The sequence below is a fragment of the Sphingomonas echinoides ATCC 14820 genome (assembly GCF_000241465.1).
Classification (GTDB): Bacteria; Pseudomonadota; Alphaproteobacteria; order Sphingomonadales; family Sphingomonadaceae; genus Sphingomonas; species Sphingomonas echinoides.
This window is the reverse complement of record NZ_JH584235.1, coordinates 3,933,651-3,991,321: the sequence shown is the minus strand read 5'-3', so window position 1 is coordinate 3,991,321 and position 57,671 is coordinate 3,933,651. Positions and strand designations below refer to the sequence as shown.

The 57,671-nt window shown below is 64.5% G+C and carries 55 protein-coding genes and 1 tRNA gene; 33 read left to right on the top strand and 23 right to left on the bottom strand.

Annotation, left to right across the window (positions count from 1 at the left end; genetic code table 11):
* The first annotated feature begins 185 nt into the window (after window positions 1-185).
* Window positions 186-446, top strand: a complete 261-nt coding sequence (locus ON00_RS18460; RefSeq protein WP_010408592.1) for a hypothetical protein — start codon at window positions 186-188, stop codon at window positions 444-446.
* Window positions 447-524: 78 nt separating this feature from the next.
* Here the strand turns inward: ON00_RS18460 and ON00_RS18455 are convergent, their stop codons facing one another.
* A complete protein-coding gene (locus tag ON00_RS18455; protein ID WP_010408590.1) occupies window positions 525-1,808 on the bottom strand; it encodes a hypothetical protein in 1,284 nt (427 codons plus the stop codon).
* Window positions 1,809-2,018: 210 nt separating this feature from the next.
* Here ON00_RS18455 and yaaA point away from each other — a divergent pair, with 210 nt between their 5' ends.
* The 5 genes from yaaA (at window position 2,019) to ON00_RS18430 (ending at window position 7,187) form a co-directional block, all read left to right on the top strand.
* Complete coding sequence (yaaA, locus tag ON00_RS18450; RefSeq protein WP_010408588.1) at window positions 2,019-2,771, top strand: peroxide stress protein YaaA; 753 nt, start codon at window positions 2,019-2,021, stop codon at window positions 2,769-2,771.
* Window positions 2,768-3,466 carry an SDR family NAD(P)-dependent oxidoreductase gene (locus tag ON00_RS18445; RefSeq protein ID WP_010408586.1) on the top strand — a complete coding sequence of 233 codons (699 nt, stop codon included), beginning with the start codon at window positions 2,768-2,770 and terminating at the stop codon, window positions 3,464-3,466. The genes yaaA and ON00_RS18445 overlap by 4 nt, the downstream gene beginning before the upstream one ends.
* A 111-nt stretch (window positions 3,467-3,577) precedes the next feature.
* Window positions 3,578-3,952 carry a hypothetical protein gene (locus ON00_RS18440; protein ID WP_010408584.1) on the top strand — a complete coding sequence of 125 codons (375 nt, stop codon included), beginning with the start codon at window positions 3,578-3,580 and terminating at the stop codon, window positions 3,950-3,952.
* A gap of 110 nt (window positions 3,953-4,062) precedes the next feature.
* Window positions 4,063-6,834, top strand: a complete 2,772-nt coding sequence (gyrA, locus tag ON00_RS18435) for a DNA gyrase subunit A (RefSeq protein WP_010408582.1) — start codon at window positions 4,063-4,065, stop codon at window positions 6,832-6,834.
* Entirely contained in the window at window positions 6,831-7,187 is a 357-nt protein-coding gene (locus ON00_RS18430; RefSeq protein ID WP_010408580.1) for a DUF952 domain-containing protein, read from the top strand. The genes gyrA and ON00_RS18430 overlap by 4 nt, the downstream gene beginning before the upstream one ends.
* Window positions 7,188-7,193: 6 nt before the next feature.
* Here the strand turns inward: ON00_RS18430 and ON00_RS18425 are convergent, their stop codons facing one another.
* Both ON00_RS18425 and ON00_RS18420 read right to left on the bottom strand, forming a co-directional pair.
* Window positions 7,194-7,625: a DUF488 domain-containing protein gene (locus tag ON00_RS18425; protein ID WP_010408578.1), complete on the bottom strand. Its 432-nt coding sequence runs from the start codon at window positions 7,623-7,625 to the stop codon at window positions 7,194-7,196.
* Window positions 7,600-8,235 (bottom strand): lysoplasmalogenase family protein, encoded by a 636-nt coding sequence (locus tag ON00_RS18420; RefSeq protein ID WP_211207145.1) that lies wholly within the window; start codon window positions 8,233-8,235, stop codon window positions 7,600-7,602. The genes ON00_RS18425 and ON00_RS18420 overlap by 26 nt, the downstream gene beginning before the upstream one ends.
* A 116-nt stretch (window positions 8,236-8,351) precedes the next feature.
* Here ON00_RS18420 and ON00_RS18415 point away from each other — a divergent pair, with 116 nt between their 5' ends.
* The 3 genes from ON00_RS18415 (at window position 8,352) to trmFO (ending at window position 11,352) form a co-directional block, all read left to right on the top strand.
* On the top strand, window positions 8,352-8,897 hold the full coding sequence (locus tag ON00_RS18415; RefSeq protein ID WP_010408574.1) for a GbsR/MarR family transcriptional regulator: 546 nt from the start codon (window positions 8,352-8,354) through the stop codon (window positions 8,895-8,897).
* An 86-nt stretch (window positions 8,898-8,983) separates the two neighbouring features.
* Window positions 8,984-9,982, top strand: coding sequence for an SRPBCC family protein (locus ON00_RS18410; protein ID WP_010408572.1), 999 nt, complete (start codon window positions 8,984-8,986; stop codon window positions 9,980-9,982).
* Window positions 9,983-10,035: 53 nt separating this feature from the next.
* The gene (gene trmFO / locus ON00_RS18405; RefSeq protein WP_010408569.1) at window positions 10,036-11,352 is read left to right on the top strand and encodes a methylenetetrahydrofolate--tRNA-(uracil(54)-C(5))-methyltransferase (FADH(2)-oxidizing) TrmFO; all 1,317 of its coding nucleotides are present in this window, start codon (window positions 10,036-10,038) and stop codon (window positions 11,350-11,352) included.
* A gap of 3 nt (window positions 11,353-11,355) precedes the next feature.
* Here trmFO and ON00_RS18400 read toward each other — a convergent pair whose 3' ends face one another.
* A complete protein-coding gene (locus ON00_RS18400) occupies window positions 11,356-11,829 on the bottom strand; it encodes an EF-hand domain-containing protein (RefSeq protein WP_010408567.1) in 474 nt (157 codons plus the stop codon).
* Between the two features lie 56 nt (window positions 11,830-11,885).
* Window positions 11,886-12,554: a squalene/phytoene synthase family protein gene (locus tag ON00_RS18395; RefSeq protein ID WP_029623123.1), complete on the bottom strand. Its 669-nt coding sequence runs from the start codon at window positions 12,552-12,554 to the stop codon at window positions 11,886-11,888.
* A gap of 99 nt (window positions 12,555-12,653) precedes the next feature.
* On the opposite strand from ON00_RS18395, the gene ON00_RS18390 reads away from it, so the two are divergent.
* Genes ON00_RS18390 through ON00_RS19965 form a run of 3 tightly spaced genes read left to right on the top strand, consistent with a single transcriptional unit; the run spans window position 12,654 to window position 15,279 of the window.
* Entirely contained in the window at window positions 12,654-13,211 is a 558-nt protein-coding gene (locus tag ON00_RS18390; protein WP_010408563.1) for a TadE/TadG family type IV pilus assembly protein, read from the top strand.
* Window positions 13,208-13,735, top strand: coding sequence for a TadE/TadG family type IV pilus assembly protein (locus tag ON00_RS18385; RefSeq protein WP_010408561.1), 528 nt, complete (start codon window positions 13,208-13,210; stop codon window positions 13,733-13,735). Before ON00_RS18390 ends, ON00_RS18385 begins: the two co-directional genes overlap by 4 nt.
* Window positions 13,735-15,279, top strand: a complete 1,545-nt coding sequence (locus tag ON00_RS19965) for a pilus assembly protein TadG-related protein (protein WP_010408560.1) — start codon at window positions 13,735-13,737, stop codon at window positions 15,277-15,279. The genes ON00_RS18385 and ON00_RS19965 overlap by 1 nt, the downstream gene beginning before the upstream one ends.
* A gap of 54 nt (window positions 15,280-15,333) precedes the next feature.
* Here the strand turns inward: ON00_RS19965 and ON00_RS18375 are convergent, their stop codons facing one another.
* Window positions 15,334-16,731, bottom strand: coding sequence for a pyruvate dehydrogenase complex E1 component subunit beta (locus ON00_RS18375; RefSeq protein ID WP_010408559.1), 1,398 nt, complete (start codon window positions 16,729-16,731; stop codon window positions 15,334-15,336).
* Window positions 16,731-17,777, bottom strand: a complete 1,047-nt coding sequence (gene pdhA / locus ON00_RS18370; protein ID WP_029623122.1) for a pyruvate dehydrogenase (acetyl-transferring) E1 component subunit alpha — start codon at window positions 17,775-17,777, stop codon at window positions 16,731-16,733. Before pdhA ends, ON00_RS18375 begins: the two co-directional genes overlap by 1 nt.
* 164 nt (window positions 17,778-17,941) lie before the next feature.
* Between pdhA and ON00_RS18365 the strand changes: the two genes are divergently transcribed.
* The 5 genes from ON00_RS18365 (at window position 17,942) to ON00_RS18345 (ending at window position 23,082) form a co-directional block, all read left to right on the top strand.
* Window positions 17,942-19,225 (top strand): MFS transporter, encoded by a 1,284-nt coding sequence (locus tag ON00_RS18365; RefSeq protein WP_010408556.1) that lies wholly within the window; start codon window positions 17,942-17,944, stop codon window positions 19,223-19,225.
* Entirely contained in the window at window positions 19,222-20,142 is a 921-nt protein-coding gene (cysK, locus tag ON00_RS18360; protein ID WP_010408554.1) for a cysteine synthase A, read from the top strand. The genes ON00_RS18365 and cysK overlap by 4 nt, the downstream gene beginning before the upstream one ends.
* 67 nt (window positions 20,143-20,209) lie before the next feature.
* A complete protein-coding gene (locus tag ON00_RS18355) occupies window positions 20,210-20,527 on the top strand; it encodes a hypothetical protein (protein ID WP_029623119.1) in 318 nt (105 codons plus the stop codon).
* Between the two features lie 180 nt (window positions 20,528-20,707).
* Window positions 20,708-22,063 carry a cell wall hydrolase gene (locus ON00_RS18350; RefSeq protein WP_010408551.1) on the top strand — a complete coding sequence of 452 codons (1,356 nt, stop codon included), beginning with the start codon at window positions 20,708-20,710 and terminating at the stop codon, window positions 22,061-22,063.
* 158 nt (window positions 22,064-22,221) lie between these two features.
* Window positions 22,222-23,082, top strand: a complete 861-nt coding sequence (locus tag ON00_RS18345; protein WP_211207144.1) for a hypothetical protein — start codon at window positions 22,222-22,224, stop codon at window positions 23,080-23,082.
* A gap of 90 nt (window positions 23,083-23,172) precedes the next feature.
* Here the strand turns inward: ON00_RS18345 and ON00_RS18340 are convergent, their stop codons facing one another.
* From ON00_RS18340 to hisI, 4 genes are read right to left on the bottom strand one after another with little or no spacing between them, the layout of a single operon-like run.
* A complete protein-coding gene (locus tag ON00_RS18340) occupies window positions 23,173-24,975 on the bottom strand; it encodes an acyl-CoA dehydrogenase C-terminal domain-containing protein (protein ID WP_010408548.1) in 1,803 nt (600 codons plus the stop codon).
* Window positions 24,976-24,981: 6 nt separating this feature from the next.
* Complete coding sequence (locus ON00_RS18335) at window positions 24,982-25,410, bottom strand: MerR family transcriptional regulator (protein WP_010408546.1); 429 nt, start codon at window positions 25,408-25,410, stop codon at window positions 24,982-24,984.
* Window positions 25,411-25,447: 37 nt separating this feature from the next.
* Window positions 25,448-25,969 carry a hypothetical protein gene (locus ON00_RS18330; protein ID WP_010408544.1) on the bottom strand — a complete coding sequence of 174 codons (522 nt, stop codon included), beginning with the start codon at window positions 25,967-25,969 and terminating at the stop codon, window positions 25,448-25,450.
* Window positions 25,966-26,328, bottom strand: coding sequence for a phosphoribosyl-AMP cyclohydrolase (hisI, locus tag ON00_RS18325; protein WP_010408542.1), 363 nt, complete (start codon window positions 26,326-26,328; stop codon window positions 25,966-25,968). The genes ON00_RS18330 and hisI overlap by 4 nt, the downstream gene beginning before the upstream one ends.
* A gap of 259 nt (window positions 26,329-26,587) precedes the next feature.
* Between hisI and purF the strand changes: the two genes are divergently transcribed.
* Entirely contained in the window at window positions 26,588-28,072 is a 1,485-nt protein-coding gene (gene purF, locus ON00_RS18320; protein WP_010408540.1) for an amidophosphoribosyltransferase, read from the top strand.
* Window positions 28,073-28,173: 101 nt separating this feature from the next.
* Entirely contained in the window at window positions 28,174-28,884 is a 711-nt protein-coding gene (locus ON00_RS18315; RefSeq protein WP_010408539.1) for an SDR family NAD(P)-dependent oxidoreductase, read from the top strand.
* A gap of 173 nt (window positions 28,885-29,057) precedes the next feature.
* On the opposite strand, the gene ON00_RS18310 is transcribed toward ON00_RS18315, so the two are convergent.
* From ON00_RS18310 to ON00_RS18285, 6 genes are all read right to left on the bottom strand, one after another.
* A complete protein-coding gene (locus tag ON00_RS18310; RefSeq protein WP_010408536.1) occupies window positions 29,058-30,254 on the bottom strand; it encodes an SAM-dependent methyltransferase in 1,197 nt (398 codons plus the stop codon).
* 41 nt (window positions 30,255-30,295) lie between these two features.
* Window positions 30,296-31,672, bottom strand: coding sequence for a cryptochrome/photolyase family protein (locus ON00_RS18305; protein ID WP_010408533.1), 1,377 nt, complete (start codon window positions 31,670-31,672; stop codon window positions 30,296-30,298).
* A 61-nt stretch (window positions 31,673-31,733) separates the two neighbouring features.
* Complete coding sequence (locus ON00_RS18300; protein WP_010408531.1) at window positions 31,734-32,132, bottom strand: GxxExxY protein; 399 nt, start codon at window positions 32,130-32,132, stop codon at window positions 31,734-31,736.
* A gap of 42 nt (window positions 32,133-32,174) precedes the next feature.
* A complete protein-coding gene (locus ON00_RS18295; RefSeq protein ID WP_010408528.1) occupies window positions 32,175-33,212 on the bottom strand; it encodes a 2-oxoacid:ferredoxin oxidoreductase subunit beta in 1,038 nt (345 codons plus the stop codon).
* Between the two features lie 30 nt (window positions 33,213-33,242).
* Window positions 33,243-35,150 (bottom strand): 2-oxoacid:acceptor oxidoreductase subunit alpha, encoded by a 1,908-nt coding sequence (locus ON00_RS18290; RefSeq protein WP_010408526.1) that lies wholly within the window; start codon window positions 35,148-35,150, stop codon window positions 33,243-33,245.
* Window positions 35,151-35,245: 95 nt separating this feature from the next.
* Entirely contained in the window at window positions 35,246-36,172 is a 927-nt protein-coding gene (locus ON00_RS18285) for a histone deacetylase family protein (protein WP_010408523.1), read from the bottom strand.
* Window positions 36,173-36,218: 46 nt separating this feature from the next.
* Here ON00_RS18285 and ON00_RS18280 point away from each other — a divergent pair, with 46 nt between their 5' ends.
* From ON00_RS18280 to ON00_RS18220, 13 genes are all read left to right on the top strand, one after another.
* Window positions 36,219-37,166, top strand: a complete 948-nt coding sequence (locus ON00_RS18280) for an alpha/beta hydrolase (RefSeq protein WP_010408521.1) — start codon at window positions 36,219-36,221, stop codon at window positions 37,164-37,166.
* A 17-nt stretch (window positions 37,167-37,183) separates the two neighbouring features.
* Window positions 37,184-37,663, top strand: coding sequence for an RNA pyrophosphohydrolase (locus tag ON00_RS18275; protein WP_010408518.1), 480 nt, complete (start codon window positions 37,184-37,186; stop codon window positions 37,661-37,663).
* Between the two features lie 62 nt (window positions 37,664-37,725).
* A complete protein-coding gene (locus ON00_RS18270) occupies window positions 37,726-38,661 on the top strand; it encodes a DUF481 domain-containing protein (protein ID WP_010408514.1) in 936 nt (311 codons plus the stop codon).
* 47 nt (window positions 38,662-38,708) lie between these two features.
* Window positions 38,709-39,917 carry a hydrolase gene (locus ON00_RS18265; RefSeq protein ID WP_010408512.1) on the top strand — a complete coding sequence of 403 codons (1,209 nt, stop codon included), beginning with the start codon at window positions 38,709-38,711 and terminating at the stop codon, window positions 39,915-39,917.
* Entirely contained in the window at window positions 39,914-40,930 is a 1,017-nt protein-coding gene (locus ON00_RS18260; RefSeq protein WP_010408509.1) for an arginine N-succinyltransferase, read from the top strand. The genes ON00_RS18265 and ON00_RS18260 overlap by 4 nt, the downstream gene beginning before the upstream one ends.
* A 6-nt stretch (window positions 40,931-40,936) precedes the next feature.
* Window positions 40,937-42,190, top strand: a complete 1,254-nt coding sequence (locus ON00_RS18255; protein ID WP_010408507.1) for an N-succinylarginine dihydrolase — start codon at window positions 40,937-40,939, stop codon at window positions 42,188-42,190.
* Window positions 42,191-42,255: 65 nt separating this feature from the next.
* Entirely contained in the window at window positions 42,256-42,474 is a 219-nt protein-coding gene (locus tag ON00_RS18250; protein WP_010408505.1) for a hypothetical protein, read from the top strand.
* A 68-nt stretch (window positions 42,475-42,542) separates the two neighbouring features.
* Complete coding sequence (gene cysD / locus ON00_RS18245) at window positions 42,543-43,445, top strand: sulfate adenylyltransferase subunit CysD (protein WP_010408502.1); 903 nt, start codon at window positions 42,543-42,545, stop codon at window positions 43,443-43,445.
* Between the two features lie 110 nt (window positions 43,446-43,555).
* Window positions 43,556-45,454: a sulfate adenylyltransferase subunit CysN gene (gene cysN, locus ON00_RS18240; RefSeq protein ID WP_010408501.1), complete on the top strand. Its 1,899-nt coding sequence runs from the start codon at window positions 43,556-43,558 to the stop codon at window positions 45,452-45,454.
* Complete coding sequence (locus ON00_RS18235) at window positions 45,451-46,206, top strand: 3'(2'),5'-bisphosphate nucleotidase CysQ (protein WP_010408499.1); 756 nt, start codon at window positions 45,451-45,453, stop codon at window positions 46,204-46,206. Before cysN ends, ON00_RS18235 begins: the two co-directional genes overlap by 4 nt.
* An 88-nt stretch (window positions 46,207-46,294) precedes the next feature.
* Window positions 46,295-47,641, top strand: coding sequence for an ATP-binding protein (locus ON00_RS19960; RefSeq protein ID WP_010408496.1), 1,347 nt, complete (start codon window positions 46,295-46,297; stop codon window positions 47,639-47,641).
* 119 nt (window positions 47,642-47,760) lie between these two features.
* Entirely contained in the window at window positions 47,761-50,151 is a 2,391-nt protein-coding gene (locus ON00_RS18225; RefSeq protein WP_010408493.1) for a TonB-dependent receptor, read from the top strand.
* 25 nt (window positions 50,152-50,176) lie between these two features.
* Entirely contained in the window at window positions 50,177-51,061 is an 885-nt protein-coding gene (locus ON00_RS18220) for a tyrosine-protein phosphatase (protein WP_010408490.1), read from the top strand.
* 169 nt (window positions 51,062-51,230) lie between these two features.
* On the opposite strand, the gene ON00_RS18215 is transcribed toward ON00_RS18220, so the two are convergent.
* Window positions 51,231-51,307: transfer RNA gene (locus ON00_RS18215), tRNA-Arg, on the bottom strand.
* Between the two features lie 49 nt (window positions 51,308-51,356).
* Here ON00_RS18215 and ON00_RS18210 point away from each other — a divergent pair.
* Window positions 51,357-51,923, top strand: coding sequence for a hypothetical protein (locus ON00_RS18210; protein WP_010408487.1), 567 nt, complete (start codon window positions 51,357-51,359; stop codon window positions 51,921-51,923).
* On the opposite strand, the gene ON00_RS18205 is transcribed toward ON00_RS18210, so the two are convergent.
* The 5 genes from ON00_RS18205 to ON00_RS18185 all read right to left on the bottom strand — a co-directional run.
* Window positions 51,920-54,133: a spermidine synthase gene (locus ON00_RS18205; RefSeq protein ID WP_010408484.1), complete on the bottom strand. Its 2,214-nt coding sequence runs from the start codon at window positions 54,131-54,133 to the stop codon at window positions 51,920-51,922. The two genes, ON00_RS18210 and ON00_RS18205, sit on opposite strands and share 4 nt — an antisense overlap.
* Window positions 54,133-54,660 (bottom strand): GNAT family N-acetyltransferase, encoded by a 528-nt coding sequence (locus ON00_RS18200; RefSeq protein WP_010408481.1) that lies wholly within the window; start codon window positions 54,658-54,660, stop codon window positions 54,133-54,135. Before ON00_RS18200 ends, ON00_RS18205 begins: the two co-directional genes overlap by 1 nt.
* Window positions 54,657-55,202: a GNAT family N-acetyltransferase gene (locus ON00_RS18195; protein WP_010408476.1), complete on the bottom strand. Its 546-nt coding sequence runs from the start codon at window positions 55,200-55,202 to the stop codon at window positions 54,657-54,659. Before ON00_RS18195 ends, ON00_RS18200 begins: the two co-directional genes overlap by 4 nt.
* Window positions 55,199-56,191 (bottom strand): porphobilinogen synthase, encoded by a 993-nt coding sequence (hemB, locus tag ON00_RS18190; RefSeq protein WP_010408474.1) that lies wholly within the window; start codon window positions 56,189-56,191, stop codon window positions 55,199-55,201. Before hemB ends, ON00_RS18195 begins: the two co-directional genes overlap by 4 nt.
* 48 nt (window positions 56,192-56,239) lie before the next feature.
* Window positions 56,240-57,671 (bottom strand): MATE family efflux transporter (locus ON00_RS18185; protein WP_010408471.1); only part of this gene is annotated, 1,432 nt, incomplete at its 5' end.

Below are 57,671 nucleotides of genomic sequence, written 5' to 3'. Positions count from 1 at the left end.
TTAAACGCGAAAAACTTGCAAATCGCTAATAAATTGAAAATGATATCGCGCTGACAAGCGATTTTTTCATGAGCATGTTATATTATCAGGCGATTGATCTTCCCGGCGGCTATCTAAATTAAATTTGCATTGCCAATCGATTGATGACCTACTGAACCGTCACAATTTCAGAAGGAGCGTCGGATATGATCCTCCCTTACATGGCGTCGACCTGCCTAGGTATCATCGTCGGCTGGTTGATCTGGACGTTTGTCCAACGATCTGAAACCCTAACCGTAAAAGCGATCGCGTCGCTCGCAAGCTTGGCTGCGGGTGGGATCGTCATCGGCGCGGCGAGCGCCGTCAAACCAGGGGACGGCGATGCCGTATATGCTTACCCTATTGGCGCTCTTGTAGCGATCTTGGTTCTCGGCCTGCTCTCGATGGACCCAAAGACCTTAAAATAGGCTGGCAACTGCCCACTACGAAAAAGGGCGACCCGCAGGCCGCCCTCTCCGTCTCGTTTCGTGGCAAAGAACCCGCGATCAGGCCGTCGGCGGCGTGTCCACAAACACCGTCCACAACCGTGCGATCGCCTTGTTGGGGTCGGCAGCGACCTTGGCGAGAACCGCCTTGGCCTCGGCGCGATCGCCCGACAGCGCCAGCGCCATGCCGAGGTGCAGATTGTTGCGGTCGGCGTCGGGCGCGCCCTTGGTCTCGGCCAGGCGGTACATCTCGATCGCCTTGGCGTAATTGCGGGTGCCGAAATAGGCGTCCCCCGCCTGCTGGGCGAGATCGCCCTTGGGGGCAGCCTGGGCGTTCTTTTCCTTAATCGCGAGCGAGGTCGCGCCGGCGATGCCGGTCTTGGCGCGAGTCAGTTCCTCCGTCGCCGTGATATTGCCCTTGGGGATCGAATTGTTGGCAAAGCCTTCGTCGATCACCGTCTTGGCTTCATTGGGCAAGCCGACGTTGATCGCGGCATCGGCATAATCGATATATTCGCGCTGGCCGGTCTGGCTCTTGGTTGCCCACAGCAACCGATACAGATCGACGCGATTCTTGCTGTACTTCGCCGCTGCCGGGCCCTGGAAGCCGAAGGTGTAGATCGCGCCGCGCCAATTTTCCTTGGTGCCATATTCGGTCAGCCAGGCTGCGGTCCACGAATCGGCCCCTTCCTGGTCGCCCGCTTTGCCGAGGCGAGTGAAGGCATATTTATACCAGGATTCGGGAGCCTTCTTGCCCTTGGCTTTTTCGGCCTGCACAGCGGCTCCCAGATCGGCGATACCGCCCTTCACATCACCCGCATCGACCTTGGCGCGCGCGATGTTGAGCAGCAGATCGTCGTCGGTATAGCCAAGGTCCTTGGCCTTGGTGAAATACTCCACCGCCTTGGCATAGTCCTTGTTCGAATAGGCAAAGCCGGCGCGCGAGTTATAGCGGTTGCCGAGCTCGGCCTTCGGCGTCGCCGGATTGGCGATCAGCGCGTCGAGCGGCGGGGTAAGCGCGGCGATGCGGGCCGCTTCGGGCTGGCCTTGCGTCTGCGCGTTGATCAGCGACAGGCGCAGGCCCGAGGCGAGGTACCGCTCATAATCGCTCTTGGCCACGGTATCGAGCGTGTTGAGCGCGGTCTCGGCCTTGGCGAGATCCTTGGGCGTCGCGGCCAGCGCGGTTTGCGCTTCGACGGCGGCAGCACGCGCCGGTGCCGAAATCGTCGGCGTCGCCGGGGCGGCCTCTTCCTTCTTCTTGGCGATCGCGGGGGCGACCAGGGCGGCACCGTTCAACCCAATGACGAGCGTTGCCGTCAGGGCGATTTTCGAAACCATCTTCATTTCAGGACTCTCCTCAAGCGTCGCTGGCGCGGCGGAATACTGGCTTTGCTCCTAGCGCCGCCGGTTCGACCGTCAAGCGACGCGAGATGCGCGGCGGCGACTGAACGCGCTTTGAACGCGTTTGGACGCATGCTGACTAACGATTTTCTGCCGCCTATTTCGCCTGCCGGGCTTTGACGCGGACGCCCGACGCGCCTAGTCGGCAAGGCGATGATCGCCCTTCTTTCTCCCGCCAAGACGCTCGATTACGAACGTCCCCTGCCCGCTTTGATCGCGACCACGCCGCGCTTTCAGGCAGAGGCAGCCTCGCTCGCCAAATCGGCCGCGAACCTGACGCAGGCGCGGCTTGCCACGCTGATGCACATTTCGCCCAAGCTGGCGAAGCTGAACGCCGACCGCTTCGCCGGGTTCGCCGACGCGCCCGAACGGCCCGCGCTCTTCGCCTTTGCCGGAGACGTTTATACCGGCTTCGAAGCGCGCACGCTGGACGAGGCCGCGATTGCCTTCGCGCAGGACCATGTGCGGATGCTGTCGGGCCTATATGGCCTGCTCCGTCCGCTCGACGCGATGCGGCCGTATCGACTCGAAATGGGCACGCGCTGGGCACCGCGCCGCAAGAGCCTGTACGAATATTGGGGCGACCGCATCGCCGCCGCCGTGCGCGAGGACGTCGCCGCAGAAGGATCGGGCGTCGTGCTCAACCTTGCCAGCCAGGAGTATTTCGCGGCCGTCGACGGCAAGTTAGCAGGGCTGCGCGTGATCGACGTGGATTTCCGCGAAGCCGGACCCGACGGCCCGCGCTTCGTCAGTTTCCATGCCAAGCGCGCGCGCGGGATGATGGCGCGCTGGCTGTGCGAACATCGCATCAGCGAGATCGACGCGATGCGCGGTTTCGACAGCGACGGCTACCGCTTCGACGCCGCCGAGAGCACGCCCGAGCGCTGGCGGTTTACCCGCGCATGACCGGCGCGGCCGTCATTATCGGGGCCTCGGGCGGCATTGGCGCGGCGCTGGAAGCGGCGCTGATCGAGGAAGCGACGTTCGAAAAGGTGTACGGCTTCGCGCGCTCGCGCAGCGGCGCGCAGCATCTCGATCTGCTCGACGAAACGAGCATTGCGGCAGCCGCGGCGCATGTCGCCACAGGCCCTGCTCCCACGCTGGTGATCGTCGCCACGGGATTGCTGCACGCGGGCGAGCGCGGCCCGGAAAAGGCGATGCGCGAGCTTGATCCGGCCTGGCTGGCCGAAACCTATGCGATCAACGCGATCGGCCCGGCGCTCGTCGCCAAGCATTTCCTGCCGATCATGCCCAAGACCGGGCGCGCGGTGTTCGCCTCACTGTCCGCGCGTGTCGGCAGCATTTCGGACAATAAGCTGGGCGGATGGCATGGCTATCGCGCCTCGAAAGCGGCGCTCAACATGCTGATGCGCGGTATCGCGATCGAGGAAAAGCGCCGCAACGATCGGACCATCGTCGTCACGCTCCACCCCGGCACCGTCGACACCGCATTATCCAAACCCTTTCAGGGCAATGTCCAGGCCAGTCGCCTGTTCACACCCGATCGCGCCGCGTTGCAATTGCTCGACACGATCGAGGAATTGAAAGCCCCGGACAGTGGCAAGCTGTTCGATTTCGAAGGCAAGGAAGTGCCCTTCTAAAGGATGAGGGCAACATGACGGATTTGTCATCATCCCGCCATTGCCGATTCAGCGATTGGGTCGCACCATCGCCGCAGGGCTACGTCGCCTGACCGTTTTGAGGGGATATCCATGACCAAGCTTCCGATGACGATCGCCGCCGCTGCGGTCCTGCTGTGCGGCACCGCCGCCCTCGCCCAGACCAAGCCTGCGCCCAAGCCGACGCCGACCAAACCGGCCGCCAAGCCAGCCCCGGCGGCAAAGGTCACCCCGGCGGCAGCGGTAAAACCCGCCCCGGTCGCAGCGAAGCCGACGCCTGCGGTGGTCAAGCCCGCCCCTGTGGCGGCGAAGCCAGCCCCCGCGCCCGTCGCAGCGGCCAAGCCTGCAGCCCGCAAACCCGCCGCTGCGGCGACCGGTCGCATGGTCACCACCAAGACCAGCACCGGCAAGACGATCACCTACAATTGTTCGAAGGCGGGCAACGCCAACAAGACCGCCTGCAAATAAGCGAACCAAACCCACCCCTGCGCCGCTGCGATGCGCGCGGGGGTGGCGTTTCGTTGCGCGCTCGGCTAGGGTTTGTCGCATTCCCGTAACACAGCCGAAGGCACCATAAATTGACCGACGAGACCGTCCTCGCCGACCCTTCCGACATTGCCCCGATCTCGATCGTCGACGAGATGAAGTCGAGCTATCTCGACTATGCGATGAGCGTGATCGTCGCGCGCGCGCTTCCCGATGTTCGTGATGGTCTGAAGCCCGTCCACCGCCGTATCCTGTGGTCGGCGTCGGAAAGCGGCTTCGTCTACAACCGGCCCTATCGCAAATGCGCCCGCATCGTCGGTGACGCGATGGGTAAATATCACCCGCACGGCGACAGCTCGATCTACGAAGCCTTGGTCCGCATGAGCCAGGACTGGTCGATGCGCGTGCCGTTGATCGACGGCCAGGGCAATTTCGGCTCGATGGACCCCGATAAAGCGGCCGCCATGCGCTATACCGAGGCGCGTCTCGCCAAGGTCGCGGGCTCGCTGCTCGAGGACATCGACAAGGACACGGTCGACTTCGTCCCCAACTATGACGGCTCCGAGCGCGAGCCGTCGGTGCTGCCGGCGCGTTTCCCCAATCTGCTGGTCAATGGCGCGGGCGGCATCGCCGTCGGCATGGCGACCAACATCCCGCCGCACAATCTCGGCGAAGTGATCGACGCAACGCTCGCCATCATCGATTCGATGACCGGCGCGCGCGAGCCGCTGACCACCGAGGAACTGATCGAGATCGTCCCCGGTCCCGATTTCCCGACCGGCGCGATCATCCTCGGCCGCGCGGGCGCGCGCTCGGCCTATGAAACCGGGCGCGGCTCGGTCATCGTCCGCTCGCGCTATGTCGTCGAGGAAGGGCGCGGCGATCGCCGTTCGATCGTGCTCACCGAAATCCCGTATCAGACCGGCAAGAACGGCCTGGTCGAAAAGATCGCCGAAGCCGCCAAGGACAAGCGCATCGAAGGCGTCAGCGACATTCGCGACGAATCGAGCCGCCTTGGCGTGCGCATCGTCATCGATCTGAAGCGCGATGCGACCCCGGAGGTCGTCCTCAACCAATTGTGGCGGCACACGCCCGCGCAATCGAGCTTCCCCGCCAACATGCTGGCGATCCGTGGCGGCCGCCCGGAATTGCTCAACCTGCGCGACATCATCACCGCGTTCGTGACCTTCCGCGAGGAAGTCATCACCCGCCGATCCAAGTTCGAGCTCGCCAAGGCGCGCGACCGGGCGCATCTGTTGCTCGGCCTGGTGATCGCGGTGACCAACCTGGACGAGGTCGTCCGCATGATCCGCGGCTCGTCCAGCCCCGCCGCCGCGCGCGAAGCGTTGCTGGCGCGCGATTGGCCAGTCGCCGAGATCGCGCCGTTCATCAAGCTGGTCGAGGCGGTCGAAGTCGAAGTGACCGGCGACACCTATCGCCTGTCCGAATTGCAGGTCCGCGCGATCCTCGATCTGCGCCTCCACCGCCTCACCGCGCTCGGTCGCGACGAGATCGGCAATGAGTTGCAAGGCCTCGCCGATTCGATCGCCGAACTGCTCGCCATCCTCGCCGACCGCGCCAAGCTCTTCGCGGTGATGCGCGAGGAACTGGTCGCGGTCCGCGCCGAATTTGCAACCCCGCGCAAGACCGACATCGCCGCCGCCGCCGATGGCATTGACGATGAAGACCTGATCGAGCGCGAGGACATGGTCGTCACCGTGACGATGCAGGGCTATATCAAGCGCACCACGCTGGACACCTTCCGCGCCCAGGCGCGCGGCGGCAAGGGCCGTGCGGGCATGGCCACCAAGGACGAAGATGCGATCACGAACCTGTTCGTGACCAGCACGCACACGCCGGTGCTGTTCTTCTCGACGCTGGGCAAGGTGTACCGCATGAAGGTGTGGAAGCTGCCCGAAGGCGGTGCCGCCACGCGCGGTCGGCCGATGATCAACTTGTTGCCACTGGCCGAGGGCGAGACGATCTCGACCGTGCTCGCTTTGCCCGAGGACGAGACCGAATGGGCCGCGCTGCACGTCATGTTCGCGACGGCCAAGGGCAGCGTGCGCCGCAACTCGATGGACGCCTTCACCAACATCCCCACCGCCGGCAAGATCGCGATGAAGTTCGAGGGCGTCGATGCCGACGACCGGCTGATCGGCGTTGCGTTGCTGAGCGAGAATGACGACGTGCTGCTCGCCACCCGCCAGGGCAAGGCGATCCGCTTCGCCGCCGATGAAGTGCGCGAATTCCAGAGCCGCAATTCCACCGGTGTGCGCGGCATGACGCTGAAGGGCGATGACGAGGTGATCTCGCTGTCGATCCTCCACCGCGTCGGTGCCACGCCCGAGGAGCGTGAGGACTATCTGAAGTTCGCGCCGTGGAAGGGCGAGCGCGAAGGCCAAATGGCGATGACCCAGGCGCGCTACGAAGAGTTGATGATCCGCGAGCAGTTCATCCTCACCGTCTGCGCCAATGGGTACGGCAAATTGTCGTCGGCTTATGACTATCGCCGCACCGGGCGCGGTGGCCAGGGCATCACCAACATCGACAATATCCCGCGCAACGGGCCGGTCGTGGCGAGCTTCGCCGCGACCAAGGGCCACCAATTGATGCTGGTGACCGATCAGGCCAAGGTGATCCGCACCACGCTCGGCTCGATGCGCGTGATCGGCCGCAATTCGGCGGGCGTGAAGCTGTTCGATGTCGGCAAGAACGAGCATGTCGTCTCGGCCGCGCGGATCGAGGAAGCCGAAGGCGATGCCGAGGCCGATGTGCGCGACCTGACCGCGGTCGAAGTCGCCCCCGACGATACCGGCGATACCGGTGAAGATCTGGCGGCTGGTCCGGATAATGGCGAATGAGCGAACTGCCGCTCACCGCTTATAAAGTGCTGACCGCCGAGCAGATGGCGACGCTGGAGCGCGAGGAATCGTTCGCCGGCGCGCCCATCGACTTGGCCGATGGCTATATCCACCTCTCGACCGCCGAACAGTTGACCGAAACCGTCGACAAGCATTTCGCCGGGCAAAGCGATTTGCATGTCGCGGCGGTCGATCTCGGGTCGTTCGGCGCCGGGTTAAAGTGGGAAGAGTCGCGCGGCGGCCAACTCTTCCCGCACCTCTATGGCGGCCCGCTGCTGCTCGAAACGGTGATCGCTTACGGCCCGCTCGAACGCGATGCCGAGGGCCGCGTGAAACTGCCCGTCGCGGGCTAACCCCGCTCACGCATACAGATCGACCACCTCCGCACCCTTGGCCTCCGCCTCCAGCAACAGGGTGCGGTGGCAGTGGCGCGGGTCGCGTTCAAAACAGAGCAAGGCGCTTGGCTTGTCCGCGGCCAGCGCCAGCATCTGCGCCGCCTGCGCCTGCGCCTCGGGTAGCTCGAGCTGGTCGGCATAGACCGCCTCCAGCGTCGCCACATCGCCCTTCTTGGCGGCATCGCGCCCGCGCTTCGGCGTGCCGAGCGCCTTCAAATGCACATAGTCGATCCCCGCCTCGGCCAGCGACGCCGCCAGCGAAGTCTTCGAAAATCCAGGCCGCCGCGACAAGGGCAGCGCGCGCACATCGATCACGCGCTCCACCCCCGCGCCCGTCAGCGCCGCCAGGAAATCAGCCATCGTCGTGGCTTCATAGCCGATCGTGAACACCTTCATTGCGCGCCCGCTCCGTCCTCACCACGCCATAAGCGATCATCGCCTGCGCCGCGACGTAGAGCGGCCAGACCAACAGCGTTGGAACGATCGAACCGGCCAGCGGACCCAGCCGCGCGAAAATCAGCAGGTCCGACGCCGCGAACAGCATCGCCCCTGCCCCCACCCAGCCGCGCGGAAAGCGACTGATCCACGCCGTCGCCGCCATGCCGCCCAGCGCCAGACCATAGACCAGCACCCCCGATTGCCCGGACAGCGCATAACCCGCGCACGGGATGCCCAGCAGCAGCACAATCGCCAGCCCCGTGCCCGCCCGATCGGCGCGGAGGTTGGTCCAATACAGTCCGGTCGCCAGCAGGTGCGCGACAAGGAACGCCGCGCCACCGATCGTCATGCCCGATGTTTCGAGCAGCACATCCCCCAGAGCAGCAAACCCAAGCACCACCGCCAGCCAGCGCGCCGCCCGCGTGTGCGCTGCCCGCGCAACCCAAACGGCAAGCAACGCGACCGCGCTGCCCTTCCACTCAACGAGCAAGGGTCCCGCTGGCAGGATATGGCTGGCCGCCCAGAAACTCGCCCCCGCAGCAAGCGCGGTCAGGAACAAGGCTGGCATGGGCATACGCTGTGACATTCCCCGAGAATGCGCCCCCGGCGGGGGTGGGGCAAGAACGCGCCTTGACCAAAACGAAAATTCGTCTATTTCTGTTTTTACAGAAATTGGAGTTACCAGTGACCCTGCTCGATCATCCTGATGCCAAGGCCTTCATTCTCCATTGGGGCGAGATGGGCACGCATTGGGGGGTCAATCGCTCAGTCGCGCAAGTCCATGCCCTGCTCTACCTTTCCGAAAAACCCGTCGATGCCGAGGCGATCGTCGAGGCGCTGGGGCTCGCCCGCTCCAACGTCTCGACTGCACTCAAGGAATTGCAGACCTATGCCATCGTCCGCCGCGTCCATGTGGAAGGCGACCGGCGCGACCATTTCGTCGCCGAGGGCGATTTGTGGGAAATGCTGATGCGCATCGTGGCCGAGCGCAAACGGCGCGAGATCGACCCGACCATCGCGCTGCTCGCCGAACTCGCCGACCGCTTGCGTAGCGACGACACCGCCCCCGCCCATTTGCGCGACCGGGTGGTGCGGATGCACGAATTTCTGTCGACGCTGGGCGGCTGGTACGAACAGGTCCGCACGCTCCCCAAGAGCACGCTTGTCACGCTGATGAAGCTCGGCAGCAAGGTCGCGCGCTTCCTCCCCGGCAGCAAAGCCAAGGACTAATTCTCACCGTCAACAAGCCAAAACCCGCTGATTTATACCTATCAATTTCTGAATTTACAGAATTATCTGTGAAAAGGATCAGGCATATGGAGCAGAACACCCCTCTGCGAGACACACGCTCAGCTGCGATCCGTATCACAGCAGCGGTCGGTCTTGCCTTCGCGATGGCGCTTGGTGCCTATCTGTTGCTAGAGGCGGCGCGGCCCGATAGCGGCCTCATCAGCTTTTCCTTCCTGCTGATCCTGCCCGCTGCGATCTCCGCCTTCGTCAGCTATGTCGCCGATCCTTGGAAGGAGCGATCCCTCGGCGCGTACTTGCAGGTCCCGGCGTGGCTGCTGCTCGTGGTGGTCATCGTGTCCCTTGCACTGCTGCGCGAAGGAACAGTCTGCGTGATCATCCTTTCGCCTCTATGGATGGCCAGCGGCATGACCGGGGCGTGGTTAACCCACACCCTGCGCCGTCGCGTCGATCAGCACGGCAAGACCTATTGCAGCGCGTTGCTGCTCGCGCCGCTGCTCGCGATGCAGGTCGAGCCCTATATCGCGCTACCGCCAGCCGATGCGACCGTCACCCGCACGATCATCGTCCGCGCCACCCCGCAAACCATCTGGCCGCTATTAAAGGGCATTCCCGATGTGCGGCCGGACGAGGGGCAATGGAACATATCCGAAGATGTCATCGGCATCCCACGCCCGCTCGGCGCGCATCTGGTCGGTGACGGAATCGGTGCGGAGCGGCTCGCCCGATGGGGGCACCAGGTGCGCTTCCGCGAGCGGGTCACCGAATGGCAACCCGAACGCCGGATCGGCTGGCGCTTCCTGTTCGACGACAAAACCGGCTGGGACTTTACCGACCGGCACCTGATGCCCGACAGCCCCTATTTCCGCATCACCACCGGCGGCTACACCATGCAGCCACTCGGCGACGGTCGTACCCGCGTGACCATTTATACCCGCTATTGGATCAAGACCCCGGTCAATGCCTATTCGAAGCTGTGGGGCCAAGTCTTCCTGGGCGATCTCGAAAACAACCTGCTCGCGCTGGTGAAACAGCGGGCAGAGCAACCCCGTCAGCCACGCAGCTAGCCCGGTACGCTCCGCCTTTGCCACGCCAGCCGCCGCCCGCTATCAGCCACCGGATGACACACGACGTACACATTATCGGCGGCGGCCTCGCAGGGTCCGAGGCCGCCTGGCAGCTCGCCGAGGCAGGGTTCCGCGTAAAGCTCTCCGAAATGCGTGGGTCGGGCGAAATGACGCCCGCACACCAGACCGATGGGCTGGCCGAGCTGGTCTGCTCCAACAGCTTCCGCTCGGACGATGCCACCAGCAACGCGGTCGGGCTGATCCACCAGGAAATGCGCACGCTCAATTCGCTGATCCTGCGCGAGGCCGACATTCACAAGGTGCCAGCGGGCTCGGCGCTCGCGGTCGATCGCGATCGTTTTTCGGACGGCGTCACCGCCGCGCTCGCCGCGCACCCCAATATCGAAATCGTGCGCGAACGCGTCGACACCCTCTCCGACACCGGCCTGACGATCGTCGCCACCGGCCCGCTCACCGCGCCCGCACTCGCCGAAACGATCGGCGAAGCGACGGGCAAGGATGCGCTCGCTTTCTTCGATGCGATCGCCCCGATCGTCCATTTCGACAGCATCGACATGGACGTGGCCTGGATGGCGTCGCGCTGGGACAAGGGCGATTCCAAGGACTACATCAACTGCCCGATGACGCGGGACGAGTATCTCGCCTTCCACACCGGCTTGATCGAGGGCGAAAAGACCGAGTTCAAGGAGTGGGAAAACGTCCCTTATTTCGAAGGCTGCATGCCGATCGAAGTCGCCGCCGCGCGCGGGGTCGATACGCTGCGTTATGGGCCGATGAAGCCGGTCGGGCTCGATGATCCGCGCACCGGGCGCTGGCCCTATGCGGTGGTGCAATTGCGGCAGGACAATGCCAGCGGCACTTTGTGGAACATCGTCGGCTTCCAGACTAAGCTGAAGCATAGCGAGCAGGTCCGCTTGTTCCGCACCATTCCCGGCCTGCAGAATGCCGAGTTCGCGCGCCTGGGCGGGTTGCACCGCAATACCTTCATCCGTTCGCCCGAATTGCTCGATGAAACGCTGCGGCTGAAGGCACGGCCCAACATCCGCTTCGCCGGACAAATTACGGGGTGCGAAGGCTATGTCGAAAGCGCCGCGGTCGGGCTGATGGCGGGGCGCTTCGCCGCGGCGGAACTCGGCGGCAAAGCGATGACCCCGCCGCCGGTGACGACCGCGCTCGGCGCGCTGCTCCACCATATTACCGGCGCAGCGGTGGCCGAGACCTATCAGCCGATGAACGTCAATTTCGGGCTGTTCCCGCCGATCGAAGGCCGCACCAAAAAGGCCGACCGCAAGAAGATGTATACTGATCGCGCGCGCTCGGCGCTGGGCGAATGGTTGGCGACGGGGTGAGCCTCAGCTCTCCTCGGCGTTCGCCGGTGGCGGGGCGGGCGGGCAATCGCGCCGAACGCGCGGGGCCTTGCGCTTGGGCGCGGTGCTGACGAACTCGGCCGGCGTCATCGCCCCCGATTTGTCCTTGTCGGCCTCGGCGAATTTGGTTTCGGTCTTCACCGCCCATTCGTCGAACGACAGCACGCCGTCATGGTTGGTATCGAGCTTGGCATAGGCCTTGCGGCGTGGCGCGAGATACTCCTCACGCGTCACCTTGCCGTCGCGATCCTTGTCATAGCGGTCGAAGCGCTTCTGCTCGCGGGTCTTCTCGCTCGCCTCGGGCACCGTTGCGGGCAGCGCGCCGCCTTCAGTCGTCTGCGCCAAGGCTAACGGGGCCGACGGCAAGGCCGCCACCGATCGCGCACCCCGGTTGAACAGCAGCATTCCCGCCGCGACCAGCGCCAGCGCCGCCAGCCCGCCCACCAGATATCGCCACATAGCGCCCTCCCCCGAGTCCCATGAGAGGGTATCGCGTCCAAGCGCGCGGCGGAAGCCTAGCGCCCGGTAAAACGATGCCAGGCGAGCCGCCCAACCCGTCGTGGGGCACCGACCGGAGGCGATACGCCCGACGGGAGCGAGAGGTCCATCCGCGCAATGTGCGCGAGCGCACCGAGCGCGCGGGCGGCGGGGCTCCAGCGCTGTCGGGTGGCGTCGGCCAGCGCCGTCGCCGCCATCTCAGCAGGAAGCCGCGCCGCCGCATCGCGCGCGTGGCGCGCCAGATCGGCAAGGGCCCATCCCGCGCCTGCCGCCGCCAGCGGATCGCGCGCGGTCGCACCAAGGATCTGCCCCGCCACGGCAAACAAACCACCGCCCCGCGCGGCGGCATAAGCCTCCAGCCCCGGCCTGGTCAGCGGGTCGGGATCGAGCAGCACCTCCCAGCCGTCGATCATCCCGGCGAGCGTAGCGCCCGAGATTCCGCGCGGCAGCACCTCTGCCGCGAGCGCTTGCAACACCGGCTGCGCGGGTGGTGGGGCCATGTCGAGCGCGACCAGCGCCTCATGCCACCAGGTCAGCCGCATCTGCCCGACCAGCGGCTCACGCGTCGTGCGCAGGATCTGCCCCAGCGTGTCGTCCAACGCGAGCACCGCAGCGAGCGCGGATCGGCCCTGCTCAGACGCATAGGACAAAGCGAGCATACGCTCCGGGTTGGCTGGCTCGATCATCGGGAAAGGGTCACCGAAAGAGGGCTGAACGCGCTTGATTTCACTATTCCTTTACCCGTTGCGTGGCAGGAAATGGCATAGCTTTGGGGCAATTTCATCGTGAAGATCACGCTTCCTCCCAGATTCGTCGCGGGCCCGAACCGAGCGCGCGCGCTTGCCAAGGACGATCGCGGGAGTGCAGCGGTGGAATTCGCGCTCGTCGTAACCCCGCTGATCGCTTTGATGATCGCGATCGTGCAGACCAGCCTTACCTTTTTCGCCCAGCAGAATCTGGAAACCACCGCCGAAAAATCGGTTCGCGCCTTGTTGACCGGCACCGCCCAGACAAGCGGAATGACCCAGGCGCAATTCAAGACGCTCGCCTGCTCGAAACTGCCGGCCTTCATGAAGTGCGCGAACTTGCTGATCGACGTGCAAGCCGCCACTGCGTTCTCGGCGGTAGCAACCGCGCCGCCGACGATCACCTATGACAGCAACGGCAACGTCAACAACGCGTTTCAATATGCGCCGGGAGGGACCGGGTCGATCAACGTCGTCAAGATGATGTACCTCTGGGATACCCAAAAGGGCCCGCTCGGCTTCGATCTGTCGACACTTTCCGGCGGCAAGCGTTTGCTCATCGCAACATCGGTCTTCAAGACGGAGCCGTACAAGTGACCCGCCGCTTCTGGGCCGACCAACGCGGCGTATCGGCGGTGGAGTTTGCGATCTGCCTGCCGTTCATCGTGCTGCTGTACCTTGGCGGATATCAATTGAGCGACAGCATCTCGGCCTATCGCAAAGTCACCGCCGCCACGCGGACCGTTGCCGATCTGACGTCACAATCGACCAGCGTTACCGCCTCGGATTTGGATACGATCCTTAACGCCAGCACGCAGATCTTGAGCCCGTACAAGATATCGGCCGCGAAATTGACGGTATCGCAAATATATACCGACCCGAACGGGGTATCCACGGTGGATTGGAGCCGTGGGTTAAATATCAATGCGTTGACGAAAGGCACTTCGTTCACCTTGCCCGGAACGATCAAGCAAAATGGCACGTATGTCATCGTCGCATCGATCGACTATACCTATACGCCGGTGGCTGGACTTGCGCTGCTCGGTGCTATTCCCATGCGCGACCAGATCATCATGAGTCCGCGCGCATCAAATTCGGTAACTGGGGTCAATGTGTCCTAATGGTCCAGCCGTTTCTTATCTTCCTTCGCGCGACCCGCCGGTTGGCCACGCGCCTGCGCCACGATCGCCGTGGCAACGTCCTGCTGTTGATGGGCTTTGCGGCGATTCCGCTGACACTCGCGACCGGCGTCTCGATCGATTACGCGCGCGCCGGACGGTTGCAGACCAAATTGAACGCGGCGGCCGACGCTGCGGCCTTGGCTGCGGTTACGCAGCCGATGATGAAGCTCGATAACACCGCAGCCCAAACTGCGGCGAACGCGATGTTCAAATCACAGATTGCGGGTCAGCCGGGGTTGATTTGGAACGACAGCAACCTGACCGTTTCGATCGTCGGCAACAATGCCGCTGCATCAACGCGCACCGCGACCGTTACCTATACGGCTTCATCGGTGAATGCCTTTGCGAACGTCATCGGAATGCCGACGATTACGATCGGCGGAACATCGACGGCGACCGCCACGGCTGCACCAAATATCGACTTTTATCTGGCACTCGACACCTCGTCTTCGATGGCGTTGCCGACCACGACGGCCGGGTTTACGACGATGGACAACGCCGTGAAATGCGCGTTCGCCTGTCATTCCAACAAGATCGAAAACTATGTTGGCTCGTCCATCCCAAGTCTGATCCTCGACAATGCCAAGTTTTCCATCGTCAAAGGCTCTTACGGAACCGGTACGGTTGGTGGCAACCAGATCACGAAAATTGATGCCAATGGTGCCTATGTTTACGTCAGCAAAAAATCGACCAACAGCTATTGCGGCGCAAGCAATGCGAAGGATATCTGCGTCTACAATGCCGATGGTTCTTTCGTAGACTCCTATTGGTATGCGCTCAATCAGGGCGTACACTTGCGAGTTAATGACGAACAGACCGCTGCCAGCAATTTGATGACTTTGGCCCAGAGTTACGCGCTGGAGAACAGCCGCACTTATCGCGCCGCGCTTTACACCTTCGATCACATCACCAATTTCAAGACGATCGCGACGCTGACGCCTGACCTGGCATCGGTCGGCACCGCGGCCAGCAATGTCAGTCTGGTTACGGTCAACGACAAGGCCGGCAACGGACGTCCGCCCAACGGCTCGTCGGGCACGGAATATCTGTTCACGAGCTTCCAGAGCTTGATGAACAATATGGGAACCCAATTGCCCGCAAAATCAGGCAATGGGTCCAACGACCCGGGCGACACGCCGCAAGCGTTCTTGTTCTTGGTAACCGACGGGATGAGCGACGAGAATATCGGGTCAGGCCGCACCCGCGCACCGATGCAGCAAGCGCAAATTGATCAATGCACCGCGATCAAGAAGCGCGGCGTGAAGATCGCCATTCTCTATACCGAATATACCTCAGCATCGATCCAGGACGACGAAGCGACCCAGCGCGCGATCGCCAATGCCGCGATCCCAAACATCCCGACCGCGTTGACGGCCTGTGCCTCGCCCGATTTGATGTATACGGTGAAGACCGACCAAAGCATCTCCGACGCTCTTCAGTCGTTGTTCCGCAAGGCCGTCGCCAGCGCGCGTCTCACGCAATAAGCGACTGGGGTCGTCTGCGGCGATAACCGACGCAGGCGACCCCGTCCTGATGGATTAGCGGTACAGAACTGACTTCACCGCCGCGACGATCTTGTCGGCGCTGACCAGCATCAGCTTTTCAAGGTTCGCCGCATAGGGCATCGGCACGTCCTCATTGGTCACGCGCAGCACCGGCGCGTCGAGGTCGTCAAAGCCCTGTTCCATGCACACTGCCGAGATTTCCGACGCAATCGAGCAGGTCGGCCAACCTTCTTCGACCACCACAACGCGGTTGGTCTTCTTCAGGCTCTTGAGCACGGTCGCGGTGTCGAGCGGGCGCAGCGTGCGCAAGTCAACCACCTCGGCGTCGATCCCCTCGCCCGCCAGCGTCTCGGCGGCTTCGAGCGCAAGGCCGACGCCGATCGAATAGCTGACGATCGTCACGTCCTTGCCCTCGCGCATGATCCGCGCCTTGCCGATCGGCAGCACGTAATCGTCGAGCTTGGGCACTTCGAAGGTGCGGCCGTAGAGCAGCTCGTTTTCGAGGAACACGACCGGGTCTTCGGTGCGGATCGCCGCCTTCAGCAAGCCCTTGGCATCGGCCGCATCATACGGCGCGATCACGATCAGGCCGGGGACGCTGGCATACCAGGGCCCATAGTTCTGGCTGTGCTGCGCGCCGACGCGGCTCGCCGCACCGTTGGGACCGCGAAACACGACCGGGCAGCGCATCTGGCCACCCGACATGTAGTTGGTCTTGGCGGCGGAATTGATGATGTGGTCGATCGCCTGCATCGCGAAGTTGAACGTCATGAACTCGACGATCGGGCGCAGACCGCCCATCGCCGCGCCCGTGCCGATGCCGGCAAAGCCATATTCGGTGATCGGCGTGTCGATCACGCGCTTGTCGCCAAACTCGTCGAGCAAGCCCTGCGTAACCTTATACGCGCCCTGATATTGCGCGACTTCCTCGCCCATCACGAACACGCGCGGATCGGCGCGCATTTCCTCGGCCATCGCATCGCGCAGCGCCTCGCGCAGCGTCAGCTTGACCAGTTCGGTCCCTTCCGGGATCTCAGCGGACACGGGCGCGTCGGCATTGGTCTTCAGCGGCTCAGGAACCTTGGTCCCACCTTCGCCGGTGCCGGTTTCCTCCGCCTTGGTCACTTCGGCAGCGGTCGGCGCGACGGCACGAGGAGCCGAAGCAGCCACCGGGGTCGAAGCGTCTTCGCCTTCGGCGAACAGCGTCGCGATAACGGTCCCGACCTTCACATTGTCGGTGCCTTCGGCGACCAGGATCTTGCCGATCGTGCCTTCGTCGACGGCTTCGAACTCCATCGTCGCCTTGTCGGTCTCGATCTCGGCCATGATGTCGCCGGATTTGACGACATCGCCTTCCTTAACCAGCCATTTGGCGAGGGTGCCTTCCTCCATCGTGGGGGAAAGCGCGGGCATCTTGATTTCTACGGCCATTAGTAGGTTTCCACCAGAACGTCGGTATACAGTTCAGACGCATCGGGTTCGGGCGTCTGTTCGGCGAAGTCAGCCGCTTCGTTGACGATCTTGCGGATCTCCTGCTCGATCGCCTTCAGCGCGTCTTCCTTGACGCCTTGCGCGTCGAGCAGCTTCTTGACGTGATCGATCGGATCGGACTTGTCGCGCACCGCCTGCACTTCGTCGCGCGAGCGATATTTGGCGGGGTCGGACATGGAATGCCCGCGATAGCGATAGGTCTTCATCTCGAGGATGATCGGCCCCTTGCCCGCGCGCACCCAGGCGAGCGCTTCCTCGGCGGCACCGCGGCACGCCAGCACGTCCATACCGTCGACCTGAATGCCGGGGATGCGGAAGCTCTCGCCGCGCTTGTACAATTGGTCCTCGGCCGAGGAGCGGTTGACGCTGGTGCCCATGGCGTACTGGTTGTTCTCGATCACATAGATGATCGGGAGCTTCCACAGCTCGGCCATGTTAAATGATTCGTACACCTGGCCCTGGTTCGCGGCACCGTCACCGAAGTAAGCGACTGCAACGCCGCCATCCTCGTTATATTTGTGCGCGAAGGCGAGGCCCGTGCCGAGCGAGACCTGCGCGCCGACGATGCCGTGGCCGCCGTAGAACTTCTTCTCGGTCGAGAACATGTGCATCGAGCCGCCCTTGCCGCGCGAGATACCCGCGCCGCGACCGGTCAGCTCGGCCATGATCACCTTGGGATCGATGCCGTAAGCGAGCATGTGGCCATGATCGCGATAGCCGGTGATGACCGAGTCCTTCTCACCGTCCAGCGCCGATTGCAGGCCGACCGCAACGGCTTCCTGGCCGATATAGAGATGGCAGAAGCCGCCGATGAAACCCAAGCCGTACAGCTGGCCCGCTTTCTCTTCGAAGCGGCGAATCATCAGCATCTGCTTGTAAAATTCGAGCAGCTCTTCGGTCGAAGCCTCGTACAATTGGGGCTCGTCGGGGCGCTCGCGGTTCGGCACCGGGGGTTGTGCCTTTACGGCGGCGGGAGCTTTTGCCACGTCTGGAAGACCTCATGACCTGGGGAGAGGAACGCGAGCCTATAGGCGCGATCCAGCGGGTTTATCAATCGCCTCCGTAAAACCTTCGCGCGAGCAGAAGTTTCCGCGTCCCAAGCAACTCCACGATTGCCCAGCGCGCGCCGCAGCGCTTAAGGCCACATTCAATGGACGCAGCATCCCACCCCCTTCGCATCCCACAGTTCCGCGCCTATTGGGCGGCGCGCTTTTCGATGACGATCGCGCAGAATGCGATGATCATCGTCATCGGCTGGCAGACCTATACCATCGCCCGCACGACCATGTCGCCCGCCGGTGCCGCTGCACAGCTTGGCCTGATCGGCCTGCTGCAGTTCATTCCGTTGTTCGTGACGACGCCGATCACCGGCTGGGTCGCTGACCGATTCGACCGGCGTCTGATCACGCGCTGCACCGTGTCGCTGCAGGCGCTGTGCGCGCTGACGTTAGCCTTGGTGACCTACACCGAGGGTATGACCCTGCCGGTGCTGTTCTCGATCGCGGTGCTGCTCGGCCTCGGGCGCGCCTTTGCCGGGCCCGCTTTCGGTGCGCTTGCCCCCAATCTGGTGCCGCGCGAAGTGTTGCCAACCGCCATCGCGCTGAGCTCGATCTCGTGGCAGATCGGCACGATCATCGGGCCGGCGATCGGTGGCTTCGCTTATGCGGCGGCTCCGTGGGGGGCCTATGCGGTGGCGACGGCGCTGTTCCTCACCGCGTTGCTGGCGCTGTTCACGATCGGCCCCGTGCCGCGCCCGACCACGCCGAGCAAGGCGCACCCGATTCGCCAAATCATCGATGGCTTGGCCTATGTCGGCCAGAACAAACTCGTGCTGGGGGCGATTACGCTCGATCTGTTCGCCGTGTTTCTTGCCGGGACCAGCGCGCTGCTGCCGATCTACGCCCACGACATCCTGAAGGTCGGGCCGCAGGGGTTGAGCCTGCTCGCCTCTGCCCCCGCCGCCGGTGCATCGGTGGTCGCCTTGTTCTTCTCGTTCCGTCCGATCAAGACCAATGTCGGCCCCAAGATGCTCGGCGCGGTGCTGGTGTACGGGACGGCCACGGTGGTGTTCGGCCTGTCGCAGATCATGGCGCTGAGCCTTGTCGCGCTGGCGGTGGCGGGGGCGGCGGACATGTTCTCGGTCTATATCCGCCAGTCGCTGATCACGCTGCACACACCCGACGACAAGCGCGGCCGCGTCGGCGCGGTGTCGCAGCTGACCATCTCCGCCTCGAATGAACTGGGCGAAGCCGAATCGGGTTTCCTCGCCTCGGCGCTCGGGCCGGTCGGCGCGGTGCTGGTCGGCGGCGGCGGCGCGATTGTAGTGACGATCCTGTGGACCTATCTCTTCCCCAGCATCCGCAACGCCAAGACTTTCGACCCGCCCAAAAGCCCGCAAGATTCCCGCGATCTCGAACTGGAGGCCACGCCATGAAAGCCAACACGATCCTCGACACGATCGGCAACACCCCGCACATCCGCGTCCAGAAGCTGTTTCCAGGTGCCGAAGTCTGGATCAAGTCCGAACGCTCCAATCCGGGCGGATCGATCAAGGACCGCATCGCGCTCGCCATGATCGAGGCCGCCGAAAAGGACGGCCACCTCAAGCCCGGCGGCACGATCATCGAGCCGACCAGCGGCAACACCGGCGTCGGCCTGGCGATGGTCGCGGCGGTGAAGGGCTATAAGCTGGTGCTGGTCATGCCCGAGAGCATGAGCCTCGAACGCCGCCGCCTGATGCTGGCGTACGGCGCGACCTTTGATCTGACCCCGCGCGAAAAGGGCATGAAAGGCGCGATCGAGCGCGCGCTCGAACTCGTCGAGCAGACGCCAGGGGCGTGGATGCCGCAGCAGTTCGAGAACCCCGCCAATATCGACATCCACACCCGCACCACTGCGATCGAGATCCTCAACGACTTCCGCGAGACGCCGATCGACGTGATCATCACCGGCGTCGGCACGGGCGGCCACATCACCGGCGTGGCCGAGCGGCTCAAGCAGGAATGGCCGAACCTCAAGGTTTACGCCGTCGAGCCAGCGGCCTCGCCCGTCATTTCGGGCGGTGCGCCGGGGCCGCACCCGATCCAGGGCATCGGCGCGGGCTTCGTGCCTGCCAATTTGCACACGCAGTCGATTGACGGTGCGATCAAGGTCGAGGCCGCCGACGCCAAGGCGATGGCGCGCCGCGCCGCCGCCGAGGAAGGGATGCTGGTCGGGATCAGTTCGGGTGCGACGCTCGCGGCAATCGCGCAGAAGCTTCCCGAGCTTCCAGCGGGCTCGCGCGTGCTCGGTTTCAACTACGACACCGGCGAACGCTATCTGTCGGTGCCCGACTTCCTGCCCGAAGGTTGATGTCGCAGTAACCGGTTTTCTGCGGTATAGGGCGTTCCGACGGGCGGGGGTCCGTCGGGGGCCTGTTATGCGTAAAATGATGATTTTCGTCAGCGTGCTGCTGGCGTTGTTCCAGCTCTATTCGATGGCGGCCACCGGTCGACGCGACAAAGCGCCCACCGCCGCGAGCGTCGTAGCAGCGGCCCCGCGCGCGATGTTGGCCGTGGCCGCCGCCTCCAGCGCCCCGCAAATGGCGGCAGTGACCCCGTCAGCGCCAACGCCCAAAAGCTGCTATCGCCAATATCAGGCGAAGTTTCAGCAATGCGGTGCTGCCGACAGAGCATGTCACCTCAATGCCGCCGACCAATGGGATCTATGCGAGGCGACTGGCGTCTGGCCCAATTAGCAGCGTATTCCAGCGGCAGGGCATGACATAAGGCCGCGCACTGGCGTCCGGAAACGAGACGCCCTGCCCCGCCCCCTGACGCGGTTTCAGTTTCGCGCCAAATTAGGGTAAAGGCCCCGGCAATCGCTCGACAGAAGCAGTTCTGATCCTGCTCCCGCAACAAAAAGCGCTTTGATCTAGATGCTCCCTTCCTCGCGCCCTGGCCGCACATTGCGCGCGGTCCTGCTGCTGATCGCCACACTGGCGATCCTCCTACCCGCGCTGATCGTGCATTTCGCGCCGCCAGTCGGACGACATCGTAGCCTGCATCCCGTGCCCGCGCGCGTGGTACCGCAAGCAGAGCTCCCGGCGGTCGAGCCCGTAGCCTTTGAGGATCTCGATCCGGACGACGCGCGCGCATTCAACGCCAGCGTGCCCTTCGTTCAGGGTCCCAACCCCGCTGCCCGCCCCTTCCGCCTGCCGGGCGACCCGGCGCAGCAAGCCCGCGCGATCGACTGCATGGCGGCGGCCGTCCTCTATGAGGCAGGGGACGAGCCGGTCGGGCAGCGCGCGGTGGCGCAAGTCGTCATCAACCGCGTTCGCCATCCCGCTTTTCCCAAGACGATTTGCGGCGTGGTGTTCCAGGGGGCCGAGCGACCGACCGGTTGCCAATTCACCTTTACCTGTGACGGTGCGCTGGTGCGGCATCATTGGACAGACGCGCAATGGGCACGCGCGCGGTCCGTCGCGACGGCAGCGCTGAACGGGGCCGTGTTCCGGCCGGTCGGCCATGCTACGCATTACCACACGAACTGGGTCGTGCCGTATTGGCAGTCGAGCCTCGACAAGATTGCCGCGGTCAACACGCATCTGTTTTTCCGCTGGACCGGTTGGTGGGGCACACCGCCTGCGTTCAATCGCCATGTTTCGGCCGACGAGCCCATCATCGCCGCGCTCGCCGGCTATTCCGAAGCGCATCGCGGCACCGATGCCTTGACCAAACCAGAGGGGGCCGTCCCGGTTGACGCGGCCGCCGCCACCGCGCCACTCCCTCGCCCGTTGCCCGGCGACCCGAACAGCTTCCTGCTGACGCTTGACCCCGCTACGCTGTCGCCCGACGGCTTTGCCCAGCTCGCGGCGCGCGCATGCGCCGATCGCCCCTATTGCAAGGTGATGGGCTGGAGCGACCCGACCAAGACCGCCACCACCCTGCCCCTGCAACCGTCGCAGATCGCCTCCATGGCGTTCAGCTACCTGCGCGACCGGGCGCATGGGTATGACAAGGCGCTGTGGAATTGCAGCGAATTTCGACGCGCGACCGCCGCACAATGCATGAAGGCGCAGACCTTCCTGCCCAATCAAGGCCTCGCCGCGCGGACCGAGGATGCGCAACCAACCGCCGCCACCGCGCAAGCGGGAGTGCCGCGCACGCCGGAGCCGACCCGGCTCGACGGCTTGGTCGGGGTGCGCCGCAAACCCGAAGCAACGGTGGCCAAGCCAATGCCCGCCGCGACGGCCCCGCCGGTTACTGCGGCGGGCAGTGGCGAGGGACGCTAACGCACGGACCGGCCGTCGGTTCGCGCGGGCAAAGGCTCCGGGAACGGGGAAAGCGTGGGTTGTTTCCGATCGGATATCGGCCGATGCTGCATCGGAACCGCCGCGTCTTCGATGTAAAAACACCGAAAGCCGATTCGCGCAGGGGCAAGAGGAAAGCGATGCGCTGGAATCGAAACATCAGCCTGCTGGCCCTTGGCAGCATCGCCGCCACCGCCGCAGCCGCGCAGCGGCTTCAGCCGAACCAATGGGGATATGGCTTCTCTGCCGATTACGACGCGGAGGTTGCCGCCCCCGCTGTGCACCGGGTGCGCTATTCGGACGATCACATCCTCTTGATGGAAGTCGCCAACCCTCCTGGCTATCCGATGCAGATGCACGGTCACCCATATCCCTCCATCTTCGCGCGATCCTCGGGACAGACACGGCTCGGGGGCGGCGGACCAAGCGACCAATATCTGGAACCATCGGGCGGGCGAAACGGCGAACATTGGCACAGTGCGCCCCCACCCAAAGGGACGCCTTCGCTGGAGTGTACTGCCGCCGACCCACAAGCGCCGCATCGACCGGTCAACCACGGCGTCGCTCCGCAGCATTTCTATCGCATCGAGTTCCTCCGCCTGGATGAAGACCGGCAAGGCCATCCGGTGACCCAGCACCGGTCGATGGTGGAAAAGAAACTGTTCGAAGACGATGTCATCCGTCTGTTCGAGGTTTCGCTGCCGCCCGGCCGCAGCGGGAGCGCCTCCCCGATCCGCTACCCGTCAATTCTGGCCTTCGACACGAAAGCGGCGTTCGACGCGCTCGATACCGTCGCTGGCCCCGCTGCAGGACGATCGCTTCCCCCGACAGGCATGACAATGCCGCGCTGCATGACGCTGGATGCTGGGGTGGCTCTTCCGGTACGGAATACCGGCCGCGCCGCGATCCATTATTACCGAATGGAATTCAAACGTATCGAGGGGGACGCGCTCAAGGAGCATTGGCGCGAATGGTATCCGTTCATGGCCGATATGCGCTGATCATGCCTGTCTGAGATCGATCGTGCTCTCCGGATCGAGCCGAACGATCGCACAGGGTCAGATGGGGAGCGATCGCCGCCCCCCAAGACTTCACGCCGCTTCGAACATTTCGGGCGGGAGTGCCATCAGCGCTTCCGCACCGGCCTCGATCTTGCGGCGCAGCGCGCCCGCTTCGGGCATGATGCGTTCGGCGAAATAGCGCGCGGTCATCAGCTTGGCATCGAGGAAGGCGGCATCGCCCTCACCTGCCGCCTTCAGCTTGGTCGCGGCGGTCGCCATGCGCAGCCACATCACGCCCAGGCCGACAATGCCCATGATGTGCATGTAGCTGTGCGCACCCGCGCCGACATTGTCGGGGTTCTGCATGCCGTTCTGCATAAACCACATCGTCGCCGCCTGCAGTTCGCCATTGGCCTTTTCGAGGCGAGTCGCGAAATCGGCGGTCGCCGGATCGGCCTTGCCCGCAGCAACGTCATCGGCGACGACCTTGAAGAACGCCTGCACCGCGCGGCCACCGTTCTGCGCGAGCTTGCGGCCGACCAGATCCATCGCCTGCACGCCATTGGTGCCTTCGTAGATCATCGCGATCCGCGCATCGCGGACATATTGCTCCATGCCCCATTCGGCGATGTAGCCATGGCCGCCATAAACCTGCTGCGCGTTGGTGGCGATGTCATAGCCCTTGTCGGTGCCATAGCCCTTGATCACCGGGGTCAGCAGCCCGATCAGATCGGCGGCGAGCTGACGCTCTTCCTCGGTCGCGGCGGCATGTTCGAGATCGACCTGCAGCGCGCCCCACAGGCACAAAGCCCGCAAGCCCTCGGTCAGCGCCTTGGCTTCCATCAGCATCCGGCGGATGTCGGGGTGGACGAACAGCGTATCGGCCTTTTCGTTCGGCTCCTTCGGGCCGGTCAGCGCGCGGCCCTGGCGGCGGTCCTGCGCATATTGCACGGCGTTCTGGTACGCGACTTCGGCGACCGCGAGTCCCTGCAAGCCAACGCCAAGCCGCGCCGCGTTCATCATGATGAACATCGCGGCTAGGCCCTTCATCTCCTCGCCGACCAGCCAGCCGGTCGCGCCGTCATAGTTCATCACGCAGGTCGAATTGGCGTGAATGCCCATCTTGTGCTCGATCGAGCCGCAGGTAACGGCGTTGCGCGCGCCGAGGCTGCCATCGGCGTTGACCAGGAACTTGGGCACCACGAACAGCGAAATGCCCTTCGAGCTCTCCGGCGCGCCGGGCGTCTTGGCCAACACGAGATGGATGATGTTCTCGGTCAGGTCATGCTCGCCCGACGAAATGAAGATCTTGGTGCCGGTAATGGCATAGGAGCCGTCCGCCTGCGGCTCGGCGCGGGTGCGGATCAGGCCCAGATCGGTGCCGCATTGCGGCTCGGTCAGGTTCATCGTCCCGCCCCATTTGCCGCTGACCATATTGGGGACGTACTTGGCCTTCTGCTCGTCCGATCCCTTGACCAGCAGCGCGGCGATCGCGCCGTGGGTCAGCCCGGGATACATGGCAAAGGCCATGTTCGAGGAGATCATGAACTCCTGAAACGCGGTCGACACCACATGCGGCATCGCCTGCCCGCCAAACTCCTCCGGCGCGCTGAGCGTGCCCCAGCCGGATTCGACGAACGCGTCATAGGCTTCCTTGAAACCCTTGGGCGTGGTGACCGAACCATCCTCATGCCGGGTGCAGCCTTCCTGGTCGCCCGAATGGTTGAGCGGGAACAGCACTTCGGCGACGAACTTGCCGCCTTCATCCAGCACCGCATCGACCACATCAGGGGTCGCATTCTGGAAACCGGCAAGATTGGCATGCGCCGACAAGCCGACCACATGATCGAGCACGAAGCGGACGTCGCGAACGGGGGGCGTATATTTCGGCATGGGGTTTTAGTCCTTCAGGCGGCCTTGCGCGCCATTGGTTTCAAGCAGGGTGACGAAGTCGGCAAGTTCGGTAATCGCCGCATCGATATCGTGTTTTTGTGACTGGAGCAGCGCCATGCGCTCGCGGCAACGCGCGATGGTGGTGGCTTTCTGAACCTGACGACCATCGCCAATGTCATACAGGTCGATCATCTCGCGAATCTCGCCGAGACTGAAGCCAACGCGCTTGCCCCGCAAAATCCAGGCTAGCCGCGCGCGGTCGCGCTGCGAATAGATGCGGGAGGTGCCGCGCCGCTCGGGCGCGATCAGCCCCTCATCCTCGTAAAAGCGCAAAGCCCGCGCGGTCACGCCGAATTCGGCCGACAAATCGGAAATGGAAAAGTGATCGCGCGTCGGGTGGCGATCGATCACGGCATAGGCAGGACCGCTAGGCATGACCGACAAATAGTTGACCTTTACGTGAACGTCAAGATCATCCGCCGCTTGCGCACAGCAATCGGCCCCGGCTGTCCCGCAAGGTGGACGCCTCCGAAATCGAATCACTCAGCCGCGCCACATCCAGCGCCGCGATCGAGGCGCGGTGAAGGCAAATCTTCTGGCACCCCTCCGGCACGCGGGGCGGAAAGACGATCCGGTCGCCCTCAAAGCGCGCGTCAAAGCTGCACGCAGAATCGCCCGCTTCACCGCCGCTGCCCAAGGTGATGTGCAGCGTCTCGCCGACCCGGGTCACGATGCCCGAACCGCCGCAATTCTGCTGTTCATCATAATCGACGAACACCCCGATGCGGTACGCCGTTGCGCTGGGCACGATGCACACCCGGTCGCTTTCGCGCGCATACAGGCCGGTGATGTCGGTGCTGGCGGGGTCAGGGATGACGCCCGCCTGAATCGCTGCGGCTTCCAGGCCCACCGGGGTCGGCGTGGCCGCAGGCTTGGGATCGGCACGGTGACACCCGGCAAGGGCGAGCAGCGCCAGCAGCGCGGTCCGCCTCACGCAGCCGCTACCAGCCGATCGCCCTCGATCCGGCGATAGAAGCAACTCCGCTCGCCCGTATGACAAGCCGGGCCGGCGGGGTCGACGATCAGCCACACCGCGTCCTGATCGCAATCGATCCGGATATCGGCGACGCGCAACACATGGCCGGACGTCTCGCCCTTCTTCCACAGCGCGGCGCGACTGCGCGACCAGAAATGCGCCTCCCCGCTTTCGACGGTCAGCCGCAGCGCCTCGGCATTCATATGCGCGAGCATCAGCACATCGCCCGACACGCGATCCGTCGCGACCGCGGTGATCAGGCCAGCGGAATCATATTTGGGGTCCAGCACCAGGCCGGTTTCGCGAAGGTCTGCCATGCCACAGGTCTAGCGCGCTTGTCCGGGCGCGTCATCCTCCCGCAGTCCGGTAGCGCGAATCGGCGGACCGGGCCTCGCGCCTGCCATCCGCGATCCTTCGCCATGCTCAATCCCGTGTGAGCGATAACAAACTGTCCCCGAACGCCGCCGAAACGAACAATGCGACCAATCGCTCCCGGTGATGTGACAAAAGCGCGACAAACCGAATGCCGCTCCCTATATGCCGCCTCGAAGCTCTACCCTCCCCCAAAGGGCCCCCATGCTGACAACCAATCCGTTCGACGTCTCCCAAGATGGGGACACGCTGCATGAAGAGTGCGGCATTTTCGGTATCTCTGGCGCAGCCGACGCGGCGCGTCTGGTCGCTTTGGGGCTGCACGCGCTCCAGCACCGTGGCCAGGAAGCCGCTGGCATCACCAGCTTCGATGGCACCGAATTCCACACCCACCGCGCAATGGGCCATGTCGCGGGCAATTTCGACCGCGAAGAGGTGATGGTCCCGCTGCGCGGCAGCGTCGCCTGCGGGCATGTGCGCTATTCGACCACCGGCGAAACCGCGCTGCGCAACGTCCAGCCGCTTTATGCCGATCTCGCCTCGGGTGGTTTTGCGATCGCGCATAACGGCAATATTTCCAACGCGATGCGGCTGCGGCGCGATCTCGTGCGGCGCGGCTCGATCTTTCAGTCGACCAGCGACACCGAGACGATCATCCATTTGGTCGCCACCTCCAATTACCGCACCGTCGTCGACAAGTTCATCGATGCCCTGAAGCGCGTCGAAGGGGCCTATTCGCTGATCGTGATGACGCCCGAGGGCATGATCGCCTGCCGCGATCCGCTCGGCATCCGTCCGCTGGTGATGGGCAAGATCGAGCAATCGGATGGCAGCGAAGCCGTGATCTTCGCCTCGGAAACCGTCGCGCTCGACGTCGTTGGTGCCACCTTCGTCCGCTCGATCGAGCCGGGCGAGCTGGTGATGGTCAAGGGCAGCGAGATCACCTCGCACAGCCCGTTCGCGCCGGTCGCCCCGCGCCCGTGCATCTTCGAATTCGTCTATTTCTCGCGCCCCGATTCGATCTCGGAGGACCGCAGCGTCTACACCGTGCGCAAGGCGATCGGCGCGCAACTCGCGATCGAAAGCCCGGTCGAGGCGGATCTGGTGATCCCGGTGCCCGATTCGGGCACCCCGGCGGCGCTTGGCTATGCGCAGGAATCGGGCATTCCCTTCGAGCTCGGCATCATCCGCTCGCATTATGTTGGCCGCACCTTCATCCAGCCAGGTGACAAGGTGCGCCACCTCGGCGTGAAGCTGAAGCACAATGCCAATCGCGCGCTGATCAAGGGCAAGCGCGTCGTGCTGATCGACGATTCGATCGTGCGCGGCACCACCAGCCTCAAGATCGTCGAGATGATGCGCGAGGCCGGTGCCGCCGAAGTGCATATGCGCATCGCCAGCCCACCGACGCGGCATTCGTGCTTCTACGGCGTCGACACGCCCGAGCGCGCCAAGCTGCTCGCCGCGACCAAGAACCTCGAAGAGATGGCGACCTATATCAAGGCCGACAGCCTCGCTTTTGTCTCGATCGACGGCCTCTACAAGGCGCTGGGCGAACCCCAGCGCAACGCGATCCGCCCGAGCCATTGCGACGCCTGCTTCACCGGCGATTATCCGACGACGCTGACCGACCAGGACGATGTCTCCTCGGTCGACCAGTTCGCGTTGCTGGCGGAGCGGATGATCTGATCGTCTCCGTTCGTGCTGAGCTTGTCGAAGCACCGCACTTTCTTCTAACGCTTCAGGAAGTGCAGCCCTTCGACAAGCTCAGGGCGAACGGGAGTTAGCACATGACCGACAAGCCCCTCGCCAACCAGATCGCGCTCGTCACCGGTGCCAGCCGCGGCATCGGCGCTGCGACCGCTCAGGCGCTGGCGGCAGCGGGTGCGCATGTCGTGCTCACCGCCCGCACCGCCTCGGCGCTGGAAGCGGTCGAGAGCGCGATTTTCGACGCCGGTGGGTCGGCGACGATCGCGCCGCTCAACCTGACCGAGACCGACAGTATTGCACGGCTGGGCGCGGCGATTGGCGAGCGCTGGCCTGCGCTCGACATCATGGTGCTCAACGCCGCCATGCTCGGGCAATTGTCTGCCGTGCCCGCGATCGACGTCAAGGAAATGGCGCAAGTCCTGACGCTCAACATCAGCGCGCAAGCCGCGCTGATCGCAGCGTTCGACCCGATGCTGCGCAAGTCCAAGCGCGCGCGCGTGATCGGCCTTACCTCGAGCGTCGCGCGCAAGCCGCGCGCTTATTGGGGCCTTTATGGCGCATCCAAGGCGGCGTTCGAGACGTTGCTCGCGGCCTATGGCGACGAGATGGAGCGGATCAGCAATATTCGCACCGCCATCCTCGACCCCGGCGCGACGCGCACCGCGATGCGCCACAAGGCCTATCCCGGCGAAGACCCCAAATCGGTCAAGGAACCGTCGGTTGTCGCCGACCGCATCGTCGCGCTGCTGACCGAGGATTTTGAGACCGGGCATTTCGAACACCTCGGCTAGGGTCGATTTTTTTCGAGGCCGGATACTTCCTCCCGTTCGCCCTGAGCCTGTCGAAGGGCCTGTCCGCAAGAGAGGTGTTCGCTGCGGAGCGCGGGGCTTCGACAAGCTCAGCCCGAACGGGAACTTGGACCATCCCATTTAACACAAATTGACGCTAACTGCGGTCGCTTGGCTCAACCGCGCTTGACCAGTGTCACCTGCACGACATCGATGCCGCCGCCGCGAAAACCACCTTCGCAATACATCAGATAATAGCGCCACAAGGCGATGAATTTCTGGTCAAATTTCTTGGGCAAACGACCAGCGCTCACCACCGCATCGAAGCTATCGCGCCAGCGCCGCAGCGTTTCGGCATAATTTGGCCCGAAATTGCGCTGGTCGCGCCATTCCAGCCCGTTTTGCTCGGCCAGCGTGCGAAACCGGCTTTCCGACACCAGCATCCCGCCGGGAAAGATGAAGCGCTGGATGAAATCGACATTGGCCGCATAGGCTTCGAAGATCGCATCATCGATCGCGATATATTGGATGGCCGCCCGCGCGCCCGGTTTCAGCGCGCGCGCGATCGTGGCGAGATAGGTACCCCAATATTCCTGGCCGACCGCCTCCACCATTTCGATGCTGGCGACGCCGTCATACTGGCCGGTCACGTCGCGATAGTCGGTCAGCGAAACCGTGACGCCCGCGAGCCCGGCCGCCGCGACCCGCGTGTTGACCGCCCGCTTCTGTTCCGCCGACAGCGTGATCGCCGCTACGCTCAGTCCGCGCCGCGCAGCCGCCTCTGCAAACCCACCCCAGCCGCAGCCAATCTCCAGCACATGCGCGCCCGGGGCGAGCGACAGCCGATCGAGAATCGCAGTATTTTTGCGCGCCTGTGCCGCTTCCAGCGGCTCCTCTGGCGCGAGCGGTTCGGCAAACATCGCGGAAGAATAAGTGAGGCTCGGGTCAAGCCATAGGCTGTAGAAATCGTTGCCGAGATCATAGTGAAACTCGATGTTCCGCTTTGAACCGGTGCGAGAGTTGCGGCGCAACGCATTGCGCCAATGGCGAAACAGCCGGACCAAACCCTGCGAGCGCGCCGCCCCGCCCAGCGTGCGCCGGTTGCGCATGAACAGCTCGAACAACACCGTCGGATCGGGACTGCGCCATTCGCCCTTCGACCAGGCAACGTACCAGCCTGCCGACCCGCCGGTCACCAAACGGCGCAGCGCGCGCCAGCGCACCAGATCGACCACAGCGTCAGGCCCCGGCGCGCGCCCACCGAGCACGCGCATTCGCCCCCCGGGAAGGGTTGCCGTCAATGATCCTTCGACCAGGCCGGCATCAATCCGGTCGAGCAAACGATCGAACAGAGTTGTGAGAAGCCTGGTCATCGCGGCTTCCCTCGCACCCTCAGGGCGCGCTCGCAAGCGGTTCAATGCGCCTGTTTTACCGCCGCCAAGGCGCGCTCGCGCGCCGCGCGGTGGCCGATGATCTTGGGCGGATAGGCCGCGGGGCGACATCCGGCCTCGTCCGGGTCATGAATGGCCTCGCCGCGCACCTGCGCCAACTCGGGCACCCATTGGCGAATATAGTCTCCGGCCTCGAATTTGGGCGATTGCACGAGTGGTGCCATGATGCGGACGAACATATTGGCGTCGATCCCGGTCCCGGCAGTCCACTGCCAGTTGACCGCATTCGACCCGTAATCCGCATCGACCAGACAATCCCAAAACCAGCGCTCGCCCTCGCGCCAGTCGATCAGCAGGTGCTTGATCAGGAAACTCGCGGTGATCATGCGCACGCGATTGTGCATCCAGCCTGTCGCCCAAAGCTGCCGCATCCCCGCATCGACGATGGGGTAGCCAGTGCGGCCCAGTTGCCATGCCTTCAAATCGGCGGCAGCATCCGGCCCAGTGCGCCACGGCAGCGTGTCGAGTGTGGGACGGCCGTTCCGGCTGCCATAATCGGGCAATTGCAGGATCACGGTCTGCGCATAATCGCGCCAGCCAAGCTCGCCGAGGAAGGTATCGACAGATCCCCCCGCCCCGGCCACCGCGTGCCACACTTGGGCGGCCGAAACTTCGCCAAAATGCAGATAGGGCGACAGGCGCGAACTGCCTTCGACCGAGGGCAGGTTGCGGGTTTCGCCATAGGTGGCGGCATGGCGTTTGAAGCCGTTCAGTTTGTGATGGGCACCCGCTTCGCCTGGGGACCAGTCCGCCCCGAAGCCGGTCGACCAGTCGGGTTTGGTCGGCAGCAAGCCCCACTCGTTAAGCCGCTCGCTGCGCGGCCAATGCGCGGGCGCGGGAATGCTCGACGGTTTGGGCAGCGGCGCGGGCGGCGGCATCTGCTGCTGCAGCGCGCGCCAGAACGGGGTGAAGATCTTATACTGCCCGCCGCTGCCGGTGGTGATCGAGCCGGGCGGTGCGAGATAGTTGCCGTCATGACATATGAGATCGAGCCGCTTCGCCACCGCGCGCTCGGCATTGCGCCACCACGGCTCGAAATGGCGGATGCAATGCACACGGTTTGCGCCCGTCTCGGTGGCGAGTTCGGCGAGCACCGCGTCGCACTTACCCCGCCGCAAAATCAGTCGCGATCCCACCGCGCGCAGATCGGCATCGAGGCTGGCAAGGCTGTGGTGCAGCCACCAGCGCGACGCACCGCCCATCGCATAGTGTTTGGGCGTCTCGTCATCGAGGACATACACGGGCACGATCGCCCCCTCCCCGATCGCAGCGGCAAGCGCTGGCTGGTCGGCGAGCCGCAAATCGCGACGTAGCCAGAGGAGGGTCGGAGCGTCGGTCAACGCTTGGCCAACGTACCGGGGAAATTACGCGCACAAAGACACAAAGACACAAAGGACGCCTTCACTGGAACGGGCTTGCGTACTTGTTGATCAGACGCTTGACGCCATCTTTGAAAGTAACGGTACCAAAGTTCATCAGAAGACCGAGCGGGAGATCCATCAATCTTAGATAGGTGATCACCTGCTTGGCATGCACTGGTGCGTAATGTTCGGTTGACTTCAGCTCGATCAGTAATCGCCCCTCAACCAGGAGATCGGCCCGAAACCCTTCTTCAAGAACAAGGCCGTTGAACCGGATCGGCACCGGCTTTTGCCGCTCTACATCCAGCCCTCGATCCGCCAGACTTCGGCACAAGCACACCTCATATACCGATTCCAGAAGCCCCGGCCCCAGTGCCTCATGCAGCTTAAAACCGCAATCGACCGCAATCCGGGCCAGGTTTTCAAGAGCTTCGCTCAACCGCTTCCTTCTTTGTGCCTTTGTGCCTTTGTGCGAAAATTCCTACTCCGCCCGCGGTTCTTTCTCCACCTGCCACGTCTGGCCCTGGCTCAGCAAATGCTGGAGGTTGGGCGTCTTGCCCTTGGCGGCTTCGATGTTCTGCGTGACGACCGCGCTTTCGAAGGTCGGGGCGGGATCGTCGAACAGCACGCCCAGCGCCATCGGGAACGCCCCGAACGGCATTTCCACCAGCATGTGCGCCAGCCCGCGATTGGTCTGGTCATGGACGATCACGCCGGCCGCCTGCCAATCGCCATCGACGACATCGACGACCTTGAGCACCAGCCGCTCGCGGTCCATCGTCAGGCCCTTGGTGCCGCCGTCGAACAGCAACGGCTTGCCGTGCTCGACCCACATCTGGCTTCCCGCCGCATTCTTCTTTTCGGTGAAGGGCGCGAACACGTCGTCATTGTAGACGATGCAGTTCTGGAAGATCTCGACGAACCCGGTGCCCTTATGGGCGTAGGCCGCCTTGAGCACGCCGACCAAATTCTTGTGAACGTCGATCGCGCGCGCGATGAAGCGCCCGCCTGCACCGAGCGCAAAGGCGCATGGATTGGCCGGACGGTCGACCGAGCCGAACGGCGTCGATGGCGTGCGCGTTCCGACGCGCGAGGTGGGCGAATATTGCCCCTTGGTCAGGCCGTAAATCTCGTTGTTGAACAGCAGCACCTGGCAATCGAGATTGCGGCGGATGAGGTGCATCGTGTGGTTGCCGCCGATCGACAGCGCATCGCCGTCACCGGTGATGATCCACACGTCGAGATCGGGATTGGCGAGCTTCACGCCCGTCGCCACCGCCGGCGCGCGACCATGGATAGTGTGGAAGCCGTAGGTTTCCATATAATATGGGAAACGCGACGAGCAGCCGATGCCGCTGACAAACACGGTATTTTCCGGCCGCGCGCCGATTTCGGGCATGGTGCGCTGCACCGCTTTCAGGATCGCATAATCCCCGCAACCGGGGCACCAGCGCACTTCCTGGTCGGTTTCCCAATCCTTGGGGGTAGTGGACTTGGCGATAGGGGTCATGTCGTTCATGGGTCAAGACCTGAATTTGGAAGTGGGGTTTTAGAGGGCGGCCAAGGCTGCGTCGATCGCCGCCTCGATTTCGGAAATCAGGAACGGCTGCCCCGACACCTTGTTGAGCGGCTTGGCGTCAACCAGGAATTGATCGCGCAGCACCGTCTTGAGCTGACCAGTGTTCATTTCCGGTACGATGATCCGGTCATAACCCCTTAGCAAATCACCCAGATTGGCGGGCATCGGCCAGATGTGGCGGATGTGGATGTGGGCCACGTCCAGCCCCTTCGCCCGCGCGCGCCGCACCGCCTGGTGGATTGGCCCGAAGGTCGAGCCCCAACCGACGATCGCCAGCTTGCCCGAGGTTTCGCCGAGTTCGACGATCTGATCGGGCACCGCGATATTGGCGACCTTGTCGCGGCGGATTTCGGTCATCTTCTGGTGGTTTTCGGCACCGTAATCGAGGTTGCCGGTGCCGACCGCTTTCTCAATCCCGCCGATGCGGTGGAGCAAGCCGGGCGTGCCGGGCTTCACCCACGGACGCTTCAATTTCTCATCGCGGCCATAGGGCAGGAATTTCCACTCGTCCGGATTTTCGGATGCGAGCTTGTCCTTCATTTCCTGCTTGCCGGCAAACTCAACCGGGAACGGGGCATAGCTGCTAATATCCGGCACCAGCCACGGCTCGGCGGCGTTGGCGATATAGCCGTCGGTCAACAGCATCACTGGCGTCATATACTGCACCGCGATCCGCACTGCTTCGATCGCGCAATCGAAGCAGTCGGCCGCCGAACGCGCGGCGATCACCGGCATCGGCGCATCGCCATTGCGGCCATAGACCGCCTGATAGAGGTCCGATTGCTCGGTCTTGGTGGGGAGGCCGGTCGACGGGCCACCGCGCTGCGAATTGACGATGACGAGCGGCAGCTCGGTCATGATCGCCAGGCCCATCGCTTCGCCCTTCAGCGCGATACCCGGCCCCGAGGAGGAGGTGACGCCAAGCTGCCCGGCATAAGACGCGCCGATCGCCGAGGCGATCGCGGCGATCTCATCCTCGGCCTGGAAGGTGGTGACGCCATATTCCTTCAGGCGCGACAGGAAATGCAGGATCGCCGAGGCAGGCGTGATCGGATAGCCGCCGAAGAACATCGGCACGTTCGCCAATTGCACGCCTGCAACCAGCCCGAGCGAGATCGCCTCGGCACCAGTGACGGTGCGGTACAGGCCCGGCTCCGCCGGAGCGACGCCGATGTGGTGCTGCTTCATCGGCCCGGCCAGCTCGGCGGTTTCGCCATAAGCATGCCCGGCGTTCAGCGCCGCGATATTGGCCTCGGCCAGCACCGGAGCCTTGGCGAATTTCGACTTAAGCCAGTCGATGATCGGCTGCCGGTCGCGGTCGAACATCCACAGCGCCAGACCCAGCGTCCACATGTTCTTGCAGCGCAGCGCTTCCTTGTTGCCAAGGCCGAACGGCTTGACCGCGTCGAGCGTCAATTGCGAGATGTTGAAGCTCAGCAATTGCCATTTGGCGAGGCTACCATCGGTGAGCGGATTGGCGGCGTACTTTGCCTTGGCAAGGTTGCGTTCGCCAAATTCGCCTTCGTCGGCGATGATCAGGCCACCGGCCTTCAACTGGCCAACATTCACCTTCAGCGCCGCCGGGTTCATCGCGATCAGCACGTCGGGCGCATCGCCAGCCGTGTCCACAGCGGTCGACCCGAAATTGATCTGGAAGGCGGAGACGCCGAACAGCGTGCCCTGCGGCGCGCGAATTTCTGCGGGGAAATCGGGGAAGGTCGCGAGATCGTTGCCGGAAAGCGCGGTGGACAGCGTGAACTGCCCCCCGGTCAACTGCATCCCATCGCCCGAATCGCCCGCAAACCGGACGACAACCGATTCAGCAAGGGGGTGGGCGGAGGCTTCTTGGGGGGTCACTTCATGCGCGGCGGTCGCCATTACGTCTGTCCTGCGGGATATCGTTGTCATGCCCCTTATGCCTCAGAAGGCGGCGGGCCAAGGTAGTTTGAGCGCGGGGGAAGGCAACCGTTGCTTTAGGGCAACGGCGCAGGGCCAGTGATGCGGGCATCGCGATAGGCCTGCCCCAGCGTCAACATCGCCCGCACATGCGCCTCGGCCAGCACCGCAACGTCATGCCCATAGCCGCCGCCAACGGTGCTGGCGAGCGCGATGCCGCGCGCCGCGGCGGCCCGGCCGATCAACGCGTCACGCGCCACCAACCCCTTCGGGGTCAGCGCCAGACGGCCGAGCCGATCATCGGCCAACGGATCGACTCCCGCCTGATACAGGATCAGGTCGGGACGGTATTCATCGAGCATTGGCAGCACCGTTTCGCTCAGAGCTGCGAGATATGCGGCGTCCCCCGTCCCGTCCGGCAATGCAACGTCGCGGGTGGAGCGTGCCTTGCGCGCCGGAAAATTCTTTTCGGCATGGATCGAATAGGTGGCGATTCCCGGATGTCCGGCGGTGAGCGCCGCCGTGCCGTCGCCCTGATGCACATCGCAATCGACCACCAGCACGCGCCGCGCATCCTCCTCGGCCAGGCGAACGGCGGCAATGGCGAGATCGTTGAGCACGCAATAGCCCGCCCCGGTCGCCGCCAGCGCGTGATGGCTGCCGCCCGCGCTGTTGGCCGCAAAGCCGCGCTCCAGCGCGAGCTTGCCCGCCAGCCACGTGCCGCCCGGCACCACCGCCGCGCGGGCCGCGACCGACGGCGTGACGGCAAAGCCAATCCGACGCTCCTTTTCGCGCGGAACTCGGGCGGCCAGCACCTCGGCGACATAGTCCGGATCATGCACGGCCTCGAGCCAGCGCAATGGCATCGCCGCAGGTTCATGCCATTCGATCGCGGCACCGTGTGCGCGCAACAGGTCGCGGATCGCGGCGTTTTTGCTGAGCTGGCTCGGATTGGCGGATTGGCCGGAGGCGACATAGGCTGGGTGATGGACGACCGCGATCATCCCGCCTAGGTAGGCACGGAGCTGGCTCAGACCAATGGAGAGACGCGTGACCGAACCTTATGTCCGCCCCGATGTCGCGGGTTTCCTCGCCTTTCTCAACAATCTGCCCGGCCCCAAGATGTACCAACTGGAAGCCCCGGCGGCGCGCGCGGCCTATGCCGCGATGAAGGACATTGCCGATCCCCCGGTGGGCGATCTCGGCACCATCACCGACCTGACCATTCCCGGCCCAGCCGGAGCGATTCCAGCCCGGCTGTTCGACGTGGCGGAAAGCCGCACGGCGGGGCCGCTCGTGGTCTTTTTCCATGGCGGCGGCTTTGTGATCGGGGATCTCGACACGCATGCCAGTTTTTGCGCGGAGGTTTCGCGCACGCTCGACCTGCCGATACTCGCGGTCGATTACCGACTCGCCCCCGAATCGCCCTGGCCCGCAGCCCCGGACGATTGCGAAGCGGCCGCGCGCTGGGCCGCCGCCAGCCCCGCCGCTTTGGGTCGAGAGGTTACCGGTCTGGTCACCTGCGGTGACAGCGCGGGGGGCAATCTGGCGATCGTCGTCGCGATGGCGCTGCGCGATGCGCCGGCCGCTGTACCGGTGATCGCGCAATTGCCCTTCTATCCGGTGACCGACACGACGCAGGACTATCCGTCCTACAGCCAGTTCGCCGAGGGGTATTTGCTGACGCATGACAGTATGAGCTGGTTCAATGCCGCCTATCAGGCCGAGGCCGAACATGTCCGCGCGTCGCCGCTCAAAGGCAATCTCGCCGGAATGCCCCCGGCGGTGGTGGTAACCTCCAGCCTCGACCCCATTCGCGACCAGGGCCGCGCTTACGCCGCCGCGCTCGCCCAAGCCGGCGTCCCGGTCGTTTACCGCGAGGCGGTCGGCAACATCCACGGCTTCATCACCCTGCGCAAGGCGATCCCCTCCTCGGTCGCCGATGTGGCAGGCGCGTTGGCTGCCACCAAGGCGCTGATCGCCGAGGCCACCGCCTAACCCCGTAAGGACCGTTCATGACCGATATCGCCACCCTGCCCTACCGCCCATGCGCCGGGCTGATGATCCTGAACGCCGACGGCAAAGTCTTTGTCGGCCAGCGCATCGATGCCGAGGTTGAGGCCTGGCAAATGCCGCAGGGTGGCATCGACGCGGGCGAGGACGCGCAAACCGCGGCGATTCGCGAACTCGGGGAAGAGACCGGCATCGCCCCCGACAAGGTCGAACTGATCGCCATCGCCCCCGATGAACTGTTCTACGATTTGCCCGAGGAACTGGTCGGCAAGGTATGGAAGGGCAAATGGCGCGGTCAGCGGCAACGCTGGTTTCTGTACCGTTTTCTCGGCAGCGATGCAGACATCGACATCGCCACCGAACATCAGGAATTCAAGGATTGGACCTGGGTCGAGCCGCACACCCTTCCCGACGTGATCGTCGCGTTCAAAAAGCCGCTGTACGAACAGGTGCTTGCCGCTTTCGCACCGCATCTGCGCTGAACCGAAACCCGCTGGCGACGAACGCTATTCCGTTACGGCAATTGCCCCTCTATCAGGTTCGCATGCTTGCAATGCTGATCTTCGCTGCGCCCGTCCTTCTGGGCAACGCCGATCCGGCACCGCCCGCCCAAACGATACCGGCCGCAACGCCGCCTGCGCCCGCACCCATTCCGCCTGCGGTCAAGGCAATGCTCGATGCCGCGATCGCGTCCAATAACGATGGCGAAATCGTCACCGTCGCCAAATATGCGCGCACCGCGGCACCCGAGGCGGCCAAGGCGATCGACGCGCAGGTGGCAGCCTGGAAAGCCGCGCAGGAAGCGAGCAAGCGCGAGCGGATCGAGGATGCCGGCATTTTCGATCTGTGGCATGGCAAGGCCGAGCTTGGTGGCTATCTCACCACCGGCAACACCCGCGACGTTGGCGTCAGCGGGGCGATCGCGCTGACGCGCGAAAGCGTGCGGTGGCGGCATAAGGTCAATCTCGCGGCCGATTACAAGGAAAGCGGCGGGCTCATCAGCCGCGAGCATTTTCTTGCCGCGTACGAACCCAACTTCAAATTCTCGCCGCGCGCTTATGTCTATGGCGCGACGCAGTTTGAGAGCGATCGTTTCCTTGGCTATTATGACCGGTATTCGGCATCGCTCGGTGCCGGGTATAGCGCGCTGCGCGGCGGCGGGTTGAAGCTCGATCTCGAACTCGGGCCGGCCTATCGCAAGACCGATTTCACCGACTCGACCAAGGAAAATAGCGTCGCCGCGCGCGGCTCGGTCGATTTCGCGTGGAAGCTGTCCAAGGCGATCAACTTCACCCAGGTCGCCTCGGCCTATGTCCAGAAGATCAACTCGACCGTCAGCAGCACGACCGCGCTCAACGCGAAACTGATCGGCCCGCTCGCGGCGCAGCTGTCCTATGCGGTGCAATATGAAAGCACCCCGCCCGTCGGCCGGGTCGGCACCGACACCACCAGTCGCGCGGCGTTGGTCTATAGTTTCTGACCCGCATGGGGGTGGAGCCTCCGCGCATGACCGGCTAGACCGCGTTCATGGTGGGGATGACAGACGACGAACGCGCAGCAATCGACCATGTCGCGACAGCGCCAATGCTGGCGCAGGTTGAGGCCTGGTCGGCGATCAATTCGGGCACGCGCAATCCCGCGGGCCTGGCGCACATGGCCGAAGTGTTGGCGGAGGCGTTCGGCGTGCTGCCGGGCGAGCTGGCGCTGGTGGCGGGCAACACGGCGCAGAACGTTGCCGCTGACGGCACGGTAACGGTGCTCGACCATGGCAAGCATCTGCATCTGGTGGTGCGCCCCGATGCCCCGGTGCAGATCCTGCTGACCGGGCATATGGACACCGTCTATCCGCTCGACCACCCCTTCCAGACGCTCACCACGCTGCCCGATGGCACGCTGAACGGACCCGGCGTCGCCGACATGAAGAGCGGGCTGGCGGTTATGCTGGCGGCGCTGTCGGCGGTCGAGGAAAGCCCGCTTGCCTCTCGTATCGGCTATGAAGTCGTGATCAACTCGGATGAGGAAACCGGCTCCTTCTCCTCGTCTGCGCTGATTGCCCAAGCCGCGCGCGGCAAGATCGCGGCGCTGACCTATGAACCGGCGCTTCCCGACGGCACGCTGGCCGGCGCACGCGGCGGCACGGGGAATTTCTCGATCGTGGTGACGGGCAAGAGCGCCCATGCCGGACGCAACCCGGACGAAGGCCGCAACGCGATCGTCGCCGCATCCGATCTGGCGGTGCGCCTGTTCGCGCTGCGCAGCCCGACGCTCGCGGTCAATCCGGCGCGGATCGAGGGGGGCGGCCCCAACAATGTCGTGCCCGATCATGCCGTGTTGCGGATCAACTTCCGTCCCGCTGACCAGGACGAAATCGCCCGCGCGCAAGCCGCGCTCGACCGCATAACGGCAGAAGTGGCGGCCGCGCACGAGGTGTCGATTGCCGTCCATGGCAGCTTCAACCGCCCACCCAAGCCAATCGACCCCGGCGCCGCCAAACTGTTCACCTTGGTCAAGGAATGCGGTGCCGACCTCGGCCTCGACATTGCGTGGCGCGCGACCGGCGGGGTGTGCGACGGCAACACCATCGCGGCCTGCGGCGTCCCGGTGGTCGACACGATGGGCGCGCGCGGCGGCGCGATCCACTCGCCCGATGAATTCCTGATCGTAGACTCGCTGCCCGAGCGTGCCGCGCTCTCAGCCCTCACGATCCTGCGTATCGCCCAAAGGGGGGCCCTGTGACTCATGTAATCCGCGCCGCGCGCGACAGCGACCTCCAGCCGCTTTACGAAATGGCGAAATTGACCGGCGGCGGCTTCACCAATTTACCGCCCGACCGCGCCGCCTTGCGCGCCAAGCTGGAACGCAGCGCCACCGCCTTCGCCCGGATCGAGGACAGCAAGGCCGACGATCTGTTCGTGCTGGTGCTGGAGAATATCGAAACCGGCGAAGTGCGCGGCACCTGCCAGATCTTCACCCATGTCGGGCAGAATTACCCCTTCTACAGCTATCGGCTGGGCACGCTGACGCAGCACAGCAAGGAACTCGGCCGCACCTTCCGCGCCGACATGCTGGGCCTCACCACCGACCTGGAAGGCTGCAGCGAAGTGGGCGGGCTGTTCCTGCATCCTGGAGAGCGTGCGGGGGGCCTCGGCATGTTGCTGGCGCGCAGCCGCTATCTGTTCATCGCCCAGCATCGCATGCGCTTTGCCGATCGCGTGCTGGCCGAATTGCGGGGGATCATCGATGAAGCGGGGGGATCGCCCTTCTGGGACGGTCTTGCCGGGCGCTTCTTCGGCATGAATTTCCAGGATGCCGACCAGTTCAATGCGGTGCGCGGGCACCAGTTCATCGCCGATCTGTTCCCCAAGCACCCGATCTACATCGCCATGCTCCCCGAGAGCGCCCGCGCGGTGATCGGCCTGCCCCACCCCTCCGGCCGCGCGGCGATGCGGATGCTGGAGAATGAGGGGTTCGCTTATGAAAATTATGTCGACATCTTCGACGGCGGCCCGACCATGCTGGCCAAGACCGATCATGTCCGCACCATTCGCGAGGCCCGGACCGAACGCGTGGTGGCGATTGACGGCGACGGCGGCGACCCCGCGCTGATCTCGAAGGGCCGGCTGGCGGAGTTTCGCTGCACCTATGGCGAATTGCGGTCGCGCGAGGATGGCGTGGTGCTGACTTCGGCGACGGCAGCGGCGCTTGGCGTCGGCGCGGGAGATTCGATCAGCCATGTCGCGCGGAACTGAACGGTCATGATCCGCGAGATCAATTTCGACGGCATCATCGGCCCGAGCCACAATTATGCCGGACTCAGCCACGGCAACCTCGCCGCAACGCGCAACGCAGGCGCGACCGCTTTTCCCCGCCGCGCCGCGGTGGAGGGGGTCGCCAAGATGCGCGCCAATCTCGCGCTTGGCCTGACGCAGGGGATTTTGCTGCCGCATGATCGGCCCAACACGCGCTGGCTCGCGGCGCTTTCGACCGAATATCCTACCGCCGATCCCGTATTGCAGGCGCAGGCCCTGTCGGCGTCGGCGATGTGGGCGGCCAATGCGGCGACGGTCTCCCCGGCCCCTGACACAAGCGACGGTCGCTGCCACCTGACCGTCGCCAACCTCGTCACCATGCCGCATCGCAGTCACGAAGCCGCCGAGACGGTGCGCCAGCTTCGGCTCGCCTTCGCCAACCCGGCTTTTGCGGTGCATGACGCGATCCCTGCGCCCTTCGGCGATGAAGGTGCCGCCAACCATATGCGGCTGTGCGAGCGGCATGATGCGCCGGGGATAGAGCTGTTCGTCTATGGCGTATCGGGCGGCGGTTTTCCGGCGCGTCAGCGGCTTGAGGCGAGCGCTGCGGTTGCGCGGGGCCACGCCCTCGACCCGGCCCGCACGCTGTTCATCGAGCAGGCCCCGGAGGCGATTGCGGCAGGCGCCTTCCACAATGATGTGGTGGCGGTAGCGAACGAGCGCGTGCTGTTCGCGCACGAACTGGCGTTCGCCGATCGCCTGGGCACCTATGCCGCAATCCGTGAGCGCGCGCCCTGGGCCGAGATCGTCGAAGTGCCCGCCGACGCGGTCAGCCTCGCCGATGCGATCGCCTCCTATCTGTTCAACGCGCAACTCGTGACCCTGCCCGATGCGACAATGGCGCTGATCGTGCCGCAGGAAGCGCGCGAGAACGAGGCGGTCTGGCGCTGGCTCCAGACGATGCTGGCGGGCAACGGACCGATTCGCCGGGTCGAAGTGGTCGATGTGCGCCAGTCGATGGCCAATGGCGGCGGTCCAGCCTGCTTGCGGCTGCGCGTCGTCGCCGATCCCGCCACGGTCGATCCGCGTTTCCTCGTGGATGATGCGCGGCTCGATACAATTGCGGCGGTAATCGAGCGGCATTGGCCAGAGGCGATCGCGCCCGGCGATATTGGCGATGCGGACCTCATCGCGCGCATCCGCGCGGCGCGCACCGCACTGCTGGAGAAACTCGAAATCGTCGAGTTAATTTACACTTAACCATCCGGCTAAACCCAAAAGCACGCAAATCCGCCATTGGCCCGGCGCTTGCTTAACTTTTTCGCATGTGGACAAAGTTTTCTCGCCTGTTCGTCATCAAGAACAAATTCGAGGCGTTCGCGGTGATCTATGCGCTGGCGCTCGGCGCGGTCGAACGGGGCGTCCATTATCTCCAGCAATATCCTGGGTTCGGGGGGTGGCTGCTGTTCGCGGTGTGTCCGCTCGCCGTGTTCATGGCGGGTGCCCGCATTCTCGACTCGGTCGAGCATAACAGCGCGCCGTGAGCCTGCTTTATGCCGTAACAGGATAAGTTGATCGCACGGCCATTGTTCTGCTCTATCTGGGGCTGATCATGTCCGTCGCCCTCACCCATCTCCAACGGCTCGAAGCCGAGAGCATCCATATCCTGCGCGAAGTCGTCGCCGAGGCCGAGCACCCGGTGATGCTCTATTCGGTCGGCAAGGATTCGGCGGTGATGCTGCATCTGGCGCAGAAGGCGTTCTTCCCAGGCAACCCGCCCTTCCCGCTGCTCCATGTCGACACGACCTGGAAATTCCGCGCGATGTACGATCTGCGCGATCGGGCGGCGCAGGCCGCCGGAATGGAGTTGATCGTCCACAAGAACCCCGACGCCGAAGCGCAAGGGATCAACCCGTTCGACCATGGCAGCCTGCACACCGATCTGTGGAAGACCGAGGGGCTGAAACAGGCGCTGACCGCAGGCGGCTATGACGTCGCCTTTGGTGGCGCACGCCGCGACGAAGAGAAGAGCCGCGCCAAGGAACGCATCTTCAGCTTCCGCTCGGCCAGCCAGCGCTGGGACCCCAAGGCGCAGCGGCCTGAACTGTGGCACCTCTACAATGCGCGCAAGGCGAAGGGGGAGAGCATCCGCGTCTTTCCGCTGTCCAACTGGACCGAGCTCGACATCTGGCAATATATCCTGGCCGAAGGGATTGAGATCGTCCCGCTGTATCTGGCGGCACCGCGCCCGACGGTCGAGCGCGACGGGATGCTGCTGATGGTCGATGACGACCGCTTCCGCCTCGCCCCCGGCGAAGTGCCGGTCGAGCGCTCGATCCGCTTCCGCACGCTCGGCTGCTATCCGCTGACGGGCGCGGTGGAGAGCGAAGCGACGACGCTGCCCGAGGTTATCCAGGAAATGCTGCTGACGACCACGTCGGAACGCCAGGGCCGCGCGATCGATCATGATCAGGCGGCGAGTATGGAAAAGAAGAAAGCGGAGGGGTATTTCTGATGGCCATGTCTCCCCTCCCGCTAGCGGGAGGGGTCGGGGGAGGGCAATTGCCCCACTCGACCGCTCCACTGCCCTCCCCCAACCCTCTCCCCGGGGGGGAGAGGGAGTATTTGCCAGACTCCCTCATCGCCTCGGACATCACCGCCTATCTCGAACAGCACCAGCGCAAGTCGCTGCTGCGCTTCATCACTTGCGGGTCGGTCGATGACGGCAAATCGACGCTGATCGGACGTTTGCTCTACGATTCCCGCGCGATCTTCGCCGATCAGCTTTCGGCGCTGGAGGCGGACAGCAAGCGGGTCGGCACGCAGGGCCAGAATATCGATTTCGCGCTTCTGGTCGACGGGCTCGCCGCCGAGCGCGAACAGGGCATCACGATCGATGTCGCCTATCGCTTCTTCGCGACCGAGAAACGCAAGTTCATCGTCGCCGATACGCCCGGCCACGAACAATATACCCGCAACATGGTCACCGGCGCCTCGACCGCCGATGCCGCCGTCATTCTGATCGATGCGCGTAAAGGTGTGCTGACGCAAACGCGCCGCCACAGCTTCCTCGTCCACTTGCTGCGCTTGCGCCACGTCGTGCTGGCGTTGAACAAGATGGATCTGGTCGGCTATGACCAAAGCGTGTTCGACACGATCGTCGCCGATTACCGCGCCTTTGCCACAGCGATCGGCATCACCGATTTCACCGCGATCCCGATCTCCGGCTTTGTCGGCGACAATATCGCCAGCCGCTCCGAGGCCACCCCCTGGTATGCGGGACCGACACTGATCGAGCATCTCGAGACGATCGACGTCGAAACCGATGTCGCACAGGCGCGCGCCTTCCGTCTGCCGGTGCAATGGGTCAACCGCCCCGATCTCGATTTCCGCGGGTTTTCCGGGCTCATCGCCAGCGGCAGTGTAAAGCCGGGCGACGCCGTGCGGATACTGCCCTCAGGCCGGACAAGCACGGTCGGCCGGATCGTCACGATGGACGGCGATGTGCCGGAAGCCGTCGCTGGCCAATCGGTCACGCTGACGCTCACCGACGAAGTCGACTGCTCGCGCGGTGACGTCATCGCCACTGCCGACAATCCGCCCCAGGTCGCCGATCAGTTCCAGGCGACGATCGTCTGGATGGCCGAAACGCCGTTGCTCCCCGGCCGCAGTTATTGGCTGAAGCTCGGCACCCAGACCGTGGCGGCGACCGTGCAAGCGCCGCGTCATGCGATCGACGTCAACACACTCGCCGAGCTGTCGGTCAAGACGCTCGCGCTCAACGATATCGGCGTGGCGGAAGTCTATACCGACCGCGACCTGGTGTTCGAACCCTTTAGCGAGGGTGCGGATCTTGGCGGCTTCATCCTGATCGACCGGGCGACCAACGCCACCGTTGCGGCGGGAATGCTGCACTTCGCGCTGCGCCGCGCGCAAAACGTGCACTGGCAGGCGATCGACATCACCCGCGCCGCGCATGCTGCGCAAAAGGGCCAGACGCCGCGCTTGCTGTGGTTCACCGGCCTGTCGGGGTCGGGCAAGTCGACCATCGCCAACCTTGTCGAAAAGAAGCTCTATGCGCTCGGCCGCCACAGCTTCCTGCTCGATGGCGATAATGTGCGGCACGGCCTCAACAAGGATCTCGGCTTTACCGATGCCGACCGCGTCGAGAATATCCGCCGGATCGGCGAAGTCGCCAAGCTGATGACCGATGCGGGTCTGATCGTGCTGACCGCGTTCATCTCCCCCTTCCGCGCCGAACGCGAGATGGTGCGCGCGATGCTGCCGGAGGAGTTCGTCGAAATTTTCGTGGACACGCCGCTGGCTGAGGCCGAGGCGCGCGACGTGAAGGGGCTGTATGCCAAGGCCCGCGCGGGCAAAATCGCGAACTTCACCGGCATTTCGAGCGCCTATGAAGCGCCCGAGCGTCCCGATATCCGCATCGACACGCTGCGCGAAAGCCCCGAAGCCGCCGCCGAGCGGATTGTCGAACATATTATGGGCGTATGGAGTCCCGACCTTTGAGCCCACAGACCGACGCCCAACTCGCCCGCGACGTCGCGCTTGCCGCCGGCGCGCTGCTGATCGAGCTTTGCAAGGCCGGTGCGTGTGCCGATAACGAGCTTGGCGATCGCGGGGACGCAGAGGCCAATGCGCTGATCCTGGACTTGCTCCATAGCGCGCGTCCCGGCGATTTCATCCTCTCGGAAGAAGCGCAGGATGACCCCGCACGGTGCGGCGCGCGGCGCGTGTGGATCGTCGATCCGCTCGACGGCACGCGCGAATTTCGCGAGCGGCGCGCGGATTGGGCGGTGCATATCGGCCTCGCGATCGATGGCGTGGCCGTGACGGGCGCGGTTTCGCTTCCCGCCACCGGTCGTGTCTTCGCCACGGACGATTCATTCCCGTCGCTGCCTCCCGCCCCCGCCCAGCCGCGCATGGTGGTCAGCCGCACGCGCGCGCATCCGCTGGTGCTGCGCGTCGCCGCCGCGATCGGTGCCGAACTGGTGCCAATGGGATCCGCAGGGGCCAAAGCGATGGCGGTGGTACAGGGCGATGCCGAAATCTACCTCCACACTGGCGGGCAATATGAATGGGACAATTGCGCGCCCGTCGCGGTCGCCCATGCCGCCGGGCTGCATGCCTCGCGCATCGACGGAGCGCCGCTGCGCTACAATTGCGAAAATCCGTTGCTGCCCGATTTGCTGATCTGCCGCCCGGACTACGCGCAAGCGGTGTTGGCGGCCGTCGCGGCCGAGAATCCCACACCGGGATGAAGCCGCTCAAAACAGGCGATTGTTTCGATAGTGAATCGGCTTTAAACCTCTTCCGACCGGACGCCCGTCCGCTCGCGGGAGATCATCGGTGCGGCTGTTTTCGGGACTGTTCCTGCTGCTGGCAGGTCAGGCGTTGCTGGTTGCCGTGCTGCCGGGCAGTGCGCTGATCGTCAATCTGCAGCGCGGACAGCATGCTTATCTTGAAGCGCAGGACCGCCAGTCGCTGATCGCGTTGAGCGCCTTGATCGCGACGCAGATCCGCGCCGGAACGCCGTTGGCCGGTGCCTTGCCGGCCGCACAGGAAATAGAGAACCAGAACACTGCGGCTGGAGCGGCTCTTCCCCCGCTGAAAAACCGAGTCGCGCTCTACACCGTGGACGGTGCGCATCTGGCGGGTGCTGCCCCTGATGCAGAAGGCGTCCGCGCCGCCCAGCCGGTGATGCTGGCGGGGCAAAGGCGGGCCATTCTTAAGATCGTCGCGGGCAGCGGGCAGACGCTGGCAAGCTACACATTCATGCGCGATCAACTGCTGGGGATTGCGGCGGCCGCCGTCGCGACACTGCTGCTTCTGCTGGGCTGCGGCTATGGCATCGCCGCGCGCTGGGTGCGCCCGCAGCGCGCACTGTTCCGCGCCAGCCGCGCGATCGCCCACGGCGATTTCGCAACCGATTTCAACGAGACCGGCCCGGTTGAAACCCGCGCGACGATGCGCAATCTGGCCCACATCGCCCGCCGCTTCGACCGGCTCGAATCCGCGCGGCGCACCTGGCTGGTGGCGGTGTCCGAAGAATTGCGGGTTCCCGTTCTTCGGCTCGGTGAAAACGTTGCGGCTTTATACCACAAGATGCCGGACAAGCAGCGCGAGTTTGCCGAGGTCGCAGAAGGCGTGCAGCGCTTGCAGGAGATGGCGGAGGATCTCCACGCCGTCGCCTTGGCCGATCTCGGGCGTCTCCCGGTCACCTTCGCCACGGTCGATCCCGTCGCGCTGATCCACAATGCGGTCTGGGCCAATAGCCGCCGCGCCAAGGCGCAATCCGTGTCGGTGGAACCCGGCCAACTGCCCGCGACGACAGTGCTGGTGAAATGGGATGGCGCGCGGATCGAACAATTGTTCACCGCGCTGATCGAAAGCAGCCTGCGCTACACACCCGCCGGCGGGCGCATCGCCTTGGGGCTAGAGGGGCATCGCAACGCGTGGCGGCTGATCATCGACGACAGCGCGCCGGGCGTCGACGTTGGATTGGCACAGCAATTGTTCGAACCCTTCTATCGCACCACCAAGCGACCGGGGGAATCGGTCACCACCTCCGGTCTCGGGCTCGCCACCGCCCAGGCGATCGTCGAGGCGCATCACGGCCGGATCGAGGCGGGGCCCTCTCCGCTGGGCGGGTTACGCGTTACGGTCATTTTACCGGCGACACCGCCAACCGCATGACGGCGAACGCCCCTTTCCCCTATAATTGTGCGTCGCAACATTTATGAACAATATTCGTAACGCACGCGACACGAAATTCGCACACGGAGCCCTGACAGTTCTTAAGAACGGGGGATCCAATGTTTACCAATCACCACACCGTGATGGTTCGGCTGCTCGCCGCGACCGCGTTTTGTTCGACCATCGCTATATCGCCAGCCTTTGCAGCGACCGCACCCGAGACCGCGCCGACCGCGCCCGCCGCTGCCAGCGAAGGCGACCAGCTTGGCGACATCGTGGTGACCGCAGAAAAGCGGCCCCAAACCGCGCAAAAGACGCCGATCTCGATTTCGGTGCTGAGCGGAGCCGATCTTGCGAACCGCCATGTCGTTTCGCTGGCCGACCTCACTGACGGGTCGATCCCGTCGCTCAAGGTCGCGCCGTTCTATTCGCGCAACTCGGCGCTGATCGTGAACATTCGCGGCGTCGGCGTGCTCTCGGACGGCAACCAGCCCGCGCGCGACCAGGGCGTCGGTGTCTACGTCAACGGCGTCTATCTCGGCCGTGCGCAGGGCCTTGGCACCGCGCTGTTCGACATTGACAGCCTGGAAGTGCTCAAAGGTCCGCAGGGCACGCTGTTCGGTCGCAATACCGAAGGCGGCGCGATCAACATCACCACCAAGAAGCCGACCGGCGAGTTTCACGCAAACCTGCTCGCGGGTGTCGGCAATTTCGGCAGCTATAAAGCCGAGGGGCATATCGACTTGCCGTCGGTCGCCGGCATCGCATTGAAAATCGATGGCGTCGTCAGCCGCCGCGACCCACTGGTGAAGAACACGCTGACCGGCGCATCGGGCTTCAACGCCTATGACAAGCGCGGCGTTCGTGTCGAAGCCCTGTGGAAGCCGACCTCGGATTTCAGCGCCGATTACGCGTTCGACACCTCTTATGATGCCTCGACGTCGCTGTATCTGCAGCTCCTCGGCCTTGGCACCAACAAGCAGGCCGCGCTTGGCACCGTCCAGGCGACGCGCGCCGACGTTGCCAATGTCGGTGTTCCCGAACAGCCAAGCGTCGGCAAAGTACATGGCCATGAGTTGAACCTGGAATATCACCCGGCGCGCAACCTGACGATCAAGTCGATCACCTCGTATCGTGCCTTGACCCAGAGCCAATATGATAACGGTTCGGCCGCGACGACGATGTCGAACTCGTCGGGCGTGTTCACCAACGTCGCGTTCAGCCGCTACAGCTTGGCGCAATTCCGTCAGAACCAGTTCAGCCAGGAATTCCAGGCAATCGGCGAACTCGGCCGCCTGAAGTACGTCGCGGGTGCACTGTATTACCGCGAAAACGTGCAGGACAACGCCCAGGCCTTTGCCACCAATCAGTTCACCGATGCGGCCGGCAGCGCCTACACCATTCTGTCGCTCAACTATGACGCGCAGCGCATCGACCGTGCCAGCCATGTCAGCACCACCAGCGTCGGTGCCTTCGGTCAGGCGACCTACACGCCCGCGCTCTTGGACGACGCGATCCACGTCACCGGCGGTCTGCGCTGGACGCGCGATGCCAAGCATGGCCAGCTCTTCACAGTCAACGGGGCGGCCCCGAAGGTGTTCGACGTCATCGGCACCCGCTATCTCGACGCGCATTGGTCGCGGGTCGATCCGATGGTCAACGTCCTCGTCGACGTGTCGCGTGACATCCATGTGTATGGCAAATGGAGCACGGGTTATAAATCGGGCGGTGCCAATTCCCGCTCGCTGCAATATCTCGCGTTCAACCCGGAAACGGTGTCGGTGTTCGAAGCGGGTTTGAAAACCGAGTTCTTCAACCGCCACGCGCGCTTCAACGTTTCTGCTTATGCCGGGACGTATAAGAACGTGCAGGTCGATTTCTCGGGTCTGTACGAGACGATTGTCGGCGGTACACTGACTCGCAGCAACCGCACGACCACCGAAACGCTCAACGCGCCGGGCACCGGTGGCATCCACGGCGTCGAGGCGGATTTCAAGCTCACCCCAGTGCCGCACCTCACGCTCGGCGCGTCCTACGCTTATACCTATGTCCGCATCCCCTCGACCGCCAATCCCTTCCCGGCAACCGCAGGCGGCACGGTCAACAACACCCCGGTCCCGATTTACCAGACCTATACGCCGAAACATGGGGCAAGCGGCACAATCGACTATGAGGTGCCGCTCCAGGGTGCCACGATCCGCGCGCATCTCGACGGCAATTATGACAGCGGCTTTTATGCCAACGGGAACGACGTCCTCTATCTGGGCGCGGGCAACCCCGGCAACGTGTACCAGCCCAAGGGCGACAGCGCGTTCATCGTCAACGGCACGCTGGCACTGGCCGATATCGATATGGGCCGGGGCGACGCGCGCGTGACGGTCTCGGTCTGGGCGCGCAATTTGTTCAACGAACATCATGTGTTCTACCGCGCGCTCAGCCTCACCAGCGGTTACAACGGCTTCTTCAATGAAGCGCGGACCTTTGGCGGGCAGGTGCAGGTGAAGTTCTAAGACGATCCGATCCAGGAGACAGACCATGACGATCGCCCCGCTTCGCTTCAAAATTGCCTTCGCCGCGATGGCCACGGTAATGATGGCAAGCGGGGCGGCAGGTCTGCCCGCCTGGGCCGATACCCCTATCGCAACGGTGGCACCGCAGGAGCGGTTGCTGCCGTTGCAGGGCGGCCGCAACTTCCGCGACCTTGGTGGCTATCGCACCACCGATGGTCGTCACGTCAAATGGGGCCTGCTGTTTCGTTCGGGCTCGATGCACGGCATGACCGACAGCGATTATGCCTATCTCGAGCGGCGCGGGATCCGCGTCGTCTGCGATTTCCGCGACACGCGCGAACGCGCGTCCGAGCCGGTCAACTGGCCTGCAGCGGGCGCACCGCGCGTGCTGAGCGACGATTACAAGCTCGACATGGCGGGCTTCATGCCAGCCGGGCCGATGAAGGATTGGACCGCCCAATCGGCGCGCGCGGCGATGGCGGCGAGCTACCCGCATATGCTCGTGCAATTTCACGACCAATATCGCCGGATGTTCGACGAATTGCTGGCGGGCCATGCCCCGCTCGCCTTCAACTGCTCGGCCGGCAAGGATCGCACTGGGGTCGCCGCCGCCTTGCTGCTGACCGCATTGGGCGTGCCCCGCGCGACCGTGATCGAAGACTATCTGCTCACCAACCGCTATCTCAACGCCAGCACGCTGCTGGCGAAGGACAGCAAGGTGACCGCCAGTTCCATGGGGCAAATGCCCTCGCCGGTGATGCAGGCGCTCCTGAACGCCGACCGCAGCTATATCGAGGCTGCCTTCAAGGTGCTCGATTCGCATCGCGGCGGCGCGCGCGGCTGGCTTCATGACGAAATGGGATTGTCGGACGCAGACCTGACGCGCCTGCGCCGCAGCTACCTCGAATAGAGCGTCTCGCCCGCCATAAGGGCATAAGGGCGAAGCACAGCACAGTCTTTGGAACAGCGTGGCGTGCGCGACGCAGAGGCGCTGTGCGCCACTGCGGTCTACCGCCGTGCCTGTCGCGGTGTCTCCGGGAACCCCGGTAACGTCCTGCGATCAGACACTTTTGAAAGAATGGTGCACCCAGAGCGATTCGAACGCCCGACCCTCAGATTCGTAGTCTGATGCTCTATCCAGCTGAGCTATGGGTGCGTGGAGACGCGCTGTTAGCGGCGTCTTTTAAGAGATGCAAGTGCGTTGCGTGACCTTTCTCATCGGCATAGAGCAATTCGTGATGACGCCCCCCACCCCGCCCGCCCGCCGCGCCCGCCTTGCGCTGGTGTTTGTCCTGACGATCACGCCGTCGCTGGCGGGGTGCGCCGCGCAAACCTCGACTCGCTATCCCTCGCTGCTGCCGCGCGCGATCGAATCGCGCAGCGATGCCGAGCCCGATGTCGTCATTCCCGTGACCGAGGCGGACCCGGCCACCGACCTGGCCTTGGCGGATCTGCGCAAAATGCTCGACAAAACCACGGCGGCGTTTGCGCCCGCCGCTGAAACCGCCGAACGCTTGGCCACTGCGGCGCAAGGCGACAGAGTCGGCGGGGAACGCTGGATTGCCGCACAGACCGCCTTGGCGGCGCTGGACGGCTATCGCGCGACCACCTCGTCGACGCTGACCGACATCGATTCGATGGCGATCGCGCGCGCCGCCGATGGCAAACCCGACTATCCCGCCATCGCCAGCCTGCACAATGCGGCGCAAGCGGCCTTCGAAGCGCAGAGCGCGCGAATCGCCGCGATCGCCGCGCGCCTGCCGGACGCCTAGCGCCCCGCCTTCAGCAGCGGCAGGATCGTCGAATAATCGTCGGTCCACGGCGCAAAGCCCGGGCGCAGCTTGACCGGCTCCCATGCCGAATCGCGGGATTTCAGCGTCTGGATCACCCCCGGATCCCGCGACAGCGCGATCCATTGCGACATCGTCGCCGCATCGCGATTATTGGCCCCTGGACGATAGAAAAGCTGTGCGCTGTGCCAGCCACCGCCCCGCGCTGCCGCCGCGACGACTGGTTCCAAATCGAGGAAGCGATTCGAAATGTGGACGAGCAGCAAGCCACGCGGGGCCAGCACCCGGGCGTAGCTGGCGAATGCCTCGCGCGTCATCAGGTGCATCGGCACCGAATCCGACGAAAACGCATCAAGCGCCAGCAGGTCGAGCGAGGTGGGACGCGCCCTATCGAGATTGAGCCGCGCATCGCCCAGCACGATCGTCGGATGCGGCAGGCAAAGCGAAAGAAACGTGAACTGCCCGGTGTCGCGCGCGATCCGCACCACCGCAGGGTCGATTTCGTAAAAACGCCACGCCTGCCCCGCCACGGCATAGCAAGCGAGCGTGCCTGCCCCCAACCCGACGACGCCGACACGCGCATGCGCTCCATATAGCGTCGGCAGCGCCTGCATCGCGCGACCCACGCCCGATCCCGCGACATAATAAGCGGTCGGCGTCCGCTCACGCGCGGGCGAGCCCAGCAACTGCGTCCCATGGACGGTCGTGCCATGGGCCAATTGACGCTGGGTCGCCATGGAGTGAACGGTATAGACCCCGAAATAACTCCGCGTGCGCGCGTGTGGCTCGAGCGAGATCTGCACCGCGCGGTATCCGCCAAACGCGATCAACGCGCCAAGCACGGCCAGCGCGAACGCCCAGCGCGCGCCGATCGCCACCAGCCCGATCGCAACCATCGCCAGCAACGCCGCTTGCTGCAGCGGGCCCGGCCCGTCAGCCGGCCCCGGATTAGCGAGGATCAGCACGACCAGCGCCAGTACGGCAAGGGCCACCACGCCGGTAAGGACATGGCGGCGCTGGGCGCTCCGGTGCCACAAGACCCCGAGCGGCCCCAACAGCGGATGCTGTGGCACCAAGAGCGCGGCGGCTAACACCAGGATGGGATATTCATACGTCCAGTCGAAGACGATTGGCGCGATCACAGCCGCGAACAGCCCGCCAAGCGCACCGCCCACCGCCATCGCCAGATAGAATCCCGTCAGCCGGTCCGGCTCTGGTCGAAGGCGGTACAGGGCGGTGTTGAGCGCGACGCACCCCAGAAATAGCAGTGCCAGCGCCATGATCGCGCCGAGATACGGCATCCCCCCCATCCCGCCGACGAGGATACCCCCAAATAACAGGATCGCGACCGGCGCGATCCGCGTTTGCATGTCCGCCGTGGTGCGGTCGGTCGCGAAGGCGACGGTGAAACTCAGCAGATATAGGCCAAGCGGCACCACCCACAGCAACGGCATCGCGACGATGTCGGTCGAGATATAGGTGGAGGTGGCAAGCATCAGCCCCGACGCCACGAACGCCAGCGCGATCCAGTGCGCGACGCGACCCCGCGTGGGCGGCGCGGATTGCGGCGATGGCTCGGCCAACCCGACTGCGCCCGATCCGGCTTTCGGCAAGGTGGCGGCGCATAAAGCAACCAGCAACCCGACCACGATATAGCCGCTGCTCCACAGGACACGTTGCCCGACCAGCGCCATGCCCGGCTCCACCAGTAACGGATAGGCGATCAGGCCCGCAAAGCTCCCGAAATTGGATGCGGCGTACAGCGCATACGGATTCTCGCCGTCACGTGACAGGCTGAACCAGCGTTGCAACAACGGTGCCTGGGCCGAAATCGCGAAAAACAGCGGGCCGATCGACAGCGTCAGCAGCCACGGCACCCATAATGCCGGCAGCGCGGTCGGCCCCGGCTGCAGGGCGATGAGGCCGATCGGCAACCACAATCCGGCAAGCAACAGCACGCCAAGATGCGTCATTCCCTGCGCGCGCTGGCTCAGGCGTCCCAGCCAATGCGCATAGCCATATCCGGCGAGCAGCAACGCCTGATAGACCAGCATCGCCGAGTTCCACACCGCCGGCGCGCCGCCAAGCCGCGGCAACGCCATGCGCGCCACCATCGGCTGCACCAGGAACAGCAGAAACGACCCGGCGAAGATCGTCAGCACGAACAGCGGGCGCGCCAGACGCGAAGACATCAGGCGGGGCGGACGATGCGATAAAGAATGTGCTGCTTCAGCGGGCTGCCGTCCGGCACCGCCGGGTGATCAAAATCGGCAGCAAGGTCGCGGGTCATGCCGAGTCGCTCCATCAAGTGCCAACTGCGGTGGTTGGCGGGTACCGTGATCGCGGTAATGCGCGGGATGTCGAGCGTCGCCCAGCCCCAGGCGAGGCTCGCCGCGGCGGCTTCGCGCGCATAGCCCTGCCCCCACGCCTCGCGGCGCAAGCGCCAGCCGATCTCGATCTCGCCCTCCAGGAAGTCATATCCCTTTTGCAGGCCGCAAAAGCCGAGAAAAGCGCCATCGTTTTTGCGTTCGATCGCCCAGAAGCAGCAGCCCGACTCGGCCTGCCGCGCGACGCAGCGTTGATAGGCCGCGCGGGCCTGATCGAGCGTCATCAAGGGGCCGAGATAGCGCATGACCTCTTCGTCCTGCCCCATCGCATGGAAGGGCGCGACATCGGCCTCGCGCCAGCCGCGCAGGATCAGGCGCGGCGTCTCGATCATGGCTTAGGCCGGTCGATCACATAGACGACGCTGTCGCGCAGCCGATCGCCCTCGGGATAGCTGGGATGCTCGTAATCCAGCGTTGGTTCGGCGCGCATGCCGATGCGCTCCATCACGCGCTGGCTCTTGAGATTGACCCGCGCGGTCACCGCGACGATGCGCGGGTCGGCGCGATGGGCCCAGGCCCAGTCGAGCACCGCCCCGGCCGCCTCGCTCGCATAGCCCTGCCCCCAATGCGCCGGGCCGAACATCCAGCCGATTTCGAGCTCTCCCGCAAGCGGGCGGCCGGGGTCGCTCGGCTTCAATCCGCAAAAGCCGACGGGGACGCGATCGGCGCGGCTCTCGACGATCCAAAAGCCGAGGCCCTCGGCCTGATAGGATTGGTGCCGCGCGATCGTCGCGTCGGAAGCGGCGGCGTCCCGCACCGGGCCGAGATCGGCCATCACCAGCGGATCGCCGAACCAGCCGTGCAGCACCGCGCGGTCGTCAGGCGTGCGCACGCGCAACCGCAGCCGCCCTGTCTCGACGATCGTCTCGATCACGCGCCCAGCAACCGCGCCGCCAGCGCCGCATGATAGGTCAGCACCCCCGAACAGCCCGCGCGCTTGAACGCCATCAGCGTTTCCAGCACCATCGGGTCGCGCTCGGCGGCGCCGGCTGCGACGGCGGCTTCGATCATCGCATATTCGCCGCTGACCTGATAGGCGAACACCGGCACCTCGAACGCCGATTTCACCCGTGCGACGATGTCGAGATAGGGCAGACCGGGCTTGACCATGACGCTATCGGCGCCTTCGGCCAGATCGAGCGCGACTTCGCGCAGCGCTTCCTCGGCATTGGCCGAATCCATCTGATAGGTCTTCTTGTCGCCCTTCAGCAGCCCGCGACTGCCGACCGCATCGCGGAACGGGCCGTAAAAGGCGCTGGCATACTTCGCGGCGTAGGACATGATCTGGACATTGTGGTGCCCGCCTTGCTCCAGCGCCTCGCGGATCGCGCCGATGCGGCCGTCCATCATGTCGGAAGGCGCGATGATGTCCGATCCGGCTTCGGCCTGGTTGAGCGCCTGCGCGACCAGCGCCTCGGCGGTGATGTCGTTGACGACATAACCGGCTTCGTCGACCAGCCCGTCATGGCCGTGCGTGGTATAAGGATCGAGCGCGACGTCGGTGAGCACGCCGATTTCGGGCACGGCATCCTTCAGCGCGCGAATCGCGCGGCACATCAGATTGTCGGGGTTGAGCGCCTCGCGCCCGTCATCGGTGCGCAAATGCCCGGGCGTATTGGGGAACAGCGCCAGGCACGGAATGCCGAGATCGCGCGCCTCGCGTCCGCGCGCGACGATGCCATCGACCGACCAGCGCGACACGCCGGGGAGCGAGGCGATCGGCTCTTCCACGCTTTGCCCTTCTGAAATGAACAGCGGCCAGATCAGATCGGCCGGGGTGAGCACGGTCTCGGCATAGAGGCGGCGGCTCCACGCGCTGGCGCGGGTACGGCGAAGGCGGAGAGCGGGGTATTGTGCGGTCATGCCCCGCTTTCTGGAACCGCCCGCGCGCATGCGCAAGCGAGTCGGTGATCAGCCGACCGGATGTTGCGCGCCGATCGGTTCTGCGGCGGCGGCTTCCGCCGGGGCGGCAGCGGTGCTGGCGGGGGTTTCGGCAGGGACGACCAGCCGCTGTTTGCGCCAGCCGCCATAGCGATAATAAAGCGACGACATCACCAAGGTGGCGACCGAGCCGAGCGGGAAGCTCCACCAGAGCGAGTCCGCGCCGAGGCTGTCCTTGAACGCCAGCGCGAAACCGAGCCGCACCGGGTACATGGCGATGATCAGCATCACCAGCGGGGCCCACACCGCGCCGTTTGCGCGCACCGCCGAGAACAGCACCATCGTCATGCCGAAGACGATGAAGTTCCAGCTCGCCAGCACCTGAATGTGGCGCGCGATCGGCAAGGCCGGGCTGCCGCCGCCGAGGAACACCGCCATCACCGGGCGATCGAACAGGATCACCGCGACGACCATGGTCGAGGTGAGCAAGGCGCTGAACAGGAGGCCCGAACGGGTGATGCGATCGACCCGGTCCCACAGCCCGGCACCGATATTCTGCGCGACCATGCTGCTGACCGCCGCGCCGACCGCGAGCGCGGGCATCTGGATATAGCCCCATAATTGCATCGAAACGCCGTACGCGGCGGTGGTGTCGACGCCGTAGCGGTTGACCAGGCCCGTCATCGTCAGCGCGGCGAAGGACACCACCAGCATCTGCGCGCCCATCGGCAGCCCCTTGGCAACGATCGTGCGGATCAAGGCGGGCGACGGAATCAGCCAGGTCAGTTCATGCCCGCGCAGCCGGATCGGCAAATCGCGCAGATAGATATAGGCCAGCAGCCCAAGCACCGCGACATGCGCGGAGATCAGCGTGGCGGTGGCGGAGCCGGCGATGCCCATCGTCGGCATGCCGAACCAGCCACGGATGAAGACGGGGTTGAGCCCGCTGTCGAGCAGGACGCTGAGCACGGTGAACCACAAGGGCGTGATCGAATCGCCCACGCCGCGCAGCGCCATGCCGAGCAGCACCAGCAGCATCGTCGCGGGGAGGCCGAGGAAGATGACGCGCAGATAGGCGAGCGCCAGCGGCATCGCGCTCGACGGGGTGGCGAGCACCTTCAGGATTTCGGGCGTGAAGATCCAGCCGAGCGCCGCAATCACCACCGCCGCGCCCATCACCAGCCCGATCGACGCGCCGAACGCCCGCCTGGCACCCTCGATATCGCGGCGGCCGATGCTTTGGCCGATCAGGATGGTCGCGGCCATGCCGAAGCCGAATACGGCGGCGAACATCAGGAACATGATGGTGTTGGCATTGGCAGTCGCCGCCACCGCGCCTTCGCCCAGGAAGCGGCCGACCCAGATCGTGTTGATCGAGCCGTTGAGCGACTGGAGGATGTTCGCGCCGAGCGTGGGCAACGCGAAAGCGAGCAGCGTCCGGCCGATCGGGCCGGAGGTGAGA

Bases quoted from the DNA above. Each gene is read 5' to 3' on its own strand.
- hemB (WP_010408474.1), bottom strand. From the start codon at position 56,191: ATGACCGCACAATACCCCGCTCTCCGCCTTCGCCGTACCCGCGCCAGC.
- purF (WP_010408540.1), top strand. From the start codon at position 26,588: ATGCTGACAACCAATCCGTTCGACGTCTCCCAAGATGGGGACACGCTG.
- ON00_RS18220 (WP_010408490.1), top strand. From the start codon at position 50,177: ATGACGATCGCCCCGCTTCGCTTCAAAATTGCCTTCGCCGCGATGGCC.
- ON00_RS18315 (WP_010408539.1), top strand. From the start codon at position 28,174: ATGACCGACAAGCCCCTCGCCAACCAGATCGCGCTCGTCACCGGTGCC.
- ON00_RS18205 (WP_010408484.1), bottom strand. From the start codon at position 54,133: ATGTCTTCGCGTCTGGCGCGCCCGCTGTTCGTGCTGACGATCTTCGCC.
- ON00_RS19965 (WP_010408560.1), top strand. From the start codon at position 13,735: ATGGTCCAGCCGTTTCTTATCTTCCTTCGCGCGACCCGCCGGTTGGCC.
- ON00_RS18400 (WP_010408567.1), bottom strand. From the start codon at position 11,829: ATGTGGCGATATCTGGTGGGCGGGCTGGCGGCGCTGGCGCTGGTCGCG.
- ON00_RS18275 (WP_010408518.1), top strand. From the start codon at position 37,184: ATGACCGATATCGCCACCCTGCCCTACCGCCCATGCGCCGGGCTGATG.
- trmFO (WP_010408569.1), top strand. From the start codon at position 10,036: ATGACACACGACGTACACATTATCGGCGGCGGCCTCGCAGGGTCCGAG.
- ON00_RS18375 (WP_010408559.1), bottom strand. From the start codon at position 16,731: ATGGCCGTAGAAATCAAGATGCCCGCGCTTTCCCCCACGATGGAGGAA.
- ON00_RS18290 (WP_010408526.1), bottom strand. From the start codon at position 35,150: ATGGCGACCGCCGCGCATGAAGTGACCCCCCAAGAAGCCTCCGCCCAC.
- ON00_RS18350 (WP_010408551.1), top strand. From the start codon at position 20,708: ATGCTCCCTTCCTCGCGCCCTGGCCGCACATTGCGCGCGGTCCTGCTG.
- cysK (WP_010408554.1), top strand. From the start codon at position 19,222: ATGAAAGCCAACACGATCCTCGACACGATCGGCAACACCCCGCACATC.
- ON00_RS18200 (WP_010408481.1), bottom strand. From the start codon at position 54,660: ATGATCGAGACGCCGCGCCTGATCCTGCGCGGCTGGCGCGAGGCCGAT.
- ON00_RS18445 (WP_010408586.1), top strand. From the start codon at position 2,768: ATGACCGGCGCGGCCGTCATTATCGGGGCCTCGGGCGGCATTGGCGCG.
- ON00_RS18410 (WP_010408572.1), top strand. From the start codon at position 8,984: ATGGAGCAGAACACCCCTCTGCGAGACACACGCTCAGCTGCGATCCGT.
- ON00_RS18225 (WP_010408493.1), top strand. From the start codon at position 47,761: ATGTTTACCAATCACCACACCGTGATGGTTCGGCTGCTCGCCGCGACC.
- ON00_RS18270 (WP_010408514.1), top strand. From the start codon at position 37,726: ATGCTTGCAATGCTGATCTTCGCTGCGCCCGTCCTTCTGGGCAACGCC.
- ON00_RS18425 (WP_010408578.1), bottom strand. From the start codon at position 7,625: ATGAAGGTGTTCACGATCGGCTATGAAGCCACGACGATGGCTGATTTC.
- ON00_RS18295 (WP_010408528.1), bottom strand. From the start codon at position 33,212: ATGAACGACATGACCCCTATCGCCAAGTCCACTACCCCCAAGGATTGG.
- yaaA (WP_010408588.1), top strand. From the start codon at position 2,019: ATGATCGCCCTTCTTTCTCCCGCCAAGACGCTCGATTACGAACGTCCC.
- ON00_RS18340 (WP_010408548.1), bottom strand. From the start codon at position 24,975: ATGCCGAAATATACGCCCCCCGTTCGCGACGTCCGCTTCGTGCTCGAT.
- ON00_RS18310 (WP_010408536.1), bottom strand. From the start codon at position 30,254: ATGACCAGGCTTCTCACAACTCTGTTCGATCGTTTGCTCGACCGGATT.
- ON00_RS18430 (WP_010408580.1), top strand. From the start codon at position 6,831: ATGAGCGAACTGCCGCTCACCGCTTATAAAGTGCTGACCGCCGAGCAG.
- ON00_RS18265 (WP_010408512.1), top strand. From the start codon at position 38,709: ATGGTGGGGATGACAGACGACGAACGCGCAGCAATCGACCATGTCGCG.
- ON00_RS18395 (WP_029623123.1), bottom strand. From the start codon at position 12,554: ATGATCGAGCCAGCCAACCCGGAGCGTATGCTCGCTTTGTCCTATGCG.
- ON00_RS18365 (WP_010408556.1), top strand. From the start codon at position 17,942: ATGGACGCAGCATCCCACCCCCTTCGCATCCCACAGTTCCGCGCCTAT.
- cysD (WP_010408502.1), top strand. From the start codon at position 42,543: ATGTCCGTCGCCCTCACCCATCTCCAACGGCTCGAAGCCGAGAGCATC.
- ON00_RS18345 (WP_211207144.1), top strand. From the start codon at position 22,222: ATGCGCTGGAATCGAAACATCAGCCTGCTGGCCCTTGGCAGCATCGCC.
- ON00_RS18255 (WP_010408507.1), top strand. From the start codon at position 40,937: ATGATCCGCGAGATCAATTTCGACGGCATCATCGGCCCGAGCCACAAT.
- ON00_RS18440 (WP_010408584.1), top strand. From the start codon at position 3,578: ATGACCAAGCTTCCGATGACGATCGCCGCCGCTGCGGTCCTGCTGTGC.
- ON00_RS18355 (WP_029623119.1), top strand. From the start codon at position 20,210: ATGCGTAAAATGATGATTTTCGTCAGCGTGCTGCTGGCGTTGTTCCAG.
- ON00_RS18335 (WP_010408546.1), bottom strand. From the start codon at position 25,410: ATGCCTAGCGGTCCTGCCTATGCCGTGATCGATCGCCACCCGACGCGC.
- ON00_RS18250 (WP_010408505.1), top strand. From the start codon at position 42,256: ATGTGGACAAAGTTTTCTCGCCTGTTCGTCATCAAGAACAAATTCGAG.
- ON00_RS18285 (WP_010408523.1), bottom strand. From the start codon at position 36,172: ATGATCGCGGTCGTCCATCACCCAGCCTATGTCGCCTCCGGCCAATCC.
- ON00_RS18455 (WP_010408590.1), bottom strand. From the start codon at position 1,808: ATGAAGATGGTTTCGAAAATCGCCCTGACGGCAACGCTCGTCATTGGG.
- hisI (WP_010408542.1), bottom strand. From the start codon at position 26,328: ATGGCAGACCTTCGCGAAACCGGCCTGGTGCTGGACCCCAAATATGAT.
- ON00_RS18420 (WP_211207145.1), bottom strand. From the start codon at position 8,235: ATGCCAGCCTTGTTCCTGACCGCGCTTGCTGCGGGGGCGAGTTTCTGG.
- ON00_RS18460 (WP_010408592.1), top strand. From the start codon at position 186: ATGATCCTCCCTTACATGGCGTCGACCTGCCTAGGTATCATCGTCGGC.